The 44,933-nt window shown below is 42.5% G+C and carries 36 protein-coding genes; 17 read left to right on the top strand and 19 right to left on the bottom strand.

The genetic code is table 11. The features are described 5' to 3' along the window. Positions 1 to 81: 81 nt before the first annotated feature. The 5 genes from V7K50_RS14495 (at position 82) to V7K50_RS14475 (ending at position 6,662) form a co-directional block, all read left to right on the top strand. Complete coding sequence (locus V7K50_RS14495) at positions 82 to 873, top strand: SUMF1/EgtB/PvdO family nonheme iron enzyme (protein WP_334961084.1); 792 nt, start codon at positions 82 to 84, stop codon at positions 871 to 873. Next, positions 863 to 3,229 (top strand): arylsulfatase, encoded by a 2,367-nt coding sequence (locus V7K50_RS14490; RefSeq protein WP_334961082.1) that lies wholly within the window; start codon positions 863 to 865, stop codon positions 3,227 to 3,229. Before V7K50_RS14495 ends, V7K50_RS14490 begins: the two co-directional genes overlap by 11 nt. A 112-nt stretch (positions 3,230 to 3,341) precedes the next feature. Beyond that, positions 3,342 to 4,214 (top strand): bile acid:sodium symporter family protein, encoded by an 873-nt coding sequence (locus V7K50_RS14485; RefSeq protein ID WP_334961080.1) that lies wholly within the window; start codon positions 3,342 to 3,344, stop codon positions 4,212 to 4,214. 493 nt (positions 4,215 to 4,707) lie between these two features. Continuing rightward, entirely contained in the window at positions 4,708 to 5,826 is a 1,119-nt protein-coding gene (locus tag V7K50_RS14480; RefSeq protein ID WP_442944596.1) for a sulfate ABC transporter substrate-binding protein, read from the top strand. Positions 5,827 to 6,011: 185 nt separating this feature from the next. Then, positions 6,012 to 6,662: a protein-tyrosine phosphatase family protein gene (locus tag V7K50_RS14475; RefSeq protein WP_334961078.1), complete on the top strand. Its 651-nt coding sequence runs from the start codon at positions 6,012 to 6,014 to the stop codon at positions 6,660 to 6,662. A gap of 142 nt (positions 6,663 to 6,804) precedes the next feature. Here the strand turns inward: V7K50_RS14475 and V7K50_RS14470 are convergent, their stop codons facing one another. From V7K50_RS14470 to V7K50_RS14450, 5 genes are all read right to left on the bottom strand, one after another. Further along, positions 6,805 to 7,581, bottom strand: coding sequence for a phosphate ABC transporter ATP-binding protein (locus V7K50_RS14470; protein WP_334961076.1), 777 nt, complete (start codon positions 7,579 to 7,581; stop codon positions 6,805 to 6,807). Positions 7,582 to 7,844: 263 nt separating this feature from the next. Next, on the bottom strand, positions 7,845 to 8,717 hold the full coding sequence (gene pstA, locus V7K50_RS14465) for a phosphate ABC transporter permease PstA (protein WP_334961074.1): 873 nt from the start codon (positions 8,715 to 8,717) through the stop codon (positions 7,845 to 7,847). Next, the gene (pstC, locus tag V7K50_RS14460) at positions 8,705 to 9,583 is read right to left on the bottom strand and encodes a phosphate ABC transporter permease subunit PstC (RefSeq protein ID WP_334961072.1); all 879 of its coding nucleotides are present in this window, start codon (positions 9,581 to 9,583) and stop codon (positions 8,705 to 8,707) included. The genes pstA and pstC overlap by 13 nt, the downstream gene beginning before the upstream one ends. Continuing rightward, the gene (locus V7K50_RS14455) at positions 9,540 to 10,391 is read right to left on the bottom strand and encodes a phosphate ABC transporter substrate-binding protein (protein WP_334961070.1); all 852 of its coding nucleotides are present in this window, start codon (positions 10,389 to 10,391) and stop codon (positions 9,540 to 9,542) included. Before V7K50_RS14455 ends, pstC begins: the two co-directional genes overlap by 44 nt. Before the next feature lie 33 nt (positions 10,392 to 10,424). After that, positions 10,425 to 10,724: an ArsR/SmtB family transcription factor gene (locus V7K50_RS14450; protein ID WP_334961068.1), complete on the bottom strand. Its 300-nt coding sequence runs from the start codon at positions 10,722 to 10,724 to the stop codon at positions 10,425 to 10,427. Between the two features lie 432 nt (positions 10,725 to 11,156). Between V7K50_RS14450 and V7K50_RS14445 the strand changes: the two genes are divergently transcribed. Both V7K50_RS14445 and V7K50_RS14440 read left to right on the top strand, forming a co-directional pair. Next, positions 11,157 to 12,041, top strand: coding sequence for a TauD/TfdA dioxygenase family protein (locus V7K50_RS14445; protein WP_334961066.1), 885 nt, complete (start codon positions 11,157 to 11,159; stop codon positions 12,039 to 12,041). A gap of 571 nt (positions 12,042 to 12,612) precedes the next feature. Next, positions 12,613 to 13,059: a hypothetical protein gene (locus tag V7K50_RS14440; RefSeq protein ID WP_334961064.1), complete on the top strand. Its 447-nt coding sequence runs from the start codon at positions 12,613 to 12,615 to the stop codon at positions 13,057 to 13,059. Between the two features lie 267 nt (positions 13,060 to 13,326). On the opposite strand, the gene V7K50_RS14435 is transcribed toward V7K50_RS14440, so the two are convergent. The 4 genes from V7K50_RS14435 to V7K50_RS14420 form a co-directional block, all read right to left on the bottom strand. After that, positions 13,327 to 14,394, bottom strand: a complete 1,068-nt coding sequence (locus tag V7K50_RS14435) for a WD40 repeat domain-containing protein (RefSeq protein ID WP_334961062.1) — start codon at positions 14,392 to 14,394, stop codon at positions 13,327 to 13,329. Between the two features lie 127 nt (positions 14,395 to 14,521). After that, positions 14,522 to 15,553, bottom strand: coding sequence for a WD40 repeat domain-containing protein (locus tag V7K50_RS14430; protein ID WP_334961060.1), 1,032 nt, complete (start codon positions 15,551 to 15,553; stop codon positions 14,522 to 14,524). Positions 15,554 to 15,975: 422 nt separating this feature from the next. Further along, complete coding sequence (ftsH4, locus tag V7K50_RS14425) at positions 15,976 to 17,847, bottom strand: ATP-dependent zinc metalloprotease FtsH4 (RefSeq protein WP_334961058.1); 1,872 nt, start codon at positions 17,845 to 17,847, stop codon at positions 15,976 to 15,978. Between the two features lie 924 nt (positions 17,848 to 18,771). Beyond that, complete coding sequence (locus V7K50_RS14420) at positions 18,772 to 19,215, bottom strand: TOBE domain-containing protein (protein WP_334961056.1); 444 nt, start codon at positions 19,213 to 19,215, stop codon at positions 18,772 to 18,774. A 365-nt stretch (positions 19,216 to 19,580) separates the two neighbouring features. On the opposite strand from V7K50_RS14420, the gene V7K50_RS14415 reads away from it, so the two are divergent. The 5 genes from V7K50_RS14415 (at position 19,581) to V7K50_RS14395 (ending at position 29,024) form a co-directional block, all read left to right on the top strand. Beyond that, on the top strand, positions 19,581 to 21,026 hold the full coding sequence (locus tag V7K50_RS14415) for a deoxyribodipyrimidine photo-lyase, 8-HDF type (protein WP_334961054.1): 1,446 nt from the start codon (positions 19,581 to 19,583) through the stop codon (positions 21,024 to 21,026). Positions 21,027 to 21,474: 448 nt separating this feature from the next. Beyond that, positions 21,475 to 22,233, top strand: coding sequence for a sucrose-phosphate phosphatase (locus V7K50_RS14410; protein WP_334961052.1), 759 nt, complete (start codon positions 21,475 to 21,477; stop codon positions 22,231 to 22,233). Then, entirely contained in the window at positions 22,233 to 22,871 is a 639-nt protein-coding gene (gene ruvA, locus V7K50_RS14405; RefSeq protein WP_334961050.1) for a Holliday junction branch migration protein RuvA, read from the top strand. The genes V7K50_RS14410 and ruvA overlap by 1 nt, the downstream gene beginning before the upstream one ends. 98 nt (positions 22,872 to 22,969) lie before the next feature. Further along, positions 22,970 to 24,133: an 8-amino-7-oxononanoate synthase gene (bioF, locus tag V7K50_RS14400; RefSeq protein ID WP_334961048.1), complete on the top strand. Its 1,164-nt coding sequence runs from the start codon at positions 22,970 to 22,972 to the stop codon at positions 24,131 to 24,133. A gap of 613 nt (positions 24,134 to 24,746) precedes the next feature. Further along, positions 24,747 to 29,024, top strand: a complete 4,278-nt coding sequence (locus V7K50_RS14395) for a PAS domain S-box protein (RefSeq protein WP_334961046.1) — start codon at positions 24,747 to 24,749, stop codon at positions 29,022 to 29,024. A gap of 534 nt (positions 29,025 to 29,558) precedes the next feature. Here V7K50_RS14395 and V7K50_RS14390 read toward each other — a convergent pair. The 3 genes from V7K50_RS14390 to V7K50_RS14380 form a co-directional block, all read right to left on the bottom strand. Then, entirely contained in the window at positions 29,559 to 31,250 is a 1,692-nt protein-coding gene (locus V7K50_RS14390; RefSeq protein WP_334961044.1) for an NAD-binding protein, read from the bottom strand. Positions 31,251 to 32,094: 844 nt separating this feature from the next. Then, entirely contained in the window at positions 32,095 to 32,439 is a 345-nt protein-coding gene (locus V7K50_RS14385) for a family 10 glycosylhydrolase (RefSeq protein WP_334961090.1), read from the bottom strand. Further along, positions 32,324 to 32,842: an S-layer homology domain-containing protein gene (locus V7K50_RS14380; RefSeq protein ID WP_334961088.1), complete on the bottom strand. Its 519-nt coding sequence runs from the start codon at positions 32,840 to 32,842 to the stop codon at positions 32,324 to 32,326. Before V7K50_RS14380 ends, V7K50_RS14385 begins: the two co-directional genes overlap by 116 nt. Positions 32,843 to 33,076: 234 nt before the next feature. Between V7K50_RS14380 and V7K50_RS14375 the strand changes: the two genes are divergently transcribed. Both V7K50_RS14375 and V7K50_RS14370 read left to right on the top strand, forming a co-directional pair. Further along, positions 33,077 to 34,177 carry a D-alanine--D-alanine ligase family protein gene (locus V7K50_RS14375; protein WP_334961042.1) on the top strand — a complete coding sequence of 367 codons (1,101 nt, stop codon included), beginning with the start codon at positions 33,077 to 33,079 and terminating at the stop codon, positions 34,175 to 34,177. Positions 34,178 to 34,371: 194 nt separating this feature from the next. Beyond that, positions 34,372 to 35,022, top strand: a complete 651-nt coding sequence (locus V7K50_RS14370; protein ID WP_334961041.1) for a hypothetical protein — start codon at positions 34,372 to 34,374, stop codon at positions 35,020 to 35,022. Between the two features lie 782 nt (positions 35,023 to 35,804). Here the strand turns inward: V7K50_RS14370 and V7K50_RS14365 are convergent. The 4 genes from V7K50_RS14365 to V7K50_RS14350 all read right to left on the bottom strand — a co-directional run bounded on the left by V7K50_RS14365 (position 35,805) and on the right by V7K50_RS14350 (position 39,374). Then, on the bottom strand, positions 35,805 to 36,737 hold the full coding sequence (locus V7K50_RS14365) for an alpha/beta fold hydrolase (RefSeq protein WP_334961086.1): 933 nt from the start codon (positions 36,735 to 36,737) through the stop codon (positions 35,805 to 35,807). Between the two features lie 206 nt (positions 36,738 to 36,943). Beyond that, a complete protein-coding gene (locus V7K50_RS14360; RefSeq protein ID WP_334961039.1) occupies positions 36,944 to 37,450 on the bottom strand; it encodes a DUF4112 domain-containing protein in 507 nt (168 codons plus the stop codon). Between the two features lie 86 nt (positions 37,451 to 37,536). After that, entirely contained in the window at positions 37,537 to 38,436 is a 900-nt protein-coding gene (locus V7K50_RS14355) for a YihY/virulence factor BrkB family protein (RefSeq protein ID WP_334961038.1), read from the bottom strand. Positions 38,437 to 39,080: 644 nt separating this feature from the next. Beyond that, a complete protein-coding gene (locus V7K50_RS14350; protein ID WP_334961036.1) occupies positions 39,081 to 39,374 on the bottom strand; it encodes a 2Fe-2S iron-sulfur cluster-binding protein in 294 nt (97 codons plus the stop codon). 334 nt (positions 39,375 to 39,708) lie between these two features. Here V7K50_RS14350 and V7K50_RS14345 point away from each other — a divergent pair, with 334 nt between their 5' ends. From V7K50_RS14345 to V7K50_RS14335, 3 genes are all read left to right on the top strand, one after another. Next, positions 39,709 to 39,978, top strand: a complete 270-nt coding sequence (locus tag V7K50_RS14345; RefSeq protein WP_334961034.1) for a hypothetical protein — start codon at positions 39,709 to 39,711, stop codon at positions 39,976 to 39,978. Between the two features lie 41 nt (positions 39,979 to 40,019). Further along, the gene (locus tag V7K50_RS14340) at positions 40,020 to 41,009 is read left to right on the top strand and encodes a hypothetical protein (protein WP_334961032.1); all 990 of its coding nucleotides are present in this window, start codon (positions 40,020 to 40,022) and stop codon (positions 41,007 to 41,009) included. Positions 41,010 to 41,348: 339 nt separating this feature from the next. Then, positions 41,349 to 42,578, top strand: coding sequence for a glycosyltransferase family 4 protein (locus tag V7K50_RS14335; protein ID WP_334961030.1), 1,230 nt, complete (start codon positions 41,349 to 41,351; stop codon positions 42,576 to 42,578). 223 nt (positions 42,579 to 42,801) lie between these two features. On the opposite strand, the gene V7K50_RS14330 is transcribed toward V7K50_RS14335, so the two are convergent. From V7K50_RS14330 to tmk, 3 genes are all read right to left on the bottom strand, one after another. After that, positions 42,802 to 43,083: a hypothetical protein gene (locus V7K50_RS14330; protein ID WP_334961028.1), complete on the bottom strand. Its 282-nt coding sequence runs from the start codon at positions 43,081 to 43,083 to the stop codon at positions 42,802 to 42,804. Then, the gene (locus V7K50_RS14325) at positions 43,076 to 43,309 is read right to left on the bottom strand and encodes a hypothetical protein (RefSeq protein ID WP_334961026.1); all 234 of its coding nucleotides are present in this window, start codon (positions 43,307 to 43,309) and stop codon (positions 43,076 to 43,078) included. The genes V7K50_RS14330 and V7K50_RS14325 overlap by 8 nt, the downstream gene beginning before the upstream one ends. 736 nt (positions 43,310 to 44,045) lie before the next feature. Continuing rightward, positions 44,046 to 44,726 carry a dTMP kinase gene (tmk, locus tag V7K50_RS14320; protein ID WP_334961024.1) on the bottom strand — a complete coding sequence of 227 codons (681 nt, stop codon included), beginning with the start codon at positions 44,724 to 44,726 and terminating at the stop codon, positions 44,046 to 44,048. Between the last annotated feature and the right edge of the window lie 207 nt (positions 44,727 to 44,933).

Genomic DNA, 44,933 nt, shown 5'->3' with positions numbered 1-44,933 from the left:
TTAGTTTGCTTATCGTTACATCAATTTTTGCAATTATCTATATCATTTTGCAATCTTTCTTAGTTTTTATTAGTAAATAAGATGCGTTTGCCCTGTGCAGAGCGCCCTTTACCAAAAGAACAGTTTCCCGACTTGCCAGATGAGCAGAGATTGCCGGGTTCTTTGGTGTTTGAAATCGCAAAACCAGGAGCAAAACAACTGAGTTGGTGGCATTGGCAGACTGGGGCGAATTGGCGACATCCATTTGGAAGAGAAAGTGCGATCGCACAGCCCCCACTTCGACAAAGCTCAGTGACCACCGCAGGCATCACGCATCAAGATAATTATCCAGTCGTTCATATTGCCTACGAAGATGCTGTAGCTTACGCTCAATGGGCAGGAAAATCCTTACCCACCGAAACCCAGTGGGAATACGCCGCCCGTGGTGGGTTAGATGCTGCAACTTATGCCTGGGGCAACCAGTACTCTGAGAAAAAAGCTAACACCTGGCAAGGAATTTTTCCCTTTTTCAACACCAAAAGCGATGGTTACGCAGGTATTGCCCCAGTTGGTTCCTTTCCGCCAAATGGTTATGGTCTGTATGACATTACAGGTAACGTCTGGGAATTGACCTCCGATTGGTTTCGTCCAGGACACAACCAAAAAAACCACAGTGTCAATCCAAAAGGCCCAGAACAAAGTTTTGACCCCAACAAACCCACCGAAAACGCTCTACACGTAATCAAAGGTGGCTCTTATTTGTGTGCTATCAACTATTGCAGCCGCTTCCGCCCAGCAGCGCGAGAATCTCAAGCCCCCGACACGGGAACTACCCATATCGGATTTCGCTTAGTGAAAAACCTGACTATAGAAAGGATGAAGAATGAAGTTTGAATCCAAGCACTGGAATTTGTTTCCAGAAATTGCAAAGGCGATCGCTTTATCTTTGCTCATCACTTTGTTGATGGTCAATGGCCCCGCCCTAGCAGCTACATCGCAAGTTTTACCCGTTCCTTTGCCAGAGTTCAAAGGTAAAATCGGCCTCACCTACAAAGAATCACAACCAGACTTTCCTCAACCCATAACTGCCCCAGCCAAAGCACCCAATGTCTTGCTAGCGATCCTAGATGATGTGGGCTTTGGACAAGCGGGTACTTTTGGCGGCCCGGTGGACACTCCAAATTTGACGCGCCTAGCCGAAAGAGGATTACGCTATAACCAATTCCACACCACAGCCCTGTGTTCGCCTACCAGGGCAGCTTTGTTAACTGGACGCAATCACCATTCAGTTAATACAGGGGTCGTTGAGGAATTAGCTACAGGTTATCCTGGCTACACAACAATTTTGCCTAAAAGTGCCGCCACCGTTGCTGAAATACTACGACAAAATGGCTATAACACAGCAGCTTTCGGTAAATGGCACAATACCCCAGACTATGAAACGAGTGCCGCCGGGCCTTTCGATCGCTGGCCTACAGGGTTAGGATTTGAGTACTTTTACGGCTTTCTTGGCGGTGATACTAATCAGTGGAGTCCTGCCTTAGTAGAAAATACTAGGCGAGTCGAGAAACCAACCAACAAGCCAGATTATCACCTGACTCCTGATTTAGTAGACCATGCGATCGCCTGGATTCGCAACCAAAAATCCATTGCTCCTGAAAAACCCTTTTTCGCCTATCTCGCCACTGGAGCCACCCACGCACCGCACCACGCCCCCAAAGCTTGGATTGATAAATACAAAGGCAAATTTGACCAAGGCTGGGATAAATTACGCGAAGAAATCTTTGCCCGTCAAAAACAACTGGGTGTAATTCCTGCCAATACCCAACTCACTCCTCGCCCCCAAGAACTACCAGCTTGGGATTCCCTCACAGCAGAACAGCAAAAACTCTATGCCCACATGGCCGAGGTATTTGCTGGATTTTTAGGTCATACAGATTATGAAGTAGGCAGGCTGATTGATGCCGTTGACCAACTTGGTGAATTGGATAACACCCTAGTCATTTACATTGTTGGAGACAATGGTGCTAGTGCAGAAGGCGGTTTAACAGGCAGCGTCAACGAACTCCAAGTCTTCAACGGTGTACCCGAAAATCTGCAACAACTGCTAGCTGCATATAATGACTTAGGTAGTCCCAAAACATTTAACCATTTTCCGGCGGCTTGGGCTTGGGCAGTCAACACTCCCTTCCAATGGACAAAGCAAATCGCCTCTCACTTTGGCGGAACTCGTAACCCTTTGGTGATTTCTTTGGGCGCAAATATTAAAGACCAAGGTGGCATTCGTAGCCAATTCCATCATGTAATTGATATTGCACCCACCATTTTAGAAGTAGCGGGAATTACCGCTCCTAAAGAAGTGAATGGTGTTAAGCAACAACCAATCGAAGGTACTAGCCTTGTTTATACCTTCGATCGCCCTGATGCTCCCTCTCATCGTCAAACTCAGTATTTCGAGATGTTGGGCAACCGAGCCATTTACGATGAAGGTTGGGTAGCGGCAGCGCGTCACGGTCGCTTACCTTGGGAACGAACTGTCAAAGGTAGCTTTGATACAGATGAGTGGGAACTGTACAACATTACAGAAGATTTTAGCGAAGCGAACAACCTAGCAAAGGAAAACCCAGACAAGCTAGAAAAACTGCAAAAGTTGTTTTTAAAGGAAGCCCGCAAGCACCAAGTATTACCATTAGACGATCGCATCGCTGAAAGATTTGATGTTAAAATTCGCCCCAGCCTCACCAGAGGACGCACAACTTTCACCTATTATCCAGGTACATTCGGCATCCCAGAAGGTAGCGCCCCAAACCTGAAAAATAAATCTTTCAGCATCACAGCTAATGTAGAAATTCCTGAAAGTGGGGCAGAGGGTGTCCTTTTGACCCAAGGCGGACGCTTTGCTGGTTGGAGTTTTTTCCTTGAGGATGGCAAGCCTACCTATGTCTACAACTACGCCAATACTGCCCGCTACATCATCCAATCAAGAGAAAAATTGCCCTCCGGTAAATCTACACTTCGTTTCAACTTTGATTATGACGGTGGCGCTGTAGGTGCAGGCGGAATCGGCAAACTATTCATCAATGACCAACAGGTAGCCGAAGGACGTGTGGAAAAAACCATTGCTTACCGTTTAGCCCTAGATGAAACCTTTGATGTTGGCAGAGATACAGGTACTGCCGTTGTTGATACTTATCAAGTCCCGTTTGCCTTTACTGGTAACTTACAGCAAGTCAGCCTGGAGTTGAAGTAATAGGAAATAGGGAATAGGGAATGGGCTTCAATACAACTCGAATCTTTGGATTAATTTACTGTCCCCTGTTCCCTATCCCAACTAGATATTTATTTTGACAAATAATTAAATCATGAATGAAATTTTAGTAATAATCGACAAACTTGCACTTTTCACATTCATTGTTTGCACTATGTTGGGTGCAGGTTTAGGTTTAACAGTACAACAGATTTGGAAACCACTCCGCAGCCCTCGACTCGTCATCTTGTCTTTACTAACAAATTTTGTATTGGTGCCAGTTTTTGTTTATTTGCTAGTACAAGTAGTACCTCTAAAAGAACCAATTAGAGATGGTTTACTAATTATGGCAGTAGCATCAGGCCCGCCAGCTTTGCCTAAACTTGCTCAAATAGTCAAGGGCAATATAGCTTTTTCTGTGGGATTAATGATGTTGCTGATGCTGGGCACTATTTTTTATATGCCGATTGTACTACCTTTAGTAGTGCAAGGTGTGCAAATCAACTCTTGGGACATTGCCAAACCCTTATTGTTGCTGATGGTTAGTCCGTTAGTGATGGGATTATTTATCAAAGCTAAATTTGCTGCGATCGCTCCTATTATCCAGCCAATTTTATTCAAATTATCTAGTATTGGATTACTTTTTGGTCTAGTAGTCAGACTCTTCATTCACACCAACGATATCATTAGCTTATTAAAAACAGGTGCAATCTTTGTTTGTGCGATATTTATTATATTCTCCTTTAGCGTCGGTTATCTTTTAGGTGGGCCTGACATTGATACTCAAAGAGTACTAGGAGTCGGAACAGCCCAACGCAATTTTGCCGCAGCATTATTAGTAGCTACGAGTAATTTTGAAGATCCCAGCGTAGTCAGCATCATCATGGTGACGAGTCTATTAATGATGGTGATAGTTCTCATTGCTGGGCCAAAGTTTATAGAAATAGACCAAGCAACAGATGCAGAGATCAAACAGGTAGAGGTGTAAACTTGACCGAAAAAAGGCAGAAGGGACAGCCTTTGATGCGATCGCGCTCATTACAATATTTTATAGCTCTGCGCCCAGATGTGCGTTAGCTAACAACAGCTTTGCTAACTTTAATTAAAAGATTTACAGCTTGAATAGAGTGTCTGCCCCTAGCACTAAGAATAGCGTCACAACTGTCACTGTTAGTTCTGCGATCGCTATTTGATGTTTTGAGTCGGCGTGGATTTGGGCGGTTGTACCAAATTCGATCCTGTTTGCTAAAAATCAAAAGTAAGAACATTAACAACCATCCTTCGCTTCCGCAATCGTAAACAGGTACGAATAAGGCTCTCATTTTGGCAACAGTAAGCCTCTTTCAGTACATAATCTACAACTTGTTTAAATTTAGGTTAATAAAAGGTTATGTAATTTCAGGAACTACCTTATAATACCTTTAAACTACAGTAAATCGCGCGGAATACCGCATTTATTACCTAAAGGGGAAATTTTGAGTATCAAAAAATACCATAGCTACATAACGAAGCCAGATCGCTCTTATATTGTCAAGCTTTGGCAAGCTATAAGACACTGGTGGTTTATATCCTTATTTTTGGTGGGAATCAGCGTCAGTCTAGTCATGACGGCTTGCTCTGGTGTTAACGTTGATAAGACTGGTGATACTAAGGCCACTTCTGTTGGTGATGTCAAGCTAACGTTTGTTTCCTATTCGGTGACAAAAGACGCATACGAGCAGATCATTCCCAAATTCGTAGATAAGTGGAAAAAAGAGCATAACCAAAATCTGACTTTTACTCAAAGTTATGATGGGTCTGGTTCTCAAACCCTAAATGTAATTGATGGTTTAGAGGCTGATGTAGTACACCTATCACTAGCCCTTGATATTGAGAAACTTGTTCAGAAAGGTTTTATTCAACCCGCCTGGGAAAAAGAAGCGCCAAATAATGCAATTGTGACCCAATCTGTAGTTGCAATTGCTACTCGTGAGGGTAATCCCAAAAATATTAAAACTTGGTCAGATTTAGCACGCCCTGGTGTGAGTGTGATAACAGCGAACCCGAAAACATCAGGTGGTGCGCGCTGGAATTTTCTGAGTTTGTGGGGTTTCGCCACAAAAACTAGCAATAATGAGAGTCAGGCATTAGATTTTATTTCCAAGGTCTATAAAAATGTACCCTTGCAGCCCAAGACTGCTCACAATGCCAGTGAATTGTTCTTTAAACAAGGTCAGAGTGATGCCTTACTCAATTATGAAAACGAAATGATCCTATCAAAACAAAAGGGCGAAAAGTTTTCGTATGTTGTCCCTGATGTCAATATCTCTATTGAAAATCCTATTGCTGTAGTAGATAAAAATGTTGAACAACACGCTACTCGAAAAGTTGCAGAAGCATTTGTCCAATATCTCTACACTCCAGAGGTACAAAGAGAATTTGCCAAAATAGGGTTTCGTCCTGTTGATACTGCGATCGCAAAACAACTTAGTAGCGATTTTCCTCAAATTAAAACTTTATTGAAAGTTCAGGATTTAGGAGGCTGGAACAGTATAGGGCAGAAATTTTTTAGTGAAGGTGCTATTTTTGACAAAATTCAAGCTCAGAAACCTTTAAGCTAAATTGCTGAAATTTTTAGACTCTAAATTTGAGGACTCTGGACTATGAGCCATACTAAAAAAAGGCTCATAATTCCAGCGATCGCTAACTGTAGCGAGCTATATTTCCCAACAACCATTTGATTGAGGAGATCGTTTAAACTGGGTTGACATTATTGATGAAAACTTATTAGTAGGGAGGTGAAGTAATGAACCAGTCTCAGGAGGAAGACAAAAATAAATTCCTTATCTTAATGGATAAACACAACCCACAGGCATCGGAACAAATGACTAGAAATACATACAAGTTTGCTGCCGCTTGGGAAGATGAACCGATTGTATTTGGTGCTTCCAGACCTGGTTACTCCAATCAACAGGTATCTGATTGGATTGAGTTCATGAAAAAACAAAATATCCAACGAGTCTGCTGTCTTCTCCCCCAAAAGCAACTAACTCGTTACTCAAATCTTTTAGGCATATATCAACAAGAATTTTGTGAGCAGCAAGTTTGTTGGGCACCGATTATAGATTTTCAATTCGTTAATTTAGAAATGCTCACCCAAAGAATAATTCCTTTTTTAGTAGCAGCAGACAAACAAAGTGAAAAAGTAGTTGTACACTGTTCGGGTGGTATTGGTCGCACTGGTCATGTGCTAGCTGCATGGTTGGTTAGTATTCGGGGATTCTCCAATAAAGATGCGTTAGCCGCCGTCAAAAGAACAGGCAGAAATCCTTATGAAGCTGCGATCGCATCTATGTTTACTTTTAAAAATCCCTTGAAAGCTGTACAGGAACTTAATGTACTTTTAAATGATTGCCGTCTAGTAGTCTGTTCGACTAATCCTGACGAATTTAGTTGACAAAGCGATCCTCTGTATTTGAATCAATTACCAATGACGCGTAACGCTTGACTTCCACTCTGCGTTAACAACTACAATGGCATGGTTAGCAATTTTGAGTATTTTGATGTTATTAATTTGATCCCAAAGACCGCAATCTTACTCAACCCCTGGCACCAGTTACATAAGCAACTGTTAAAGGATGTTGAGGATGATTAAAAACCTGCTCTACAGTACCTGATTCAATCAGTTGTCCAATGCCGTCTTGTACCCAAAATAAAGCGACTCGATCTGCAATTCTCTTGGCTTGAGCCAGATTGTGAGTAACAATTAACAGAGTATAGCGCTGGCGCAAACTGATAATTAAATCTTCAACAAGGTTGCTGGAAATAGGGTCGAGGGCACTACAAGGTTCATCTAGTAGTAAGATTTCTGGCTGCAAAGCCAAAGCTCTAGCTATGCACAAACGTTGCTGCTGCCCACCAGAAAGAGCTAAAGCTGAAGATTGCAATCGGTCTTTTACTTCATCCCATAGCCCTACATCTTGGAGGCTGGTTTCGATAATTGTATCAATTTGGTGGCGATCGCGGATGCCATGCTCTCGCAAAGGTAATTCCAGATTTTGCCATATTGAGAAAGGAAAGGGATTGGGTTTTTGAAAAATCATGCCGACTTGACGCCGCAAGGCGATGACATTGATTTTGGAATTTACCACTTCTAGATTACCAATGCGGATTCTTCCCTGAACTCGACACTTGGGAATCATATCGCTGAGGCGGTTGAGACAACTGAGCAAGCTAGTTTTTCCACAACCAGAAGGCCCAACCAAAGCCAAAATTTCTCCGGCATTGACAGCTAAGTTGACATTAGCAAGCGCAGTTTTTTGTGCATATTGCAGAGTTAAGTTCTCAATTTGAATCAACGGTTCAGTAATTGCCAAGATGTCCTCCTTTATATCCCAATACAGTTGAGTTAAGGGACTTCCAAGAAATAAATTATCCAAATAAACGAACCACAGAGACACAGAGGAATAAGGAGGAGAGAGTTTTTTGAGTATTTTTTTATTTGGAAGTCCCTAAACATCTTTCTTCTCTTCGTTCTCTTCCTTCGTGTCCTTTGCGTCCTTTGCGGTTCGTTAAAAAAATTCACTTTGACAAAGAGTAAAGCCTTAACCCAAGCGTATTGCTCTATATCCACCAGTCCTCATCCAGAAATAACTCTGCTGTGTAACCAACGTCGTGCAATCCAAGCTGCTGTGCCATTAATCAACAGCAGTAGTAATAGCAAAACCGATGCACTAGCATAAGCACTCTTATCTCCTCCTGAAACGTTCATTGAGAGATCAAAAATATGAACCGAAAGGGTACGTCCAGAATCGAGGAGTGATTGAGGCATTCGGTCTACGTAACCGCTAGTAAAAATTAAAGCCGCAGTTTCTGCAATAGCCCGACCAACGCCAAGCACAAATCCCACAACTAAACCAGGAACAGCAGCAGGTAATAATATCTGAAATATTGTGGTTGTGCGCGAAAAGCCAAGAGCGGCGGCTCCTAATCTGTACTCATTAGGAACCGCTAAAAATCCTTCCTCTGTAGAGCGAATCAAGATTGGTAGCACCATACACGCTAGTGTGAGTCCGCCTGAAAGAATGGAAAACCCCAGCCCTAAAATTTTGCAAAACAAGACGTTACCAAACAACCCGAAGACAATCGAAGGTACACCAGCAAGTACATCTAGACTGCGGCGCACTAATCTAGCGAACCAACTATCACTAGGAGTAAATTCTGCTAGTAAAACTGCTGTACCAACACCAACGGGCAGGCAAACCGTCATACATACACCAATAATTAAAATGGTGGAAACGAGAATACTGGCAATTCCACCTTCTCTACCCGCATTTTCTGGTTCACTAATCAGAAATTCCCAAGATAAATATCCCATACCGTGCCAGAGGATATCGCTGACTATCCATAAAAAGATGGCGGTAACGAGGGCGGCTGTTGCCCAAACTAAGCTGGTTGCTAGCCACTCTCTGGGAGTGATACGATTATCTTTGATTTGTTTTATCTCTGCCATTTGCCTTGACTGATAACTTCAGCGATCGCCACTAAGACTACAATCATTCCCATCAATATCAAACCACTGACAAAAAGCGCACTACGGTGATCCCCTGTGGCATAGGCCATTTCTAAAGCAATATTGGCTGTGAGTGTGCGGATGGGGTCAAATAAGCTTTTGGGAGTCTGTACCACATTGCCGCATACCATCAAAATTGCCATTGTTTCACCAATGGCACGACCTGTCCCTAAAATTAAGCCTGTAAATAACCCTGATTTGGCTGATGCAAAAACTACTGTGCAGATTGTTGTCCAACGTGATAACCCTAGTGCAGCCGCACCTTGAATGTAAGAGGTGGGAACTTTTTCGAGGCTAGCATCGGCTACAAGGGCGACTGTTGGCAGAATCATCACCGCCAAAATTGCTATTCCTGCTAATAGGCTTGGCCCTGGTGGATGAATTTTTCCAATCAGAGGAACCAGCACGACTAATCCCCAAAAGCCATAAACTACAGAAGGAATCCCTGCTAATAATTCAATGAGGCGGCGATAGAGTTGAGCTACCATTGGCGGGGCATAGAATTGGCAAAAGACAGCAGATAAAATCCCTATAGGAGTAGCAATTAGCACTGCACCAGCCATTGCCAAGAAAGTACCCAGTAACATGGGTGAGAGATTATATAAACCTGCTGTGGGGTTCCAAGAGGAGTCAGTAAAGAAGCGGGATAGTGGTATACGACTGAAGATTGGTAAGGATTCCCAAAGTAGAAAGACAACAATTAAAAGTGCGATCGCTCCGGCGATTGTTGCCAACCCTCGTAGTATCCAAATTAACCAAATATCATTGGGCGATGGAGACAAAGTTTTGCTTTTTAACAATGTCACTTACCTGCTGTGATTGTGCAAAGTTAATAAATTCTTTAGCCAGTCCTTGGGGTTCGGTTTTTGTAACCAAGTTAAGCGGTCGAGAAATAGGAAAGCTGCCGTTTTGTACATTAGCTGTTGTTGCTGCTACACCGTTTACAGCTAGCAATTTGATTGGTACTTTATTGGCGGCGCTATTTTCTGCCGAGCCAATGGAAACATAGCCAATAGCATTTGGGTTTCCAGCTACAGTTTTAATTCCTTGCTCATTATCACCAATTACTACTTGTGCTTTGATGTCAGTATTTTTTAGCTTGAAGTAGTGGGTAAATAATTCCAGGGTAGAACGTCCTTCGGCTTTATTAACAACTGTAATTGCCCCATCCTTACCCCCTACCTGTTTCCAGTTATTTACCTTGCCTGTGTAAATATCTACAACCTGCTTGTCAGTTAGGGATGGCACGGGATTTTCCTGATGGAGAATCACCGTTACTCCATCACGAGCGATGGAAAAGGCTTTTAAATCTTTTTCGTCAGGCTTTAAGGCACGGGAAACCATGCCAACATTAGCTACACCTTGACGAGCATCTGTAATACCGCGAGAAGAACCGCCTGATTGCACATCAACTCGCACACCGGAATGTTGCGATTCAAACTTTTTGCCAATTTCTGCTGCTAATGGTGCGATCGTACTTGAACCAGTAAGTACCAATTTTCCTTGTAGCCTATTTGCATCATTTGTGACTGCTTGCGGAGGTTGAGAACAACCTTGCAACCAAATGCTTGTCACTAATCCTATTGCGATCGCCGAAATTTGTGAATGTTTCATCTTCTCCCTTTACTTCTATAAATATTCCGGGTTTTAGTTGAACGAGAGAACACAACAGCCGAGGTTTAAAGCCTTGCCTGTAGCTACTTCGACTTGAGGGGCAAGACGATAGAGAAATGCTTTGCCATCTCGCTCCCGCATAACCAATTTGGCTCGACGCAAAACCTGTAAATGATGAGAGAGCAGACTTTGCTCCAAATGCAAAATCGCATTCATCTCTCCTACTCGCTTTGGGCTGTCAATCAAAAGTTGTAAAACTGCCAAACGGGTTTCATCAGCCAGTACCTTAAGCTTGTCTACACAATCGATGCTTAAATTTGGACTATTTTGCATTGCCTTGAAAACGATAAGTTTTCGTTGTTTCGGTATAAATAGCAACAGCTACAGAGTTGACAATTAAAATTTATTTGCACTTTTTAATAAACGAGTGTTCATATGAAATTGTATTCATGCTTATGCTTAGTGTCTCATAATAGTCCACATCAGCAGAACTTTCGGCAGTAAGAGAGAAAATCGATTGGCTACGTTTTGCTTTAAGAGCGATGTCTACGACGGGCTGCGCCTACGCTACTTTCTCATCCTCAAATTTCTTTACTCAGCACCCCATCACCAGCAACCATATCCTCTAACCCACCAAAGAAGAAGCTCAAAGTCGCAGATGCCGTCTATGATACGCTGGCTTGTGCTGACCTTTAAAATTCGTAATGCCAACTTCAAGATGATTCGTTTTTTGCGTAAAGCACGAAACTTGAGGTGAATAATATTATGAAACGGTATTTACTTAAGATGAATAAATTGTTGACCGTACAGCAGCATTCAAGACTGGGCAAGGAAGTTCTACGAGATTGTAATCTTGCATCCATAACAGACCAACAAGTTGAGGAATTGAAGCAATCTCTCTGGGAACACGGGGTTATTGTTGTCAGAAAGCAAAAACTGACGGCATCCCAGTTGAAAGACTTTGCCATCCAGACGTTTGGTGACTCAACCCTCGGTCATCGCCCCAAACCTCTAGATCCCGAAATCGCTCCAGACTTACAAAGTCCTGGAGTCTCCATTTTAGGTAATCCCAAGGGGCTTTCTGGTGAGGTGGTCGGCAAAGTTGCTTGGCAATGGCATCACGATAAAGACCATCTCCCTAAAACACAGGGACTGGATATGAATGCCCTCTATGTCGTGATGCTTTATGGGGTGTCCATCCCGGACAAAGGAACGGATGGACAGCCCCACACCACTGAATTTCTCGACATGGTGGAAGCCTACCACAATCTCGCTCCCCAACATCAGCAGCAATTAGGACTACTGTCGATGTATCACCTGTCACCTATCTCCCCACAGCCAGGGGTAGAGATTCCTCGGAAATTACATCCAATTGTCTCAACTCACAAAGTAACTGGGCGCTATTGTTTATATTTGGGTTCAGACACTTCGATTCTCAAAGGGCTAGAAAACAAACCAGAAGCTGCTAAACAGTATTGGCAGGAATTGTTTCGGGAGATTCTGGACTGTACACCAGCTTATGCCCATATTTGGCAACCTGGAGATATTGTGTTTTGGGATAACTCCCAAGTTATGCATACAGGTATGCCCTACAATGCAAACAAATATAAGCGGATTGCTCTCCGTGTTGGTGTTATGGCCAATAGCTGAAGTTGGAGACAATTGCGGGGTTTGGCGGGGTCAACAAAAGAATGCTAGCCCTCAATTAGTTCCGGTATTGTCTCTCCTTGCGGGGTAATTAGTTTTGGAAACTTAACACCCTGATTATTAGTGTTAGCGCACTTGAAAGTTTCAGTCCCCTTGCGGGGTAATTAGTTAGGCATTTCTAGAATTTAATCTGTAACACCGTACTCTTTCTCTATCAAACTCAACAATTTCTCTTCCACAGTCGTCAAATAAGGCCGATTCAGTTTCCCCAACGACTGCAACAGGCTTTTGACTGTCTCCTCCAGCAAATCGGAATATATTCGCGCTAGGGCAATACAGCACCAGAAAGACCAGGATTAGCGATTGCCCCCTGAAGTTGGCACGACTTGATTAGCTTCCCACACTTTGCTGATGCCCCACTATACAAAATCAAAGTAGGTGATATGCTTTTTATCATTGCCGAACGTGAGTTAGGTAATGGTAATCGCTCCAATAAGGGATGTCTATCGACAAACTGTTGCCCGTCTACGCACAAATTATCCGAAAGCACTAAACTTCAAAGATCAATATTACCATGCTCAAACTATTGCCTAAATTTGCAATTGGGATTGCAACTGCTGCTCTTAGCACTGGCGTAATTGGAACAAGTCTTGCCCAAAACTCTACTGTTAGCTATGACTTTACAATTAATGTCACTAAAGGCTCCTTAGCAGGCAAATCGTTCAATGGCAGCTTCAGCTACGATAATTCGACCTTAAAAGGCATTGGAGTTGAAGAGTTGGGAGTTGCTCAGGGATTAAAGGCTTGTTTTAACTATCTTGGACGTAACTATAGCGAGAGTGATGATCGTGACTATCCTACCTTCCCGAAACTAGTTTTTGAGAATGGCTTAATCAAACAACTAGACTTTTGGTTACAACCGGAAAAGCGTGTTGTCTGGTGGAATTTACCTGGATGGGAAGTTAAGTATACCCAGCGTCAAGCTTCTGCCCCTACCGTTCTAAATTGCCAAAAACACTAAACTGCCAAAATTATTTATACACTAAGCTCATAGTTAACAAGGGAGGTTGGAATACTAGAACTTTTACACTACTGAACAGTAGGTTAAAAAAACCTTATGGGAAACCTTAAAGCAATTTTAAGGACTCATTGTTTTTGCCAACTTTTCCAAGAAACGCCTGACTCGTACTTTTTGAGCGAGAATATCCATAGTTAAAGTTAAGTTCTGTATCCCTAACCAGCTTCTCCTTTTAGAAGTTCCCATGTGCCAAAAATAGGGCTAATGCAGTTATTTAATTTGCCAAATATGTACAGTACTATCCTCATTGCTACTAGCAAGGGTTTTACCATCCCGGCTCAAAGCAAGCCCTAAAACAGAACTGGAACCATCTTGAAAGGTATGCAACGGCTTTAAAGTCTCTAAGCTCCACAGTTTAATACTGCCATCATAATTGCCGCAGATGAGAAATTTTCCATTCGGGCTGATCACAAGAGATTCAACTGAATTAAAATTATCACTAAAGTCATGCAGTAGTTTTCCAGTTTGAAGATTCCATAATTTCAGAGTACTAATCGCACGATTTCGAGAAACTAGCTGACCAAAACTACCAGTAACAAGCTTTTTGCTATCTGGAGTAATGGCAATAGCATCAACTCCGGTTTTGTGCCCTTTGAGAATATGGCGTGTTTTTTTGGTTTGCAAATCAATCAGCCTAATTGTATTATCATCGCCACCCCCAGCACTTACAAGGGTTTGCATATCAGGGCTAAATGCAACTTTACTCACAAATCCTGAGTGTGCAGTAATGGTATCAAGCAACTTAAGCGTGTGTAAATCCCAAAGCTTGATTGTATGATCGTCACTGCCACTAGCAATCAATTTACCATCTGAACTAATCGCAACGGTTTCTACTGGTTGAGTATGCCCACTGTCGCTGTTAAGCATAAGGAAAGTGCGTAAATCCCAAACCTTCATTGTTGGGGTGCTTATCCCACCAGTTACAATTCTCTTGCCATCTGGACTAATCGCAATTGAAGTGACACCATCTGAGTGAGCTTCTAAACTACGCAGCAATTTCCCAGTACGTAAATTCCAGAATTTAATTGTATCATCTCTACCTGCACTAATTAGGGTTTGCCCCTCTGAGCTAATCGCAACGGCTCGAACACCAAAAGTCACTTTTTTATGCCCAGTCAGTGTGTGAACAAGTTGAATCTGTGGTTGGGACTGAGTAATTGTACTCTTGCCTATGGGAAGATTTGAACTAGAAGAATCTACATCAATAACAGTGATGTTTACTGCAATTGCTAAAACTATAATGACTGGTCTGGATTTGAGAAAATGCAATAATTTCATGGTGCCCAAGAACGCAATTACATAACATGGTTCCCATTTGATGGGGCACAATCGCTTATAAATAGAGCAAATCAAATCTTAGTTAATCAATTGGTTCTTGCACTGTCATAACTTTTCAAACATTCTTTTACGGGTGGCTTGGTGCAGGAAATTTCCACTCCGTAATTCCGTCCTGTGTTGCACTAAACAAAGTCTTGCCATCCCTACTAAATACCATTGCCCCCGACCAGTTGCTAACATCGGGCAGAGTTGCTTCCATATTTCCTGTTACCAGATTCCACACCCGGTATGGTTTATAGCCTCCACCAGCAATTAAAGATTGCCCATCAGGACTAAAGGCGATGGTGATCTGCGGAAAATAGAAGCCCCCAAAATCCTGCAACAATTTTTCTGTTGTCAGGTTCCACACTTTTACCTGCTTGGCACTACCACTAGCGAGCAACTGACCGTCACGACTAATGGCTAAAGCAGATACTGCACCATAATGTCCAGTCAAAGTGGTGCGCTTTCGTCCAGTTACCAGATCCCATACAGTGATGTGATTGCTCGAATCGCCACTAACCAAAGTCTTGCCATCCGGACTCAGCGCCAAAGTTATTACAGCATCCGGTGTTTGTGCCAATGTGCTTGTTAATTGTCCAGTCGCCAAATTCCATATCTTAATGGTATTGTCGGAACTGGCACTCACAATTGTTTGCTGATTGGGTGTGATCACCAGTGCATTTACAACTTCAGAATGCCCTTTGAGAGTAAATTTGAGTTTTCCCGTCGCTAAATTCCACACCTTAATGGTCTTGCCTAAACTCCCACTCACCAAAGTCTGACCATCAGCAGAAAGCGCAAGGTCATAAATATCATTCGCGTCTCCTTTGAGGGTTAATTGAGGCTGCTGACTTGGCAAATGCCAGACGCTAAAGCTTTTGCCACCGCCGCCCACTAGGGTGTGACCATCAGAAGAAAGGGCGATCGCTTCTGCTACTCCACTTAACTTCCGCACTACTGTCAAATCGCAATACTGGGAATGAGGCTGCGACAACTTGCAGATATTCGTTGCTCGGTAACTGCTCCAGAAATATGCTCCGACTTGTATCAAAAAAATCACAATCACTACACCACGCAACAACCATATCTGTTTTTTGCTCAACCAGTTGTCTAACATCAGCTCTGTTCTCTTTTCGGTAGGTAGTTGAATTGATCGCAAACAGGTTATGGAGTATAGGGTGTGGGATGTAGGGAAAGACTGTTTGCCCCATACCTTATAAGTACGAGCTATTACATTTGAGATGAAAACTTTTCTCAATAGTAATTGAGGCTTAAAATCTCGTATTGCTTTTTATATAGATTTTCCTGACTATACAGGTGAGGAAATACAGTCTATTTTCCTGACAATGTGTAATAACAAAAAGCCTGGATGGATATGTCCTGAAAATGTATCAGAACGCTTGAAAACAATATTCATCAAAATGGGGCAGATATAGCATAGCTGACACCAGGGGCAAACTAAACTGTTTACGTTAAGTTGACCCCAATGACAGCTATGCGCCCCTACTTTATGGTTGGATTACCTGAAATTTGTTGTAATTAGGAATTAATATGAGCTACAGGTTTCACTTGACTCAACAAACTGTGCAGTTTTTCGCCTTCAATGACCTCTGTTTCTAAGAGTTGAGTCGCGATCGCTTCTAGCAAGTCTCGATTCTGTCTGAGAATCTCTAGGGCTTGTTCGTGGGCTGTTTCCACGATTTCCTTAACTTCGCTATCAATCGCTTTCGAGGTTTCTTCACTCACCGCCCGTCGGGGGTTAGTACCACCATTGCCCAGGAATGCTGCTTGTTGTCCTTGTTGATAAGCCAATGGCCCTAAGACTTTACTCATACCATAAGCTGTTACCATCCGTTCTGCTAAGTCAGTTGCTCGTTGCAAATCGTTGGAAGCACCTGTGGTAATACTGTTAAACACAATCTCTTCGGCGGAACGTCCACCCAACAAAGTTGCAATCTGACCCCGCAGTTCCTCTTCATTCATCAAAAAGCGGTCTTCAGTTGGTAATTGCAGAGTGTAGCCCAAAGCTGCCATCCCACGGGGAATAATCGAAATCTTTTCTACCCGACCGTTTCCGGTTGTGAGCGCCCCGACCATTGCGTGACCAACTTCATGGTATGCAACTATCTTTTTCTCTGTCTCGTTCATTACCCGACTCTTTTTCTCTAAACCGGCAACTACACGCTCAATTGCTTCGGCAAAGTCTTCTTGAGCAACACTTTGACGGAGATTGCGAGCTGCCAATAATGCGGCTTCGTTCACCAAGTTTGCTAAATCTGCACCAGCAAAACCGGGGGTACGAGTTGCGATCGCTTTTAAATTTACATCATCTCCTAATTTGACCTTTTGAGCGTGAATCTTGAGAATTGCTTCACGATCAGATAAATCGGGACGGTCTACCAACACTTGGCGGTCAAAGCGGCCTGGACGTAGCAATGCCGGGTCTAGTACTTCGGGGCGGTTGGTAGCTGCTAACACAATCACCGTTGCATCGCCAGCTGCAAACCCATCCATCTCTGTTAGTAATTGGTTGAGGGTTTGTTCTCGCTCATCATTACCACCGTAGAAACCGTTACTGCTACGAGACTTACCGATCGCATCCAATTCATCAATGAATATAATACAGGGAGCCTGTTTTTTAGCTTGCTCAAACAAATCTCGCACTCTGGAAGAACCCACACCGACAAAAAGTTCCACAAACTCCGAACCAGAGATACTAAAGAATGGAACTCCCGCTTCTCCGGCTACGGCTTTTGCTAAAAGTGTCTTACCAGTACCTGGAGGACCAACCAATAACACACCTTTGGGAATCCTAGCGCCAATTTGCGTAAACCGTGCCGGAGTCTTGAGGAAATCCACAATTTCTACTAACTCAGTTTTTGCTTCTTCTACTCCAGCCACATCTGCAAAGGTGATTTTAGCTGATTCGCCTTCAACGTAAACCTTAGCTTTACTCTTACCAATGGAGAGAGCGCCTTGAGGACCACCGCCACCACCACGGGCGAGAAAGAACTGCCAAATGCCAATAAAAATTAGTGGTGGAATCACCCAACTTAAGAGGGTTGTAAACCAAGTATTCTTGGGTGGAGGTGTAGCAGCGAATTCAACTCCTTTTTGTTCTAGCAGTTTGGGTAACTCTAAATCAAAGATTGGTGTTGTTGCAAACACCTGGGCTGGTTCGGCATTTTCTGTTTTTAGTTGGTAGAGGATCTCGTTTTGACCAACGGAAACGCGGCTGACTTCCCCTTCTTGTACTTGATGAATAAATAGGCTATAGGGAACACCAGCAGGGCCAGAAGCAAATAAATTAGGCAAGAATAAATTTAAAAGCAGGAATAGTCCTGATACTGCCAGCAATATATTAGCAATGATCCGAAAGCGAGGTGATTTAGGTTGTTCTTTAATTGCCATAAATGTTACCAATCCTTAGAATGAAAACTAAATAGGGGAATGGAGAATTGAGCATTGGTTATTTTCCCTGCTTCTCACATTCCTTAACGGTTTGAGAAACTTAATTAAAGACTGGTCAAAAATGCTGGTATACTTGCCCAATCTAAGCGATGTCTCCGATGGTCACTGAGCTTGCCCTACCCCTACGGGGAAGCTAGGCGCAGCGTCTCGTAGAGAAGTGCGGGCTATACCTATGCAAAGTTGTTCAGTTTGTCTTGATTGTCAAAGATACTACCGCTTCTCATAATTTCTCTCCTCTAGCAATGGTTGCACTGTTTTCTCATTTATGTAACTAAACTTAACAATTAAATTAATCTTTGGGAACTAATCAGCAAATACGGTTTACCGTACTCAAAGAATTAACACCACTCGAAATCAGAAAACTTTAGTGAAGAGAACGCCGTCAAAAAAGACGCAGAGATGGGGAGACGCACATAGAAGTCCCCATATCTTCTTCCATATTTCCGGGTTATGTTCATTTTTCACCAATGATTTATATCTTTAGATAGATATATGATCTCAAAAGTGCAATATCTCAGGCCAGCTAAACTTAGACAAAAACTTGACTTTGCACGTCAAAAAGTTAATTCTAACTTTAGCAGAATTACACTTAGCCTATTCACACTACTTGCATAAGCGATGTCTACGACGGGCTACGCCTACGCAAAATCCCAATTTTTTTGTCAAGTCTTCTATGGCAGCAAGCAGAACAAACATCATACTAGATTAATAACTACGCAATTTTCATTGCTAGTTGATACTAACTTCCGATCTGCGTAGGCGTAACCCGTCAAAGACATCGTATCAACTATATATACTCAATTTATCTTGCAGTTCTCCAAAATCAAAAATCTTTGAATATCCAACGCCCAGAATCAAGTATTTCTATTCTCTAGCAATGACAATATCGTTTGATTTAATGACTGCATAAGCTTCTTTTCCCTCCGATAGTTCCAACTCTTCTGCGGAAGCTCTGGTGATAATCGAGGTTAATTCTACTCTGTGAATAATCTCTAGAGTTACCTCACTATTAACTGCTCCATAAACAACCCTTTTAACGACACCTTTAAGAATATTCCGAGAGCTAACTTTTAATGATTTCTTTTGAATACTACTTTCTATCTCAGGCTTTTGAGTGTAGGTATCTTCCTGTTTTGGCTGCTGAGTTGGTGGTGATATTGGGGCTGATGAGTGCTGATTGAGACTACGCACGAGTTCCCGCAGAATCTCAGTCTTGGTGCGTTGAGACTGTTCGCAGAACTCCTCCAGAATCTTTCGCTCGTCCTCTGAGGTTTGAAATGTTACCCATCCTTGTTCTTTTCTTGGCATAATAATATTATTATCAATTTTGGTTATCTTGGTAAAATTCTACCAACTATCAATTCTATATGTCGTTTTAGTAATAACATTTTTTTGTCATGATTTTTGGCATTTTTATCGCAAATTAATCAAGTAATCTTATATAGTCGACTACATATATATTTATTTTTTCCTAAATGGGAAATATTTTGTGACTTGAAATTTTCTAAATTATCACAAAAATATTACCAACTCAGATGGTATGATAACAGGTTACTGCATAAGCTCCTCTCACAATCAGATGCGGATTAAATAGAAAAAATTTATCGTCAGAATCATGCTCATTAGTACCACTAGCATCTAAGCTAGTACGGGTGAACTATATACAGCATAGAATGTCTGACTTAATTTTGTTTTGGCATCGGCGCGATTTACGCATTTCTGACAATACGGGACTGGCTGCGGCAAAACGGCAGAGTCCGAAGATAGTGGGCGTGTTTTGCCTTGATCCGCATATTCTGGAACGGGATGATGTTGCTCCTGCCAGAGTAACTTATATGATTGGATGTTTGCAGAAACTCCAACAGCGATATGCTCAAGTTGGTAGCCAGTTATTAATACTCCATGCCAATCCTGTACAAGGGATACCAGCTTTAGCAGAGGCAATAAATGCCAAAGCTGTTTTTTGGAATTGGGATGTAGAACCTTATTCACAAGAACGCGATCGCACCATTATAAATGCCCTCAATGAAAAAGGTATTGAGTTTCTTAACCAAAACTGGGATCAAATTCTCAACTCCCCAGAGGATATCCGCACAGGTGGTAACAATCCTTACACCGTTTACACCCCCTTCTGGAAAAATTGGATTACTAAACCAAAGAGTCAACCAGTAGAAACACTACAAAATGTTGAGGGCTTAACCGAAGCTGAACAAGAAATTGCCAAACTTGCAGGAGCGATCGCATTACCTTCAGCGAAAGATTTAGGATTTATCTGGGATGAAGAATTAATTATTTCACCGGGAGAGGCGGCAGCGCAAGAACGATTAGAAGAATTTACTAATAAAGCGATTACTGAATACCAAGAACAGCGAAATTTCCCCGCAGTTGACGGAACATCACAACTGAGTGCAGCTTTAAAATTTGGGGTAATTGGCATTCGTACTGTTTGGCAAAGCACCATAGAAGCATTAGAAAATAGCCGTAGTGAGGAAACAGCAGTTAATATTCGCACATGGCAACAAGAATTAGCTTGGCGGGAATTTTATCAACACGCAATGTATAACTTCCCCGAATTAGCTGATGGTGCTTTCCGGGACACCTTCAAAAACTTTCCTTGGAAAACTAACGAAGAACATTTCCAAGCTTGGTGTGAGGGGAAAACAGGCTATCCCATCGTGGATGCAGCAATGCGCCAGTTAAATGAAAGCGGTTGGATGCATAACCGTTGTCGGATGATTGTCGCCAGTTTCCTCACTAAAGACTTGCTAATTAATCCCCAATTGGGAGAAAAATATTTTATGCAAAAGCTGATTGACGGGGATTTATCTGCCAATAATGGCGGTTGGCAATGGAGTGCTTCTAGTGGCATGGACCCCAAACCTGTGCGGATTTTCAACCCAGCCAGTCAAACACAAAAATTTGATCCAGATGGCGAATATATTCGGCAATGGGTATCAGAATTGCGGTCTGTAAATACAGAATATTTAGTTACTGGTAAAATTCCACCTTTAGAACGTCATGCTGTTGGCTATCCTGACCCAATTGTGGATCATAAAATACAACAACAGCAGTTTAAACAGCGTTATCAACAACAAAAAGCTCTTAGTAATGGTGAGTAAAATTGTCGCCCATAAAATACACGCCCAGATGCTAAACTGATGCCCAAGGTACATACCCCAAGCCGTCGCTCGACTCCAAAAGGTGGGGTTTGGAAGTTTCCAGTAGTACCAGTTTAATCCTTGCTCAGGAAGTTTAATGATGCTTGCAGGAATACTCCCACCTAGCCAATACTTGACAGATTGGTTCTTAGTATTGTCGCTAAAATTAGGTTTTTATTGAGAATTGACGACGAAGGAATCAGGGTTAGAAAAAGCGTGAGTGAATACTCTGGTAAATGTTGAGAAAGATCCGGGTAATGGATAGCCCATGTCTGGGAGAGGGATTTAGGGTGAGGGCAAAAACTACGGTTCTTAATTTAGATGAGGTTTAGCTATTGTTTGTGTAAATCCTAATTTTGTAAAGTCTCTTCACACGGTAGAATAACGAAATTTTGCAAGAGGTCTAATCATGAAACCATTTCTTTTTGTAACCGATCTAGATGACACCCTCGTATACCGCACTGTGGGGGATGACAGCGCTTTGCCAGAACTAAATCAACTGCTGAAGAGACATCGCCAAGAATACGGCACTAAAATTGTTTATTCTACTGGGCGATCGCCTGTGCTTTACAAAGAACTCCAAGGTCAAAAAAATCTTTTGCAACCAGATGCCCTCGTCCTTTCTGTGGGTACAGAAATTTACCTTGATGGTACTGATACTCCAGACTCAGATTGGTCAGAAATCATCTCTCTAGGATGGGAACGGGAAACTGTATTATCTATTACCAGGAAATATCCTGAGTTAGTTCTACAACCAGATTCAGAACAGCGTCCCTTCAAAGTAAGTTTTTTCCTGGAACAAGAAGTATCTGTCAGAGTGATATCAGAACTTGAAGCAGAGTTGCAGAAATTTAAATTAAATGTAAAGTTAATCTACAGTAGCGGTATTGACCTTGACATTGTACCCCATAGCAGCGATAAAGGTCAGGCAATGCAGTTTTTACGCCAAAAGTGGAAATTTGCAGTAGAACAAACAGTTGTCTGTGGTGATTCGGGTAATGATATTGCTTTATTTGCTGTAGGCAACGAACGGGGAATCATTGTGGGGAATGCCCGAAAAGAGTTACTCCAATGGCATGATGAGTATCCCGCTACCCATCGCTACCTGGCTTCATGTTTTTGTGCAGGTGGAATTATCGAAGGCTTAAATTATTTTGGTCTCTTGTAATGATTAGTTATCTAAAAGGTATAGTCGCTGGTATCCAAACAATTGGCGCTAATCGCGTCATTCTGACTCTGGAAGTGAATGGCTTGGGGTATGATTTGCAAGTTCCCCAACGGCTAGCAAACCACTTACCAGAGTCGGGAGGAGTGACGCAAATTTTTACCCATTTCCAAATTCGGGAAGAAGTGCCCTTTCTATATGGCTTTGCTTCGCCCGCCGAACGCGATTTATTTCGCCACTTGCTGACTGTCACAGGTATTGGTGCAGCCTTAGCGATCGCCCTCTTGGACACTCTGGAACTACCAGATTTAGTCCAAGCAATTATCGCTGGCAATACACAAATCTTAATTCAGGCTCCAGGTGTGGGTAAAAAAATCGCAGAGCGCATCTGTTTGGAACTGAAAAGCAAATTAGTCGAGTGGCGCAAATCAGCCGGGTTCTTCGTCGCCACAGGTGGTCCAGCACCAGGAATTCTCGAAGAGGTGCAAATGACCCTCTTCGCCTTGGGATATACTGCCCATGAGGTCAGTCACGCCCTGCATGTGGTGAGTGAAGATATTGGACTACCCAAAGATGCCTACGTCGAAGATTGGATTAAACAAGCGATCGCTCACCTCAGTAGCGAACTTAATAGTCATTAGTCATTGGTCATTGGTCATTGGTCATTGGTCATTGGTCATTAGTTATTCTCCCCCATCTCCCCCATCTCCCCCATCTCCCTCATCTCCCTCATCTCCCCATGACCGATCCTTATGCTTGGCTAGAACAGTCCTTAGCAACAATTCATCGGGCAGACTGGTATCGTTCAGTACAAACAATCCACGGTCGTCCAGGTGCAACGGTGGTTTTAGCTGGGCAAGAGGTAATTAATTTTGCCAGTAATGACTATTTGGGATTGGCTGGGGATGAGCGCTTGATGGCGGCTGCAACTGCGGCGATCGCCGAATTTGGCACTGGAAGTACTGGTTCTAGATTACTCAGTGGGCATAGAGAATTACACAGGGAGTTAGAGGAGGCGATCGCATCTACCAAACAAACAGAAGATGCTTTGGTCTTTAGTTCCGGGTATCTAGCCAATTTGGGTACAATTACCGCCCTCGTTGGCAAGCGTGATTTAATTCTCTCTGACCAGTACAATCATTCCAGTCTGAAAAATGGAGCGATTCTGAGCGGTGCAGTAGTTGTAGAATATCCGCACTGTGATATTGCAGTTCTAAAAACTCAGTTGAGTCAACATCGGCAAAACTACCGGCGCTGTTTGATGATTACTGATACCGTCTTTAGCATGGATGGTGATTTATGTCCAATGCCCGCACTGTTGGCGATCGCTGATCAGTTTAGCTGTATGCTGCTAGTCGATGAAGCTCATGCCACTGGAGTACTAGGAAAAACTGGCGCCGGGTGTGTCGAGCATTTTGGGTATACAGGAAAGCAATTAATTCAAGTTGGCACATTGAGCAAAGCTTTGGGTAGTTTAGGCGGGTATGTGGCAGGAAGTAGCGCCCTTATTGACTTTTTGCGTAACCGCGCAGCCAGTTGGATTTACACCACTGGGCTTTCACCTGCTGATACGGCAGCAGCCTTAGCAGCAATCAAAATAGTGCAACAAGAACCGCAACGCCGTGCCCAATTGTGGGAAAATGTACAATACTTGAAAAATTTGCTCCAAAAACAGTTACCTAATCTCAAATTATTGCCTTCCGAATCACCCATATTATGTTTTCAATTACCTAGTGCTACAGATGCCCTCAAAGCTGGAAAACAGCTAAGAGATGCTGGCATTTTTGCCCCAGCAATTCGTCCTCCCACGGTGCCCACAAGTCGGATTAGAATATCTTTAATGGCAACTCATCAAGCAGTACATATTGAAAAATTGGTAGCAGTGCTGAAGGATATCTGTTAGAGGTTGTTTGAAAAGTATTTAGCTGTGATTTGAGGCACTTGTTGATCCCCCCTAACCCCCCTTAAAAAGGGGGGAACCAGAATCAAAGTCCCCCTTTTTAAGGGGGATTTAGGGGGATCTCCAAGGGTTAGGCGTATACAAAAAAACTTTTCAAACAACCTATTAGACCATTTTAGATTTTAGATTGACCCCATGCTTACAGCAGTTTTCATGTATTTGAACCACAGATGTCGTAGGGAACATGCTGTGCCCCTACCCCGTGGTCTATTTACCTGAAAATAGCTGTAAAGTCATTGCCTTTGTAAATTAATTTTGGATTTTAGATTGATTCCATATAGCTTGCTTCTAGCAAAGTTCTAAACAAGATCCCCGACTTCTTCAAAAAGTCGGGGATCTGAGCTTCTCGGTCTTTACAAAAAAAATACAATTGCTATATATAAAATTAACGATATTTTTTGTTTCCCATACTATATTTTTGAGTAATTAGCTTCTAACAAAAGATATTTTTCCAACTAAATAAAAATCTATCTGTAGATAAGTTACTAAAATTTACAAACTAGCTTAGGGTATGTAGAGCCTCTGCAATAAGTATTGGTTGTTCCAAGACACTTTCATGCCTCCTATTCATTCTTCCCAATTACTGCGTTATGGCATTGTTGTATTAAGTGTCGCAATTGCATTAGTGCTAATGTTGATGCTAGACCCCTGGTTAAGCATGAATGGAACTCCTTTTTTGCTGTTTTTTAGCGCTGTAATGGTAAGTGCCTGGGATGGTGGTTTGAAATCAGGACTTTTAGCAACCAGCTTGTCTGCGCTACTGAGCAATTACTTCTTCCTACCGCCAGTTTATGAGCTAAATTTTGATCTATCAAATTCTGTGCGAATTGGATTTTTTGCATTACAAGGATTACTCTTTAGCATCATCTGCGAAGAATTAAAGACTGCTAAAAGACGGGCTGATGAAAATCTCCAAAAGCTGAGAGTTAGTGAAGAGCGATTTCGATTAGCGCTAAGTAGTTCAGATATCGTGATCTTTCAGCAGGATCGTGATTTACGATATCAGTGGATTCATAATCCTCAAGGTCTAGAGACTGCTGAGGAGATGTTAGGTAAGTCTGATGATGAATTATTTCCAGCTATAGTAGCAGAACAATTGAGCGCAATTAAGCTGAAGGTAATAGAGACTGGTGTGGCAACCCGTGAAGAGGTTTATCTGATAATTCGGGGAGAAGACCGTTACTATGATTTACTAGTTGAACCACTAAAGGATGCAAATAATAGCATTCAGGGTATTACCTGTGCAGGTGTGAATATTACTGAGCGCAAGCAGGCTGAAGAAAGACTGCGTTATATCGCCCAAATTAGTAGTGTACTTTCGACTTCTCTAGATTATGAACAAACCTTAGAACAGATTGCCAAAATCTCAGTACCCCAGCTTGCTGACTGGTGTAGCGTTGACATTTTAAATGAAGATGGTTCCATTCGCCGCCTACCCATTGCCCATGCAGACCCATCGAAAGCGGAGTTGGCGCGTAAACTTCAGGAGTATGTGAAAGATTACAAGGGTGCAAGTGCAATTACTAGAGTACTGCAAACTGGGCAAAGCGAATTAATCTCAGAGATACCTGACTCCCTATTAGTGGCAAATACTCAGAATCAGGAAGACTTAGAACTGGTTCGGCAATTGGGGATGAAGTCTGTGATAATTGTGCCATTAGTCGTACAAGGGCGAGTACTGGGCTGCATCAGTTTTGTCAGCGCCGAATCAAACCGTCGCTACGATCGCAATCACCTAACTTTAGCAACAGATATTAGCCATCGTGCTGCCTTAGCAGTAGAAAATGCTCAACTTTATCGAGATATCCAACAAGCTTTAATTCATTATGCCGAATCTCTATCTCTTCTAGATGCGCTGCTAGAAGCCGCTCCCGTTGCTGTATGCTTTTTGGATCGGGAACTGCGATATATCCGAATTAATCAAGTTTTCGCTGAAATTAACGGTTTCACCATAGAAGAACATCTAGGACGCCAGTTTGGAGAAGTGTTACCAGCAATGGCGGCTGAGTTGGAGCCGCAATTACAGCGCGTGTTGGATACTGGAGAACCCCTGCTGAATGTGGAAATTAGCGGTGAAACGAGGCAACAACCCAGACGTTACGGCTACTGGCTGGGCAACTATTATCCTGTCAACAACCCAATGGGTGAAACTGTAGGAATTGGAATTATTTTAGCAGACGTGACAGTAGCAAAACTAACAGAAGTTGCCTTGCGGGAAAGTGAAGAAAGATTCCGCACCATCTTCAATCAGGCCACCGTAGGTATTACCCTAGTGGCATTAGATGGACAATTTCTCCAGGTGAATCCGGCTTTTTGTGAGATTACTGGGTACAGCGTAGAAGAATTAATCGAGTTGAGTTTTCAAGACATTACTCACCCTGACGACGTGAAAGTTGATTGGCTTTATGCTCGACAAGTATTATCCAGGGAAATCAATGGTTATTCTTTAGAGAAACGCTACATTCATAAAGATGGTTCCCTGGTGTGGGTGAAGGTGACTGTATCAGCAGTTTGGGCTGAGGGTAAACCAATGTATGCTTTGGGGATTATCGAGGATATTAGTGATCGGCAAGCCGCGCTACGCGAACGCAAACGAGTAGAAGCCACGCAACAATTTTTATTAGAATCCAGCGCCTTACTAGCTGCTTCCTTAGATTATCAAGTCGTTTTGAACAACGTCGCCCATCTAGCCGTTCCCACCTTAGCAGACTGGTGTGTTGTGGATATTTTTACGGAAGATGAGTCAGTTCAAAATCTGACGATCGCTAGTGCTTACCCCATCAAAACCAAGATCATGGAGGAATTACAACGGCTTTATCCTAGGAGTACCAAGCGAAGACGTTCAATTTTCTTCAGTTTAAAGGAAGGAAAATCCGTTTTTCATCGAGAATTTTCGGATTCGTTGATCGCAGGGTTCGCCGAAGATCAGGAACATCATCAGTTGCTGTCCAGTTTAGAGATTCGTTCTCTGATGCTAATTCCCCTCTACTCCCGTGGGCAATTATTCGGCTCCATATCTTTTACTACAGCCGATTCTGGGCGTTATTACACAGAGGCAGATTTAGCTTTCGCAGAGGATATTGCTCGTCGCGCAGCCACAGCCATCGACAACGCTAGACTTTACCAAGAAACTCAACAGGCAAAACAGGCAGCTGAACGGTCTGTCAATCGCACCATACTTTTACAAAGAATAACTGCTGCCCTCTCGGAAGCCTTAACTCCCGAGGAGGTGGCTGATGTAGTGGTGAACCAAGGAATTGCCGTCTTGGAAGCTACTGGTGGTTCCGTTGTCTTACTTGATGAGGGAGATAATACCCTGAAAGTTGTGCAAGCAATTGGCTATCCGCAAACCCTCGTAAATACTTGGGCAACTTTTCCCATCACATCACCTAACCAAATAGCAGAAACAGTCAGAACTGGGCAGCCGATTTTTTTAGAAAATTTAGCAGCCATGATTGCTAGATATCCCAACTTAGCAAATGTTGTGACTGTTATGGGGAATAATTCTTGGGCTTCCATTCCCTTGATCGCAGAAGGTAAAGTAATTGGGGCACTGGGATTAAGCTTTACCACTGGACAAATATTTAACGAAGAAGACCAGGGATTTATGTTGACACTGGGACAGCAGTGTGCCCAAGCGATCGCCCGCGCTCAACTTTACGAAGCCGAAAAGACTGCCAGGGCAGAAGCTGAAACAGCTAACCGCATTAAAGATGAATTTCTCGCTGTCCTTTCCCATGAACTCCGAACTCCCTTGAATCCGATTTTAGGGTGGGCTAAGTTACTCAGAACCCGTAAGTTCGACGAAGCCACTAAAATCAAGGCTTTGGAAACAATCGAGCGCAATGCCAAGTTACAAACCCAATTGATTGGAGATTTACTTGATGTTTCGCGGATTTTACAAGCTAAAGTCAGGTTAAATCTTTATGCAGTGAATTTGAAAGTAGCGATCGCAGCTGCATTAGAAACGGTGCGTTTAGCAGCAGAAGCTAAATCAATTCAAATTCAAACAGTTATAAGTAATGATATCGGCAAAGTTCTCGGCGATAGCGATCGCTTGCAACAAGTAATGTGGAATCTCCTTTCCAACGCCGTTAAATTCACACCCACAGAAGGATTTGTAGAAGTGCGTCTACAGCAAGTTGGGTTAGATGCTCAAATCCAGGTGATTGATACAGGTAAAGGCATCAACCCGGAATTTTTGCCCTACGTCTTTGATTACTTCCGCCAAGCAGATGCCAAAACAACTAGAGTATTTGGCGGATTGGGATTAGGACTGGCAATTGTGCGCCATCTAGTAGAACTTCACGGTGGTACAGTTCAGGCAGAAAGTCTGGGAGAAGGACAAGGGGCTACCTTTACAGTTAGACTACCTTTGCTCAAAAATTCTCAGTTGCGAGTCAGCAGTGATGATGAGGCTTCTCAAGCAGAACTGAGTAATGACGACATACTACTTGCTGGAGTCCAAATACTGCTTGTGGACGATCAAGCTGATGTACGAGAGTTTTTTAGCTTTGTGCTGGAACAATATGGCGCGACTGTAACCGCAGTTGAATCAGCAGATGAAGCCCTGGAAACATTAGCCCGATCATTGCCAGATATCCTGTTAAGCGATATTGGAATGCCCTTAATGGATGGCTATATGTTGCTGCGCGAGGTGAGAAAATTACCAAAAGAGCAAGGTGGGCAAATACCCGCGATCGCTTTGACTGCTTATGCAGGAGAAATTAATTATAACCAAGCAATGGCCGCAGGATTTCAAAAACACCTATCTAAACCTGTAGATCCAGTGGATTTAGCGACAGCGATCGTCAATCTCCTTGGGCAAAATTAAAATAATTCGTAATTCGTAATCAGCTGTCCCACATTTAAATTGCATATCACTTTAATAATGATACAAATACTTTGGTAGGGGCATGACATTGCCCATAGGTGTCAACTTACAGCAGTTTTCATGTATTTGAACCACAGATGTCGTAGGGGCACAGCATGCTGTGCCCCTACCGCGTCGTCTATTTACCTGAAAATAGCTGTAAGCCCTGGCGAATAGAATAATGCCTCCGGCACGCCAGGGGCGAACGCGGCTATACAAACTCTCGTCCGCCTACGCGGACTATAGCGGTTCTCGTTTACATGAGGTACACCCGTAGGGGCACGGCATTGCCGTGCCCCTACATTTCGTGATGTAATATTGTACCGCATCTGAATGGGAACCGCTATAAGAGAAATTAATGTTTTTAACCCGCGCAGGTGGTCACTGAGCCTGCCGAAGTGCGGGTTTCGTCTGTGTAGACAAGCCAATGCGTTGGGCGGCTCCGCCGACTTGAAGCAACTGGCGCGCGGTTTCTAACCGCCCTTTTCACTTGGGTTAAGCGTGAGATTCGCAAACTCGCTCATCCCGCCACAATTGATATAGCCGCGTCGCTGGCATCGTCATATATAAAACATCGCCAACACCGAGGTTAGTTTCTAACAAATCCCAGCCGTGAAGGGTTTGGTGATTAGTTTCTACGTACAAAGGTACACAGTCAGCAGACATGGCGACATCTTTCACCCACTGACCACAAAAGGCGTGTGAAGGTGTAATCACAGTGGCAAAAGCCACCCAGAGACTATCGGCTGTGATCCCATTACCAAGGATGCGTCCCCCTAGTGCCGCCGCCGCAAAAGCTGGGGCTGCCAATTCCGCCGGACTCAGTACGGCCTCAAAGCCAAATAACTGTTGCGCTATGCCCGCAAAATCGGGATCGGCATAATGAACAATCACCGGAATACTGGGTGTCAAGCCTTTAGCTTTGAGGGCAATTTCCAGATTGGTAGCATCATTGCTAGTCACAGCCAGCACTGCGGCAGCAGACTCTATATTGCTAGCTTTAAGTATTGTGCGAAAGCTGGCATCGCCCTGAATGACAGGGATACCGAGTTCGCGGGCGGTGTTGATATACTTGTTGTTAGAGTCGGGTTCAACCACTACAACTTCATGTCCGCTAGCGTGGAGTTGCTGGACAATTCTGACTCCAATACCACTCAAGCCACAAACAATGTAGTGATATCGCTGGGGAATTCGGGCTGCATCCCAAAATTGCTTAAAGCGGCTTCCTAAGACAAAATCGGTAAGCATGGCATACCAAATACCAATTACCACTGCTCCCACCAGCATCATTACAACAGTAAATAACTTAATACTGTTAGGAGCATTTTCTACTACTTTGTCATTACCACCCGCTCCAGTAATCATCCCTACAGAAAAATATAGAGCATCCACAGGAGACAAACTTAACTCAGCCGACGTATAGGTGAGTGTAGCGATCGCAATCACCGCCAATAGGACAATAGCACCCACCACTACCGATTGCCCGTGTTGCTGAAACAGCCTAAAATTAGTCAATACTTTGAGTATTTTTCTAATCAATGATCTCCGAGGAGAACGGATACGGGGTTGGGTGCCAACAATTAAGCGATCGCCTACTTGGATTTCTTGTCCAGATATGACAGCTGACACCAAATCCATCTCACCTTTGACTGGTAAGTAATAAATTAGCATCCGCGATCGGTCTGACCACAATTCACTCAGCTTTCTACCCTTCCACAAATGCTTTTCATCAATGTATTCTTCGTGAATTGGCCAAGTTTGCTGAAATAATTTGATTTGTCCGATCGCTCGGTTTCCCAGTGCTGCAAAGGTGAATACGGGTGCTGCTAAACCCACAACACTCATACTCAAGTGGTCTGGCAAACTTTGATCTAAGCGTTCGCCCAAATTTGTATTATAAAAACGGTTGATAATCCGAATCTGGGGATTCAGCACCCGCGCTTGCATCATAATTGACAAATTCACAGCATCTTTAGATCCAGCGATGACTAAAGTGTGTGCCTGTTGAATTCCGGCTGCTGTCAGGGTAGCAGCTGCTTGTAAATCGCCAACAATTACATCCCCTGCTGTTTCGCCAGGGATGGATTGGTGGTGAATACCAACAACGAAGGCTCCCTGATGTCTCAGCAGACGAAAGGTTTTATATCCGGTACGTCCTAAGCCGCAAACAATAATTCTGGGTTTCATGAAACGGCAGCATCTTTTACAGGTAGGGCTGCATTTCTAGTTATTGATCAATATTGTTGCCCACTTTCCTCGAATATAACTGTAGCTGACAACACGATTGTTTTAATTGGCGACTGGAAGTAGACAGAGGATGATTAGCCCAGGCGATTATTGAAAAAATGTATGATAAAATACAGCTTTTTCGATAACAATTAGCTGTAGCGATCAGCTGTAGGGTGTGTTATGCCGTAGGCTAACGCACCTGGGATTGTGACGGTGCGTTGCGCTCTGCGACAACACACCCTACATTAAAATTTCTTAACATAGTTGGAAATATTAGCACCGACTTACTTATGATAAAATACAGCTTTTTCAATAACGTTATGTAGTTGGTAAGTAGAGCGGCGTGAATAATTCAAGGTTTGTAGTGAGCGGCTCGATCCCTCAAATGAAGACTATAGCGCTTCTCTGCTGAGTGCAATACAGACCTAACCCCCAGCCCCTTCCCTTGTAGGGAAGGGGAGCAAGATTCAAAGCCTCTCTCCTTTTAGGAGAGAGGTCAAAGTGTATTGCAGCCATTCGAGAACCGCTATAAAGTCCTCTCTACAAACTAATCTCAAGATTTTTTACATTACGAAACCCCCCTTCCCTACGAGGGAAGGGGGGCTAGGGGGGTTAGGTTTCCGAGGCTTTGGTGTTACGAAAAATGCTTGACAAACATCCTCTTATGGTTTGCGAATGTATCCCCATTTACCTCCCAGAAAATATGCTTTCCCTTGTTCCTTATCTTCTTTGAATTCTCCACCAAAATTAACTAACGCGATGCTTTCACAAAAAGGTTTAGCTAAATCGAAATCTGGGGAAATTACAAACTCACCGACAAATAGTTTTCAGAACTCCAAGGATAAACACTCGGAGCCAATGAAATAATTGATTCAGAATTGATACTAATTATTTCGCGGTAGACGCGGGTTAAAAAATTTGAAAGAATATCAGCCCGCCACTGTAACCATTGTGGATCTTTGGAATTTACGGGCGGTAGTTGATTAAACTCTTGCTGATAGCGTTCAACAGTTTTTTGCTCATAACCACCTTCACTGGGAAAAGCCGGAAAGCGATCGTCCCCTTGTAGCGTTTTGATTTGGCTGCAAGCTTTTGATATCTGGGTAGTTAACAATAATCCGCTTTTCGGTTGCGGCGGCGATCGCACTTGTCGCATAACTGGGAATTTGCCCGAAATCACTATAATACTTTTTCACAGTATTTATCGGGTCTATTGTCACTCCATAATTTAACCCAGAAGCTAAAGCAGCTATTGCTTGCACACGCAGGATTAGTTCATTGGGCTTGAAAAGAGAATTGGGATACCCAGACAGATATTTTGTCTGATATGCTTCGGCGATGGCTTTAGCCGCCCAGTGATTGGCGGGTACATCTGTAAACCTGATCCCAGGACGAGATGATAGCTGTTTCGGTAAGGCTACGGAAATAATCGCCGCAAACTCAGCACGAGTCACAGGTGCATTCGGGCGAAAAGTCCCGTCTACATAACCTTTGAATATATTTCGCTTAGTTGCTGCGAGAATAGATGCTTTTGCCCAGTGATTTTGAATATCTGAAAAAATTTTGACACCTCACATAGTAGAGTTTTTTATAGTCAAAAATTTCTCTTGAATCTCTTTACTCTGTGTTCTCTGCGCCTCTGCGGTTTAAAAGTAATTAATTCAACCACACATTGAGCCACTTTCAAAGGGCTAGTCCTAACCGTAAAAGAAATAAAAGAAATAGATGGCAACTTTTGTAGGTTATGATACGCTATCTCCTTGAGAAGTGTCGAGGAACCGAAAATGACTAAGCTACGCGTGGGGTTACTGTTTGGCGGTCGCTCGGGAGAACATGAAGTTTCAATCAAATCAGCAGGGGCGATCGCTAAAGCCTTGAGTGCAGAGCAAAATGCTAATAAGTACGAAATATTGCCTTTTTACATCCAAAAAGATGGACGCTGGCTTGCGGGTGAAGTACCCGAAAAGGTTTTAGCAACCGGCACTCCGCTTCTGGAATCAGAACAATCAACTTCTGAGGGACATCTGACATCCAACCCTCAAGCCCAAACCCTCAGCAAGTGGCAATCTCCCTCTCAAGTTGCCCAAGTGGATGTTTGGTTTCCCGTTCTCCACGGCCCCAACGGTGAAGATGGGACAATTCAAGGGTTACTTACCTTGATGCAAGTCCCCTTTGTGGGTTCTGGGGTGTTAGGTTCGGCAATGGGGATGGATAAAATTGCCATGAAAATGGCCTTTGAGCAAGCTGGACTACCACAGGTAAAATACAAAGCGATCACTAGGGCGCAGGTTTGGTCTAATCCTTGCGTATTTCCGAAATTGTGTGATGACATTGAGGCAGCATTAGGTTATCCTGCTTTTGTCAAACCTGCGAATTTAGGTTCATCGGTGGGTATTGCCAAAGTGCGATCGCGCCCAGAATTAGAAGCAGCCTTAGATAATGCTGCCACTTATGACCGCCGATTAGTTGTAGAAGCTGGTGTTGTCGCTAGGGAAGTTGAGTGTGCCGTTTTGGGTAACGATCAACCCCAAGCCTCTATCATTGGAGAGATTAGTTATGATAGCGATTTTTATGATTATGAAACTAAATATACTGAAGGTCGGGCAGATTTACTGATACCTGCACCAATTCCAGATGCGATCGCTCGTCAAATTCAGGACATGGCTTTGCAAGCTTTTGCAGCTGTTGACGCTGCGGGTTTGGCAAGGGTAGATTTTTTCTATGTGGAAGCGACAAAAGAAGTCTTGATTAACGAAATCAATACCTTGCCAGGCTTTACTGCCACGAGTATGTATCCTCAACTCTGGGATCAGAGTGGAGTTTCCTTTCCCGAATTAGTTGATCGGTTAATTCAACTTGCTCTTGAAAGGCATTCTCCTAGCTGATGGAAAAAAGAAACGAACTGATTTTAGACTATTACAGTCATAATCAATACATAATATTGGCCAAATTTAGCCAGATTTGGCAGCTTATGTTTTACAAAAAAGCTACTTGAATCGGAAATTTTGTTACGGATACCTGATGCTTGACTCCTCCAGTACAATTTATTGACTAGAGGGGTACAAATCTGAAAGTAATCATGGAAAAAAGTCAGAGTGTACAGCGTGAGCGAACCCAATTAAAAAGGGCTACTCCAGAGCTGACAAACAGGAAATCGAGACTAAGAAAAAGCTCGAATGTTCTGATATATCTGGTTGCACATCATCCTTGGCTATTGTTAACCGGTTTTTTTGCCATGTTTATGGCAGGTGGTACCTTTGCCGTGTATAGCTTAGGTAATGCTGGTCCAGTAGCACAAGAAGAACCAGAAAAAATCCCAGTTATAGTTGAAGAACCAATCAATGCGCCCTCCGAGAGTAGTAATCCTACACCTTTATGGATGGTAGCTGCGATCGTCCTGAGCTGTGGTGGCGGTTCCTTGCTCATTTTCCGAATGCTGAACCGGACAAAGATTAGCAATAAAGTCCAAAAACAGGTTAAACGCCATCAAGTGCCCTTGGCACAGAACCATTACCAAAAATTGGAACCACGCCTTCCCAAGAACGAGCCAATTTTTGTGCCACAGCCACAACTAATGACAGTTATGCAGATGCAGCCTAAAACAAAACATCTGGTGACGGTTCTACCAGCAGAACACAAGCACCACCTGGATAAGCGCACAGAACCTTTAGCAGACTTAATGGATCTTCGTAAAAATAGTTCATTGTCTGCCATTTTACGCCAGTATTAATACTACTGTAATGTAAAAGCTAGTTAAATTAACACTTTTTGCCAATTAGCTTGGCTTAGATTCCCGACTTCTTAAAGAAGTCGGGAATCTTGTTATGTACGAATGATTTATTGCAATACGGTTCACTTAAGGCCAAAACTCTTTTTTTACGTAGACGCTTCTCTACGAGACGCTACGCGAACGGCTTCCCGCAGGGTACCGCAGAGGCGCAGAGGACACAGAGAGAAGAGAGGGAAAAAATGCTTAACTGAACTGTATTGTGATTTATTGCTACATAGCCGATTAACTGCTTTTAAAAAGTTATATATGAACAATTGGGAAATTTAAAAACCTGCCAAAATGGCAACCAGCCTTTGATTAACCAAGTTAAATTATATGAAGATAAACGACTTCAAGGGTTTTGTTATCAAGGGCTACCACCTAAGTAAATTCCTTTTGTAAAACACTATTTACTAAGTGATTTATAAAAAGAAAAAACTATCTATACTAATTATTTGCAGAGTATTTTTCTCAGCAAATAAATACCAATAATTAAGTTTGGCATTTGCTGCAACAGGAATATTAAATGCGTATGGGCGTTGTTGTTGAAGTACGCATTAGCCCCCAAATAACGGGCAACGTCTGTATATATTCCTGTTCACTTCAGCAGCAAATGGCAGAGTGGGAGTTTGAAAGCTGACGGATATGCTTCCTCCCACTCTCTTTTTATCGAAAATTTGGGTTTAAAATCCCGCCGTTCACGGTCAGTGCTTTATATTTCTTCTATGCTACAATAATTTTCTTTAAAAATTAGTATCTTGTAAAAACTTCAGAATCGCTGTATTTAGCGCCTGAGAAGCACCAGTTGAAGCATCATGGCAGCAGTTAGACAAAATCTGTAATTTGGAATTGGCGATATGCTGATGCAACTTTTCACCATGACTAGCAGGAAACCAACTATCTTGCTCACCCCACAAAACTAGTGTAGGACACTCAATTGCACTCAGGTTATTTTGAATTTTGGTGAGCATATTTGGCTTTTTAGCTTGCCAATTATCAATTTCTCGCGCTGCTATTTGTAACTCTTCGGCGACTTTGGCGATCGTACCAGGTAATTCAATAAACGGGTAAGTTATCCAATAGATATCTTCCTGTGTCAGGATTGACGGATAAAATAATACTTTACGTCTTTCTATTGCCATAATTTCTCTAAATAGAGGTGCAAACAAATATGCCAGACGTAAAGAGTCAATTGTTTGCATTACTTCTAGGGGCGTTTGGGCAAGTAACCACATAGCCCAATGGGGTAGATGTTCGGCAAAAACAGGTACGTTTACTACTACCAGCCGCCCGACTAACTGCGGATTTTCTTGAGCAATGGCTAGGGCAACTAATCCCCCTAGAGATTCAGCCACAATCACTGCGGGTTCATCACATAATGCTTGAATAACTCTTTGAAACTCAATAACTTGATGCCCATTTTCTTCTCTACGAGACAATGGTTTTTCGGAAAAACCAAAACCTTTGGCATCAAAACAAATTACCCGAAAATATTTAGATAATGGTGCTATGCTGTGATGCCAATTGTAGCTCCAACTACCCATACCATGTAATAAAATTAGCGGCTTACCTCTACCTTTTTCACCATAAGAAATTTGTACAGGATACCCTTTAGCATCAGTAATAATTAGACTTTGCCGCCCTTTGGGAAAATTAGCTTGCCACCAATCTTTCATTCCGTTATCAATAAATAATTTAACTAATTCTGGGCGTTGAAGTTTCATAGCAACTAGCAAAACCTTCGGCTAGCGCTCAGTCAAGTCGCGGCATCTAAATCCCCGTTACAAAACTTAATTAGGTTAGCGTCACGCAAAGCGAGTCTGTGTACTCCTGCAAAGAAGCTACGCCAAGCGTCTCGTCGAGAGGGTGATTACGAATTACTTTAACCGCCTGTTAAGGCGTTCCACAGCAATCTAATTAGTATCACAGGCAATGCTATTAAGACAATGGCAATCAGCAACAATCCAGCCAAAACCGCCAAGATAAACCACCTGTCTGCACTCTTTTGCTCGCTGGGAAACTTTAAGTAATCCTCCAAGAGCTTAATATTATAAGTGTTAGCTGTCCAGGCAAAATCAAAAAAGTCTCCCAAAACTGGGACAGAGCCTACCAAACCATCAATGATTACATTTAAAACCATTTTGCCTAAAGTGGCTCTAGATACACCCAGCCGCGCCGCTTCTAGGATGATGTAGCTAGAAAACATCACTCCCAAAAAGTCACCACCAATAGGTATGAGTCCGATAATTGGATCTAGACCAAAACCAATTTTTGTGCCAGGAATGGTAATAGCATGATCCAGCAGGCGACTTAACTGACGTAGGCGCTTCAAGGTGGGTGCTTTAGCATCAGGTTCAATCATCGAAAATCGAGGAGGAGAATCAGACATGAAGGCGATCGCTAACTTTGTATTGAATCGTTAGATATTTTACTCCCCTACAAGGCTCTTGCCAAAACTTTCTTAGGATTTACTAATTAATATTTTTCTTGAGATTGCGACTGTGCTTTTAAGCGCATATCTTCGCCGACAGTCACGTTTAACTGATCGCCGATTAACAGAACAGCAGCGCTCATCGACAACCAGAGCATTAAAACTATCACAGCCCCTACAGCACCATATACTTTATTATAATTCCCAAAATTCGCCACATAAAGCCGAAATAGGGCAGACAATATTGCCCAAAAAACAGCCGCTAAAATTGCTCCAGGCATCATTGGTGTACCTGAGTTCCACTGGCTTGGCCCATAGCGATAGACAAAGCCAAAGGCGACAGCAACAATACTTAAAGCTAAAGGCCAGCGTAGCAGTTTCCAAATATCGAATAAAAAGGTCAAAGAAGCATTTTCGCGCACCACTATTGCCAACAGCCAATCGCTGGTAAACACTAAGAAAGAAGCTAACACCAAAAGCAACATAGTACCAACTGTTAATCCCAGAGAGACGAGCTTGGCTTTCCAAAAAGGGCGCATCTTTTCTGAAGGAACTTGATGGATTTGGTCGAGGGCTGTCATAGCGGTATTCACCGCACCAGAAGCAGTCCAAATTGCTAACACAAAGCTCAGAGAAAACAAACCGCTATTTTTGGAATTGGTAATTTCTGTGGTGGCAAAATCACGAATCAGATCCAGGGCTTCTTCAGGTAATACTTGACTTAATTGAACCGCCAGTTGTCTAAAGGTAGCTTGCAAAGATTCTGCCAATAAACCAATCGCTGTGATCAGAGCCAGAATTGCTGGAAACAGCGATAGCATGGCATTGAAAGCGATTTCCGAAGCGAGTCCCAAAAGTCGCCTTTCAATTGTCCTCGCAGAAGTTTTTTTGAGCGTGCGCCAATTGAGGTGGCGAAAGAAGCGGAAAAAACGAGGCTTTGGCATGATTTAGAGTTAAAAGTCGTTAGCTTTCTTAACTACTGTGCCAAATTTTGTGTAGCGATCGCATTATATAGCAGTCCTAAATTATTCGTGAACAATAAGATACCCGAGTTCTCAAAGAAGTCGGGTATCTGAATCTCTTCTAGGAGATTATAAGGGGAGAAAGCCACGCTATTTGCGGGTGGGGCTTGAACCTTCCCCCAAAAATGTTAATCGCCCACAAGGAGAAGCAGTGCCGTCTTCTCCCAAAGGGAGAGGCCAGCGCCAAGGGATTTTCCCAAGTAGAGCAACTGCCGTGATCAGCTTGAAACACTTTTGGCTCCACGAAGATTTATTTTGCAAAACTTATAGCAAGAACTGCCTTGATTGTCAAATAATATAACGCAATCTGCAACTTAATATTCTGACCTTACTTTTATTCCTCTTTCCTTAAAGGAAAGAGGAATAGAATTTTCCCCTTTACCTCAGATGGAAGGAGGCTAGGGGGTTAGGCTTGAGTAAAAGTTGCACACGGCGTATAATATAGAACTCCTGTTTTATTTTTGAGCAAAACTCAGTACAGGTTTATTCCTTGTTGCCTGTTACCGAGCAAAAACCAGTGTTACAGGAAGAAGGCAAGTCCAGATCATATTCCTCGTTAGCAATCTCTAAAGCTCTTCTTCTTGATGGGTTAAGATTGTACAGTCAGAAGTGGGATAGGCAACGCAGGTGAGGACAAATCCTTGCTTAATTTGGTCGTCGTCTAAGAAGTTCTGATCGTCTTGGTTAATTGTACCTGAAATTAACTTGCCGGTGCAGCTAGAGCAAGAACCAGCCCTACAGGAGTAGGGCAAGTCTATACCTTCGTCATCGACAGCAGCATCTAAGATGTACACATCATCATCAACTTCAATTGTTTTGTCGCCTTCTGGGGTCTTTAATGTGACTTTATAAGTTGCCATGTAACAATCCTTAGTTGAAATAAACTCCATATTCGATACTACGAGTTTATGTGCTGCTAGTCTAGAGTTGATTGTGGTTGACTGTTCTAGGCGGTTAGTTGGGCTAGTTTACATATACCAGAAAAGGAATCAGAAAATCACAGAAGGAAAAATGTGGCGATCGCTTCAGCTTATGCCTCAAATGAACTATAATCCCTAGACAATAATTTCTCCCTGCTGTCATTATGCTCTGCATGGAAATGGCTAATTAGACATCTCCGAAAAAGAATTGTTTTGACGTAGCAGTGCTACGTCAAAACAAGGGTTCTGGGTGATGCATATTTAATTTCTGGAGATGTCTATTAGAGACTTTGCCTCCAGTGATACATTGAGTCGGAGCCAATTCATCTGCCCAGACATCACCCTTGACTCTGGCTTTGCAGGCAGGCCGCTTATAGATGGTGCTAGTTTCGATGGCAAAAGTGTGGGTGATAGAGATAGAGATGATGTGTTGAGGCTACTCAATAGTAGCGATCGCATTGGTAAAGCTGTCAATATTGCCAGATGTTTAACCCAGTTTAATTTTTGTCTCAAGTCAGTTAGTTTAAGACTGAATATTTTATAGTAAATAAGGAATAATTACCTGCACATTAAGAATTTCTTATTATGAAAAACTGGCTATTTTTTATTATGGCTACATTGGTATATTTCTCTTCAATTTATGTTGTTTATGCATCTCATCACCCCTTAAGGCATTCAGATAATAGTTGTAATTCTACAGTGATAAGAAAGGGAGAAGGATGTTTTGTTTACAAAGCTAAATCTAGTAATTTCTCTATTCCTGTTTACTACTATTTACCTAATAAGTTGCAGGAAGATACTCAAGTTTTATTTACCATGCATGGTGAAAAACGTAATGCTCAAGATTATCGAAATGATTGGATAAATATTTATAAATCTAACAGTGATCAGCATACAAGTTTTATTTTACTTGCTCCCCAGTTTGAACAAAAGTGGTTTCCAAAAGCAGTGGGGTATAATCTTGGCAATATGTTTACAGAAGATTTAAAGATATTAAATCCTCGAAATAAATGGGCATTTACTGAAGTTGAAAATATCTTTACTTTCGTCAAAAAAACCACGGAAGTCAAGGCTGATAATTACTATATCTATGGACACTCTGCGGGGGCACAATTCGTACATCGAATGGTCATTTTTATGCCCAATGCACATATCAAAAAGGCTGTGGCTGCTGAGGCTGGTTCGTATACAATACCCGATGAAAATAGGGAATATCCCTGCGGTCTGAAGAAACTAACTGGAGAGCAACTATCATCTGTGGATCTGAAAAAAACATTTGCTATACCAATGAGAATAATTTTAGGTACAAAAGATAACAAAATTCTACCTTCTGAACATGATTCTTATGCTTGTGATACACAGCAAGGTTCTAATCGTTTAGCTCGTGGAGAATATTTCTACACTCAAATTAAAAGCATTGTTCATAATAAAAAAGAAGATTTTAATTGGACGCTCAAAAAAGTTACTGCTACTCACATTATTGCAAATACAAATCCCCCGCTTGAAGATCCGATGTTAGTGTCTTGTGCCGCCTTGGAATTTTTTCCTAAATTGACCTCCGTTAATTGCAAATAGTTATTCAGTTACAGCAGATTTCAGGTAAATGAAGTACATATATAAAACCCAAAACCTTGTAGAGACGTAGCAGTGCTACGTCTTTACGTATATTCGATTAGAACGCAATCTGCTGTAATGTAGCAAAATTTTCATCCATTTTTTCAAAGCTCATTGTCTCCATCTGCACCGAGGCTGTTGCTGTAGGCGTGCCACTGGTGTGATGGTACAATTCATGAATTTTACCTACCAAGGATTTCGAGCAAGCCCTAATTAAATTCGGTCAATGTCTAATCAAATGATGACATACAGCCTCCAATGAGGTCATTGTGTATATATCACATTTGATTCATCACTTATATGAACATTTTAATGCTATCTTCCACCTTTCCCTACCCACCAACGCGCGGGGGAACTCAAGTCAGGACATTTAATTTACTTAAATATCTGAGTCAACGCCATACTGTTACCCTCGTGACTCAACGCGAGGGCGATGTTACAGACGCAGAAGTAGCAGGATTACGGGATTGTGTGGATCATCTAGCCATTTTTGAACGCCCGCCAGATTCTCAAACCACCGGAATATTCCAGAAAATACAGCGATTTGGTAGATTTCTGCAACAGGGGACACCGCCAAGCGTACTCAACCGCTACTCAGTTGAGATGCAAACATGGATTGATAACTGGGTGGAAGCGGGGAAATGTGATGTAATTACCTGCGAACATAGCGTCAATGAAATTTATATACGTTCGCATTTTCCCAAACAGCTAAAAACTATAGTTAATGTTCATAGTTCTGTTTACGCTACCTGTCGTAACCAACTAGCAATCGGCATTTCCGAAAATTCCCTTAGAGACAAAATTAATCTGCCACTTTTGCGGCGTTATGAGCAAAACTACTGTGCTAAATTCTCGGCAATTGTGGCAACAACAGAAGAAGATAAAATTCAACTACAAGAGTTTAACCCCAATAGTGAAATTACAGTTATTCCCAATGGTGTAGATTTAGTTTCTTTCCCCAACCGTACAACCGATCCTGGAGGACATCGCTTAATTTTCATCGGTGCGATGGATAACTTGGCAAACATTGATGCTGTCTGCTTTTTCAGCAACGAAGTTTTGCCAGAAATCCAAAAGTTGTATCCTGATACAACTTTCGATATTGTTGGTTCTCATCCGGTATCAGAAGTTTTAGCACTTGATCAAAAACCAGGAATTAATGTGATTGGGCGTGTGCCTTCGATGGTAGAATATTTACATCAAGCCACCATCTGCGTTGTACCCATGCGAACTGGGTTTGGCATTAAAAATAAAACTTTAGAGGCAATGGCAGCTGGTATACCGATAGTAGCTAGCGATCGCGGGTTAGAAGGATTAGCCGTAGATGGTGCTAGTCATACATTACGGGCATTACGAGCGAATAAACCTACAGAGTACGTCACCGCTATTAGTCAACTATTTGATCATCCACATCTGCGTTCAGAATTGTCTCACAACGCCAGACAACTGGTAGAAACAGAATTCACTTGGGATATTGCTGGTAAAAGCTATGAACAAGTTTGTCTTGGAAGGAGTAAGACTAATTTGTAATTCGTAAATTGCCAGCCCTATATCCCCGACTTCGTGAAAGTTGTCGGGGATTTTATTTTTGCGTATTTGATTCAGGATTACCATAGATAAATCCTAATTGTTCTTTATTATCGGTGTGGGACAAATATGTGTAGAGACGTTGCATTACAACCTCTCTACATCGGTCATCCAAATTATCTTATCTAAATCGTATTGGTTTTTAGTTAGCTTGTGAAGAAACACATTAATTATTGTCAAACTTAGTCGAAGACCCTAACACAAGTAATTTCTTATGCTTACGCTTATTCTTATTCTTAAGGGTAGTCAAATAATTATCAACGTAGCGAAAAGCAGCAGCAGAGTCATAATCAGCAATGGCTATAGCTTGCAAAAAAACCTTTGAGGGAATCTCAAACCCTAAAAATTTCTCTGTTAAGATTAACAAATCTTCATCTGTAGCCGGAAAAGTAGTTTCTTCTGTCCCTTCTGAATCAGAAAATATATCTTCAATTAATGCTTTATACACTTTGTACCTCCCCAAAAGCATAAGATGCAAAGCCTGTGATAAAATTTAGCTGCTGATCGCGAGTCTGTAAGTTAAGCGGGAGTTCAGTACCAGGACATCCGATCTCTCGTAAAATCTCTAAACAATAACTACCGAGTTGAGTGTATGGAGCAAGCTCCAATTCTTGAGCGACTTCTAGAGCCATCTCCAGATTGACTTGGATAATTGTCTTTACAGGGTTGGTCATAAACACGCCCTCATAAACTGGATGCTCTAAGTTTTGATCACAAGTAGAAATAGCGTAACGGTGTTTTTGCGGAATTTATGAAGAGGGGAAATTAAAATATCAGCGCATTTGCGGTGATGTATCAGAAATTATGTAAACTCGGCTGAAAATTCGGCAATTTTGATTTAGGTGCGTAGGCGTAGCCCGTACTTCTCTACGAGACGCTGCGCGTAGCAAGATCCCCGTAGGGGTACGGCTGCGCCCTTCTCCTATCGGAGACGCTGCGCGAACGGCTACGCTTAGGACAGGCTTAGTGACCATCCATCATATTTTCTGACACAAGAACGCATTTTTGAGAAACCTGAATCCTGACGTATTTTTCTTTCACGAGATATATAAAAGTGCTAGGACTTATATCATGTCCGTATAAATATAGGATTACTATTTGATTTTTGAACAACACGTAGGGTGTGTTATCGCCGAGAGTACGGCACCAAACCCTTGAAAATGGTGCGTTATGACTTTAGTCTAACGCACCCTACAAATACTTAATTTTTTTCAGAAATCAAACCGGATTCCTATAGTGTTTATTGAAAGCGGCGGGAAACTCCATCCCGCAAGTGGCGTGGAGAGGGATAGCCGCCCCAAGCCTTGGGGCATTGGCCAAACAAGGCATTGGTAACTTCATTCCTTATGCCCCATTCCCCATGCCCAAAAACTCCACCCCACTTGCGGCATGGAGTTTTTCATTTTTGCCCTACGTCGCCAAGTGCAGGTGTACGCGCAAAATTCCTTGAATTACCTGTTGTACAGTTTCTTTACTCAAGCTGCCATCTACCCGCACAATTCGTGAGGAATGGGATGCTGCTAAATGTGCGTATCCTTGCTGAACGCGCCGATGAAAAGCGATTGTTTCCTGTTCAATGCGATCTAGTCCTACTTGGACTAAGAGCTTGCGGGCTAGTCCTACTTCGACATTGACATCTAACCAAATAGTTAGGTCGCTCTCTAAACCACTAGTAGCAATATTGTTAAGCTGATTGATTAAATTCATGTTCAGACCGCGACCATATCCTTGGTAGGCAATGGTAGAGTCAGTGTAGCGATCGCATAAAATATGTTTCCCGGCTGCGAGATTTGGTTTGAGTTCTTGTTCAACGTGTTGCGATCGGTCAGCAGCATACAACAAGAGTTCTGTCAATTCTGCAACTGGCTCGCCCTGAGCGGAGCCGTTGGCGCAGCCTCTCGTAGAGAAGGGTTTATCCTCTGCCTTTTCTAGTAGCAAGCGACGAAGATGTAAACCTAACTCTGTTCCCCCTGGTTCACGAGTTACTACCACAGAAACACCTAGACTTTCCAACCACTCAGAACAAAGCTGTATTTGGCTGGTTTTGCCACAGCCTTCTACCCCTTCAAATACAATTAATTTGCCACCCATGCTTTTTTGCTCGCTGCAATAAACTGATTCGCTGACATCTCATCAAGAATAGCGCGAAGTTTGACATCCTCACCGGACTGAAGCCACGGTGATTCTGGAGTAATAAGTAATGAGTAATGAGTAATGAGTAAGAATATTCACTTATTACTTATTACTTATTACTTATTACTTATTACTTATTACTTATTACTTATTACTTATTACTTA

It is taken from the genome of Nostoc sp. (assembly GCF_036917135.1).
Taxonomy (GTDB): domain Bacteria; phylum Cyanobacteriota; class Cyanobacteriia; order Cyanobacteriales; family Nostocaceae; genus Nostoc.
The sequence above is the reverse complement of the archived record's forward strand: the minus strand, read 5'-3'. Positions and strand labels throughout refer to the sequence as shown.

Bases quoted from the DNA above. Each gene is read 5' to 3' on its own strand.
- V7K50_RS14440 (WP_334961064.1), top strand. From the start codon at position 12,613: ATGCTCAAACTATTGCCTAAATTTGCAATTGGGATTGCAACTGCTGCT.
- V7K50_RS14365 (WP_334961086.1), bottom strand. From the start codon at position 36,737: ATGAAAGATTGGTGGCAAGCTAATTTTCCCAAAGGGCGGCAAAGTCTA.
- V7K50_RS14355 (WP_334961038.1), bottom strand. From the start codon at position 38,436: ATGCCAAAGCCTCGTTTTTTCCGCTTCTTTCGCCACCTCAATTGGCGC.
- V7K50_RS14325 (WP_334961026.1), bottom strand. From the start codon at position 43,309: ATGACCAACCCTGTAAAGACAATTATCCAAGTCAATCTGGAGATGGCT.
- V7K50_RS14495 (WP_334961084.1), top strand. From the start codon at position 82: ATGCGTTTGCCCTGTGCAGAGCGCCCTTTACCAAAAGAACAGTTTCCC.
- V7K50_RS14390 (WP_334961044.1), bottom strand. From the start codon at position 31,250: ATGAAACCCAGAATTATTGTTTGCGGCTTAGGACGTACCGGATATAAA.
- V7K50_RS14435 (WP_334961062.1), bottom strand. From the start codon at position 14,394: ATGAAATTATTGCATTTTCTCAAATCCAGACCAGTCATTATAGTTTTA.
- ftsH4 (WP_334961058.1), bottom strand. From the start codon at position 17,847: ATGGCAATTAAAGAACAACCTAAATCACCTCGCTTTCGGATCATTGCT.
- V7K50_RS14450 (WP_334961068.1), bottom strand. From the start codon at position 10,724: ATGCAAAATAGTCCAAATTTAAGCATCGATTGTGTAGACAAGCTTAAG.
- V7K50_RS14485 (WP_334961080.1), top strand. From the start codon at position 3,342: ATGAATGAAATTTTAGTAATAATCGACAAACTTGCACTTTTCACATTC.
- V7K50_RS14415 (WP_334961054.1), top strand. From the start codon at position 19,581: ATGTCTGACTTAATTTTGTTTTGGCATCGGCGCGATTTACGCATTTCT.
- V7K50_RS14350 (WP_334961036.1), bottom strand. From the start codon at position 39,374: ATGGCAACTTATAAAGTCACATTAAAGACCCCAGAAGGCGACAAAACA.
- V7K50_RS14420 (WP_334961056.1), bottom strand. From the start codon at position 19,215: ATGCCAAGAAAAGAACAAGGATGGGTAACATTTCAAACCTCAGAGGAC.
- V7K50_RS14340 (WP_334961032.1), top strand. From the start codon at position 40,020: ATGAAAAACTGGCTATTTTTTATTATGGCTACATTGGTATATTTCTCT.
- V7K50_RS14375 (WP_334961042.1), top strand. From the start codon at position 33,077: ATGACTAAGCTACGCGTGGGGTTACTGTTTGGCGGTCGCTCGGGAGAA.
- ruvA (WP_334961050.1), top strand. From the start codon at position 22,233: ATGATTAGTTATCTAAAAGGTATAGTCGCTGGTATCCAAACAATTGGC.
- pstA (WP_334961074.1), bottom strand. From the start codon at position 8,717: ATGGCAGAGATAAAACAAATCAAAGATAATCGTATCACTCCCAGAGAG.
- V7K50_RS14360 (WP_334961039.1), bottom strand. From the start codon at position 37,450: ATGTCTGATTCTCCTCCTCGATTTTCGATGATTGAACCTGATGCTAAA.
- V7K50_RS14490 (WP_334961082.1), top strand. From the start codon at position 863: ATGAAGTTTGAATCCAAGCACTGGAATTTGTTTCCAGAAATTGCAAAG.
- bioF (WP_334961048.1), top strand. From the start codon at position 22,970: ATGACCGATCCTTATGCTTGGCTAGAACAGTCCTTAGCAACAATTCAT.
- V7K50_RS14410 (WP_334961052.1), top strand. From the start codon at position 21,475: ATGAAACCATTTCTTTTTGTAACCGATCTAGATGACACCCTCGTATAC.
- V7K50_RS14370 (WP_334961041.1), top strand. From the start codon at position 34,372: ATGGAAAAAAGTCAGAGTGTACAGCGTGAGCGAACCCAATTAAAAAGG.
- V7K50_RS14395 (WP_334961046.1), top strand. From the start codon at position 24,747: ATGCCTCCTATTCATTCTTCCCAATTACTGCGTTATGGCATTGTTGTA.
- V7K50_RS14335 (WP_334961030.1), top strand. From the start codon at position 41,349: ATGAACATTTTAATGCTATCTTCCACCTTTCCCTACCCACCAACGCGC.
- V7K50_RS14345 (WP_334961034.1), top strand. From the start codon at position 39,709: ATGTCTATTAGAGACTTTGCCTCCAGTGATACATTGAGTCGGAGCCAA.
- V7K50_RS14475 (WP_334961078.1), top strand. From the start codon at position 6,012: ATGAACCAGTCTCAGGAGGAAGACAAAAATAAATTCCTTATCTTAATG.
- V7K50_RS14430 (WP_334961060.1), bottom strand. From the start codon at position 15,553: ATGTTAGACAACTGGTTGAGCAAAAAACAGATATGGTTGTTGCGTGGT.
- tmk (WP_334961024.1), bottom strand. From the start codon at position 44,726: ATGGGTGGCAAATTAATTGTATTTGAAGGGGTAGAAGGCTGTGGCAAA.
- V7K50_RS14445 (WP_334961066.1), top strand. From the start codon at position 11,157: ATGAAACGGTATTTACTTAAGATGAATAAATTGTTGACCGTACAGCAG.
- V7K50_RS14455 (WP_334961070.1), bottom strand. From the start codon at position 10,391: ATGAAACATTCACAAATTTCGGCGATCGCAATAGGATTAGTGACAAGC.